This window comes from Aeromonas sp. JL9, assembly GCF_024436075.1.
Lineage (GTDB): Bacteria > Pseudomonadota > Gammaproteobacteria > Enterobacterales > Aeromonadaceae > Aeromonas > Aeromonas veronii.
Window position 1 is genome coordinate 112,027 of record NZ_JANFNV010000006.1, and the last position, 56,976, is coordinate 169,002.

At 60.5% G+C, this 56,976-nt stretch carries 52 protein-coding genes, 1 tRNA gene, 1 pseudogene and 1 riboswitch (2 of these 55 cut by a window edge); of the genes and pseudogenes, 26 read left to right on the plus strand and 28 right to left on the minus strand.

The genetic code is table 11. The annotated features are described in order from the left end of the window. A protein-coding gene (locus NOM06_RS06975) for a heme biosynthesis HemY N-terminal domain-containing protein (RefSeq protein WP_255910640.1) crosses the window boundary here: on the plus strand, positions 1–865 show its 3' portion. It extends 299 nt beyond the left edge of the window; the window shows 865 of its 1,164 coding nt (coding positions 300–1,164); its start codon lies beyond the left edge, outside the window; its stop codon occupies positions 863–865. A gap of 70 nt (positions 866–935) precedes the next feature. Here the strand turns inward: NOM06_RS06975 and NOM06_RS06980 are convergent, their stop codons facing one another. Together NOM06_RS06980 and glpX are read right to left on the minus strand one after the other, a co-directional pair. After that, complete coding sequence (locus NOM06_RS06980) at positions 936–1,187, minus strand: YkgJ family cysteine cluster protein (protein ID WP_005336384.1); 252 nt, start codon at positions 1,185–1,187, stop codon at positions 936–938. Between the two features lie 134 nt (positions 1,188–1,321). Further along, entirely contained in the window at positions 1,322–2,332 is a 1,011-nt protein-coding gene (glpX, locus tag NOM06_RS06985) for a class II fructose-bisphosphatase (protein ID WP_005336386.1), read from the minus strand. Positions 2,333–2,553: 221 nt separating this feature from the next. Here glpX and NOM06_RS06990 point away from each other — a divergent pair, with 221 nt between their 5' ends. The 8 genes from NOM06_RS06990 (at position 2,554) to NOM06_RS07025 (ending at position 12,926) form a co-directional block, all read left to right on the plus strand. Further along, complete coding sequence (locus tag NOM06_RS06990; protein WP_019444867.1) at positions 2,554–3,609, plus strand: porin; 1,056 nt, start codon at positions 2,554–2,556, stop codon at positions 3,607–3,609. A 120-nt stretch (positions 3,610–3,729) separates the two neighbouring features. After that, entirely contained in the window at positions 3,730–4,650 is a 921-nt protein-coding gene (locus NOM06_RS06995; protein ID WP_255910642.1) for an ABC transporter substrate-binding protein, read from the plus strand. Positions 4,651–4,683: 33 nt separating this feature from the next. Next, entirely contained in the window at positions 4,684–5,562 is an 879-nt protein-coding gene (locus NOM06_RS07000; protein ID WP_370688910.1) for an EamA family transporter, read from the plus strand. Between the two features lie 435 nt (positions 5,563–5,997). Next, complete coding sequence (gene yjeM / locus NOM06_RS07005) at positions 5,998–7,464, plus strand: glutamate/gamma-aminobutyrate family transporter YjeM (RefSeq protein WP_255910646.1); 1,467 nt, start codon at positions 5,998–6,000, stop codon at positions 7,462–7,464. A 264-nt stretch (positions 7,465–7,728) separates the two neighbouring features. After that, positions 7,729–8,640: a D-alanyl-D-alanine endopeptidase gene (gene pbpG, locus NOM06_RS07010; protein ID WP_019444871.1), complete on the plus strand. Its 912-nt coding sequence runs from the start codon at positions 7,729–7,731 to the stop codon at positions 8,638–8,640. 224 nt (positions 8,641–8,864) lie between these two features. Next, positions 8,865–9,902, plus strand: a complete 1,038-nt coding sequence (locus NOM06_RS07015) for an acyltransferase (RefSeq protein ID WP_255910651.1) — start codon at positions 8,865–8,867, stop codon at positions 9,900–9,902. A 293-nt stretch (positions 9,903–10,195) separates the two neighbouring features. Beyond that, the gene (locus tag NOM06_RS07020; RefSeq protein WP_255910653.1) at positions 10,196–12,238 is read left to right on the plus strand and encodes a TonB-dependent siderophore receptor; all 2,043 of its coding nucleotides are present in this window, start codon (positions 10,196–10,198) and stop codon (positions 12,236–12,238) included. 64 nt (positions 12,239–12,302) lie between these two features. Then, positions 12,303–12,926 (plus strand): PepSY-associated TM helix domain-containing protein, encoded by a 624-nt coding sequence (locus NOM06_RS07025; protein ID WP_255910656.1) that lies wholly within the window; start codon positions 12,303–12,305, stop codon positions 12,924–12,926. 239 nt (positions 12,927–13,165) lie between these two features. Here the strand turns inward: NOM06_RS07025 and NOM06_RS07030 are convergent. After that, a tRNA-Leu gene (locus NOM06_RS07030) sits at positions 13,166–13,251 on the minus strand. A gap of 143 nt (positions 13,252–13,394) precedes the next feature. Here NOM06_RS07030 and NOM06_RS07035 point away from each other — a divergent pair. After that, entirely contained in the window at positions 13,395–13,928 is a 534-nt protein-coding gene (locus tag NOM06_RS07035) for an RDD family protein (protein WP_199251975.1), read from the plus strand. A 74-nt stretch (positions 13,929–14,002) separates the two neighbouring features. On the opposite strand, the gene lptG is transcribed toward NOM06_RS07035, so the two are convergent. Together lptG and lptF are read right to left on the minus strand one after the other, a co-directional pair. Continuing rightward, a complete protein-coding gene (gene lptG, locus NOM06_RS07040) occupies positions 14,003–15,073 on the minus strand; it encodes an LPS export ABC transporter permease LptG (protein ID WP_021231808.1) in 1,071 nt (356 codons plus the stop codon). Positions 15,074–15,098: 25 nt separating this feature from the next. Next, positions 15,099–16,211: an LPS export ABC transporter permease LptF gene (gene lptF / locus NOM06_RS07045; protein ID WP_005356742.1), complete on the minus strand. Its 1,113-nt coding sequence runs from the start codon at positions 16,209–16,211 to the stop codon at positions 15,099–15,101. A gap of 172 nt (positions 16,212–16,383) precedes the next feature. Here lptF and pepA point away from each other — a divergent pair, with 172 nt between their 5' ends. From pepA to NOM06_RS07060, 3 genes are all read left to right on the plus strand, one after another. Further along, positions 16,384–17,892, plus strand: coding sequence for a leucyl aminopeptidase (pepA, locus tag NOM06_RS07050; RefSeq protein WP_005336423.1), 1,509 nt, complete (start codon positions 16,384–16,386; stop codon positions 17,890–17,892). 173 nt (positions 17,893–18,065) lie between these two features. Next, positions 18,066–18,521, plus strand: coding sequence for a DNA polymerase III subunit chi (locus NOM06_RS07055; protein ID WP_040068777.1), 456 nt, complete (start codon positions 18,066–18,068; stop codon positions 18,519–18,521). Between the two features lie 64 nt (positions 18,522–18,585). Next, entirely contained in the window at positions 18,586–21,438 is a 2,853-nt protein-coding gene (locus NOM06_RS07060; RefSeq protein WP_255910670.1) for a valine--tRNA ligase, read from the plus strand. A 67-nt stretch (positions 21,439–21,505) separates the two neighbouring features. On the opposite strand, the gene NOM06_RS07065 is transcribed toward NOM06_RS07060, so the two are convergent. Continuing rightward, on the minus strand, positions 21,506–22,492 hold the full coding sequence (locus NOM06_RS07065; RefSeq protein ID WP_255910672.1) for a sodium:calcium antiporter: 987 nt from the start codon (positions 22,490–22,492) through the stop codon (positions 21,506–21,508). Between the two features lie 88 nt (positions 22,493–22,580). Beyond that, a riboswitch (yybP-ykoY riboswitch) is annotated at positions 22,581–22,687 on the minus strand. Between the two features lie 172 nt (positions 22,688–22,859). Between NOM06_RS07065 and NOM06_RS07070 the strand changes: the two genes are divergently transcribed. After that, positions 22,860–23,447, plus strand: coding sequence for a superinfection exclusion B family protein (locus tag NOM06_RS07070; RefSeq protein WP_005336432.1), 588 nt, complete (start codon positions 22,860–22,862; stop codon positions 23,445–23,447). 97 nt (positions 23,448–23,544) lie between these two features. On the opposite strand, the gene NOM06_RS07075 is transcribed toward NOM06_RS07070, so the two are convergent. After that, positions 23,545–24,405: a GyrI-like domain-containing protein gene (locus tag NOM06_RS07075; RefSeq protein WP_255910801.1), complete on the minus strand. Its 861-nt coding sequence runs from the start codon at positions 24,403–24,405 to the stop codon at positions 23,545–23,547. Between the two features lie 4 nt (positions 24,406–24,409). Then, positions 24,410–24,907, minus strand: a complete 498-nt coding sequence (locus NOM06_RS07080; RefSeq protein ID WP_106843437.1) for a GNAT family N-acetyltransferase — start codon at positions 24,905–24,907, stop codon at positions 24,410–24,412. A gap of 161 nt (positions 24,908–25,068) precedes the next feature. Here NOM06_RS07080 and NOM06_RS07085 point away from each other — a divergent pair, with 161 nt between their 5' ends. Beyond that, positions 25,069–26,517 (plus strand): catalase, encoded by a 1,449-nt coding sequence (locus NOM06_RS07085; protein ID WP_005355226.1) that lies wholly within the window; start codon positions 25,069–25,071, stop codon positions 26,515–26,517. 75 nt (positions 26,518–26,592) lie between these two features. Here NOM06_RS07085 and NOM06_RS07090 read toward each other — a convergent pair whose 3' ends face one another. Continuing rightward, the gene (locus NOM06_RS07090) at positions 26,593–27,117 is read right to left on the minus strand and encodes a GrpB family protein (protein ID WP_255910673.1); all 525 of its coding nucleotides are present in this window, start codon (positions 27,115–27,117) and stop codon (positions 26,593–26,595) included. Between the two features lie 321 nt (positions 27,118–27,438). After that, positions 27,439–27,756, minus strand: a complete 318-nt coding sequence (locus NOM06_RS07095) for a DUF1496 domain-containing protein (RefSeq protein WP_255910674.1) — start codon at positions 27,754–27,756, stop codon at positions 27,439–27,441. Between the two features lie 223 nt (positions 27,757–27,979). Here NOM06_RS07095 and NOM06_RS07100 point away from each other — a divergent pair, with 223 nt between their 5' ends. Together NOM06_RS07100 and NOM06_RS07105 are read left to right on the plus strand one after the other, a co-directional pair. After that, positions 27,980–29,212: a hypothetical protein gene (locus tag NOM06_RS07100; RefSeq protein WP_255910675.1), complete on the plus strand. Its 1,233-nt coding sequence runs from the start codon at positions 27,980–27,982 to the stop codon at positions 29,210–29,212. A 109-nt stretch (positions 29,213–29,321) separates the two neighbouring features. Further along, the gene (locus NOM06_RS07105) at positions 29,322–30,098 is read left to right on the plus strand and encodes an ABC transporter substrate-binding protein (RefSeq protein WP_255910678.1); all 777 of its coding nucleotides are present in this window, start codon (positions 29,322–29,324) and stop codon (positions 30,096–30,098) included. 12 nt (positions 30,099–30,110) lie between these two features. Here the strand turns inward: NOM06_RS07105 and NOM06_RS07110 are convergent, their stop codons facing one another. Further along, positions 30,111–30,959 carry a helix-turn-helix transcriptional regulator gene (locus tag NOM06_RS07110; RefSeq protein WP_255910681.1) on the minus strand — a complete coding sequence of 283 codons (849 nt, stop codon included), beginning with the start codon at positions 30,957–30,959 and terminating at the stop codon, positions 30,111–30,113. A 146-nt stretch (positions 30,960–31,105) separates the two neighbouring features. On the opposite strand from NOM06_RS07110, the gene tyrS reads away from it, so the two are divergent. The 3 genes from tyrS (at position 31,106) to NOM06_RS07125 (ending at position 34,197) form a co-directional block, all read left to right on the plus strand. Further along, positions 31,106–32,371, plus strand: a complete 1,266-nt coding sequence (gene tyrS / locus NOM06_RS07115; protein ID WP_255910684.1) for a tyrosine--tRNA ligase — start codon at positions 31,106–31,108, stop codon at positions 32,369–32,371. A 168-nt stretch (positions 32,372–32,539) separates the two neighbouring features. After that, a complete protein-coding gene (locus tag NOM06_RS07120; protein ID WP_255910804.1) occupies positions 32,540–33,451 on the plus strand; it encodes a triacylglycerol lipase in 912 nt (303 codons plus the stop codon). After that, positions 33,448–34,197 (plus strand): lipase secretion chaperone, encoded by a 750-nt coding sequence (locus NOM06_RS07125; protein WP_255910687.1) that lies wholly within the window; start codon positions 33,448–33,450, stop codon positions 34,195–34,197. Before NOM06_RS07120 ends, NOM06_RS07125 begins: the two co-directional genes overlap by 4 nt. A gap of 36 nt (positions 34,198–34,233) precedes the next feature. On the opposite strand, the gene NOM06_RS07130 is transcribed toward NOM06_RS07125, so the two are convergent. From NOM06_RS07130 to sgrR, 4 genes are all read right to left on the minus strand, one after another. After that, positions 34,234–34,935: a hypothetical protein gene (locus tag NOM06_RS07130; protein WP_139411646.1), complete on the minus strand. Its 702-nt coding sequence runs from the start codon at positions 34,933–34,935 to the stop codon at positions 34,234–34,236. Positions 34,936–34,979: 44 nt separating this feature from the next. Further along, the gene (locus tag NOM06_RS07135; protein ID WP_005336457.1) at positions 34,980–35,375 is read right to left on the minus strand and encodes a thioesterase family protein; all 396 of its coding nucleotides are present in this window, start codon (positions 35,373–35,375) and stop codon (positions 34,980–34,982) included. A 266-nt stretch (positions 35,376–35,641) separates the two neighbouring features. Continuing rightward, positions 35,642–37,819 (minus strand): catalase/peroxidase HPI, encoded by a 2,178-nt coding sequence (katG, locus tag NOM06_RS07140; RefSeq protein WP_255910690.1) that lies wholly within the window; start codon positions 37,817–37,819, stop codon positions 35,642–35,644. A 145-nt stretch (positions 37,820–37,964) separates the two neighbouring features. Further along, positions 37,965–39,668, minus strand: coding sequence for an HTH-type transcriptional regulator SgrR (gene sgrR / locus NOM06_RS07145; protein WP_255910694.1), 1,704 nt, complete (start codon positions 39,666–39,668; stop codon positions 37,965–37,967). Between the two features lie 100 nt (positions 39,669–39,768). Here sgrR and NOM06_RS07150 point away from each other — a divergent pair, with 100 nt between their 5' ends. From NOM06_RS07150 to NOM06_RS07160, 3 genes are all read left to right on the plus strand, one after another. After that, positions 39,769–39,945: a hypothetical protein gene (locus NOM06_RS07150; RefSeq protein WP_005336463.1), complete on the plus strand. Its 177-nt coding sequence runs from the start codon at positions 39,769–39,771 to the stop codon at positions 39,943–39,945. Positions 39,946–40,095: 150 nt separating this feature from the next. Then, complete coding sequence (locus NOM06_RS07155) at positions 40,096–41,364, plus strand: O-acetylhomoserine aminocarboxypropyltransferase/cysteine synthase family protein (protein ID WP_255910697.1); 1,269 nt, start codon at positions 40,096–40,098, stop codon at positions 41,362–41,364. A 106-nt stretch (positions 41,365–41,470) separates the two neighbouring features. After that, complete coding sequence (locus NOM06_RS07160; RefSeq protein WP_255910743.1) at positions 41,471–42,097, plus strand: glutathione S-transferase family protein; 627 nt, start codon at positions 41,471–41,473, stop codon at positions 42,095–42,097. 64 nt (positions 42,098–42,161) lie between these two features. Here NOM06_RS07160 and NOM06_RS07165 read toward each other — a convergent pair whose 3' ends face one another. Continuing rightward, on the minus strand, positions 42,162–43,061 hold the full coding sequence (locus tag NOM06_RS07165) for a DMT family transporter (protein WP_149151947.1): 900 nt from the start codon (positions 43,059–43,061) through the stop codon (positions 42,162–42,164). Between the two features lie 137 nt (positions 43,062–43,198). Further along, positions 43,199–43,639, minus strand: a complete 441-nt coding sequence (locus tag NOM06_RS07170; protein WP_019445450.1) for a DUF2214 family protein — start codon at positions 43,637–43,639, stop codon at positions 43,199–43,201. An 83-nt stretch (positions 43,640–43,722) separates the two neighbouring features. Here NOM06_RS07170 and NOM06_RS07175 point away from each other — a divergent pair, with 83 nt between their 5' ends. After that, the gene (locus NOM06_RS07175; protein WP_255910747.1) at positions 43,723–45,357 is read left to right on the plus strand and encodes a sensor domain-containing diguanylate cyclase; all 1,635 of its coding nucleotides are present in this window, start codon (positions 43,723–43,725) and stop codon (positions 45,355–45,357) included. A gap of 115 nt (positions 45,358–45,472) precedes the next feature. On the opposite strand, the gene NOM06_RS07180 is transcribed toward NOM06_RS07175, so the two are convergent. Genes NOM06_RS07180 through NOM06_RS07205 form a run of 6 tightly spaced genes read right to left on the minus strand, consistent with a single transcriptional unit; the run spans position 45,473 to position 50,753 of the window. Further along, positions 45,473–46,126 carry an HAD family phosphatase gene (locus NOM06_RS07180; protein WP_255910750.1) on the minus strand — a complete coding sequence of 218 codons (654 nt, stop codon included), beginning with the start codon at positions 46,124–46,126 and terminating at the stop codon, positions 45,473–45,475. Positions 46,127–46,165: 39 nt separating this feature from the next. Then, positions 46,166–47,173 (minus strand): ABC transporter ATP-binding protein, encoded by a 1,008-nt coding sequence (locus NOM06_RS07185; protein ID WP_255910753.1) that lies wholly within the window; start codon positions 47,171–47,173, stop codon positions 46,166–46,168. 6 nt (positions 47,174–47,179) lie between these two features. Next, on the minus strand, positions 47,180–47,956 hold the full coding sequence (locus tag NOM06_RS07190) for an ABC transporter permease (RefSeq protein WP_005355251.1): 777 nt from the start codon (positions 47,954–47,956) through the stop codon (positions 47,180–47,182). After that, complete coding sequence (locus NOM06_RS07195; RefSeq protein WP_181222901.1) at positions 47,949–48,848, minus strand: ABC transporter permease subunit; 900 nt, start codon at positions 48,846–48,848, stop codon at positions 47,949–47,951. The genes NOM06_RS07190 and NOM06_RS07195 overlap by 8 nt, the downstream gene beginning before the upstream one ends. Next, positions 48,848–49,681, minus strand: coding sequence for an alkaline phosphatase family protein (locus NOM06_RS07200; RefSeq protein WP_255910756.1), 834 nt, complete (start codon positions 49,679–49,681; stop codon positions 48,848–48,850). Before NOM06_RS07200 ends, NOM06_RS07195 begins: the two co-directional genes overlap by 1 nt. Positions 49,682–49,691: 10 nt before the next feature. Then, positions 49,692–50,753 carry an ABC transporter substrate-binding protein gene (locus NOM06_RS07205; RefSeq protein ID WP_255910807.1) on the minus strand — a complete coding sequence of 354 codons (1,062 nt, stop codon included), beginning with the start codon at positions 50,751–50,753 and terminating at the stop codon, positions 49,692–49,694. A gap of 264 nt (positions 50,754–51,017) precedes the next feature. Here NOM06_RS07205 and NOM06_RS07210 point away from each other — a divergent pair, with 264 nt between their 5' ends. Beyond that, positions 51,018–51,782 (plus strand): UTRA domain-containing protein, encoded by a 765-nt coding sequence (locus NOM06_RS07210; protein ID WP_058057086.1) that lies wholly within the window; start codon positions 51,018–51,020, stop codon positions 51,780–51,782. A 40-nt stretch (positions 51,783–51,822) separates the two neighbouring features. Here NOM06_RS07210 and NOM06_RS07215 read toward each other — a convergent pair whose 3' ends face one another. Then, entirely contained in the window at positions 51,823–52,587 is a 765-nt protein-coding gene (locus NOM06_RS07215) for a helix-turn-helix transcriptional regulator (RefSeq protein ID WP_005336490.1), read from the minus strand. Between the two features lie 254 nt (positions 52,588–52,841). Then, complete coding sequence (locus NOM06_RS07220; protein WP_139460851.1) at positions 52,842–53,042, minus strand: hypothetical protein; 201 nt, start codon at positions 53,040–53,042, stop codon at positions 52,842–52,844. Between the two features lie 820 nt (positions 53,043–53,862). Here NOM06_RS07220 and NOM06_RS07225 point away from each other — a divergent pair. Continuing rightward, positions 53,863–54,489: a porin family protein gene (locus tag NOM06_RS07225; protein ID WP_216947539.1), complete on the plus strand. Its 627-nt coding sequence runs from the start codon at positions 53,863–53,865 to the stop codon at positions 54,487–54,489. Positions 54,490–54,573: 84 nt separating this feature from the next. Here the strand turns inward: NOM06_RS07225 and NOM06_RS07230 are convergent, their stop codons facing one another. The 3 genes and pseudogenes from NOM06_RS07230 to NOM06_RS07240 all read right to left on the minus strand — a co-directional run. Next, positions 54,574–55,572: a sensor domain-containing diguanylate cyclase gene (locus NOM06_RS07230; protein WP_255910759.1), complete on the minus strand. Its 999-nt coding sequence runs from the start codon at positions 55,570–55,572 to the stop codon at positions 54,574–54,576. Positions 55,573–55,839: 267 nt separating this feature from the next. Next, a pseudogene (locus NOM06_RS07235) lies at positions 55,840–56,319 on the minus strand (GNAT family N-acetyltransferase). 459 nt (positions 56,320–56,778) lie between these two features. Then, positions 56,779–56,976, minus strand: the 3' end of a protein-coding gene (locus NOM06_RS07240; RefSeq protein ID WP_255910762.1) for a DUF4238 domain-containing protein. It continues 750 nt past the right edge of the window; only the last 198 of its 948 coding nucleotides appear in the window; the start codon falls outside the window, past its right edge; it ends in the stop codon at positions 56,779–56,781.

Here is a 56,976-nt window from a genome sequence, read left to right on the forward strand (position 1 = left end):
CAGTCAGGCTGAAAAGCTGATGATCAAGGGGGCCAGCAATAGCGACACCCCGCTGCTCAACTACCTGAGCGCCGCCAAGGCGGCACAGGCCCGTGGTGACGACGCCCGCCGGGATCAATACCTGCAAAAAGCGCAGGAGGAGAATCCCAAAGCCGAGCTGGCGCTCACCCTGACCCAGACCCAGTTGCAGATCGAGCAGGGCCAGTACGATACCGCGCTGGCGATGCTGGAGTCGGTCTACGCCCTCAACCCGCGCCACCCCATGGTGCTGGATCAGCTGCGCCAGGTGCATCTGGCCCGTCAGGACTGGAGTGCCCTGTGCGACCTGATCCCGGCGCTGCACAAGGTGGGCAAGCTGACCCCGAAACAGGAAGAAGATCTGCTGCAACAGGCTTGGTGTGGCCGCCTGCAACAGGCTGCCGGCAGCGTCGAGACCCTCAAGGCGGTGTGGCAGGATCTGCCGCGCAAGCTGCGCCTCGAGCCAGAACTGCTGGCCTGCTACGGCGATCTGCTGCGCCAGCTGGGTGCTGACAGCGAGGCTGCCACCCTGTGGCAGGAGGCGCTGCGCAAACAGCCGATGCCCCAGTTGCTGGCTCGCCTGCCCAAGCTGAAACTCGACAGCTACCAGCCGCTGCTGGCGCTGCTGCAAAAACAGCAGGGGCAACCGGAGGTAGACACCGCACTGGCCCAGCTCTATCTGCTGGCAGGTCAACTGGACGATGCCCAGAAGCTGCTGGAACAGGAGGTGGAGCGGGCGCCGAGCGCCGCCGCCTACCACGCCCTCGGCCAGCTGATGGACAAACGCCGCCTTACCAACAAGGCCAACGAGTACTATCGTCAGGCACTGGAACTGGCGGGGATCTGATCCCCGGCAAACAGAAACGCGAGAGGCCGCATGCTGCGGCCTCTTTTTTTATCTCTTCGCCCTGCCCTCGTCAGGTGGTGAGCCGCTCCAGCTCGCCGATCAGCCAGATGGCCTCGGCACGGTGGCTGCCGCACACATCCATCATGGGGCGGAAACCGCCGCACACCGCTGGCCGCTCTGGTTGACCGAAGATCTTGCAGCCAAGGGCGCTATCGAGCTGGATACAGGGGACGCCAGCCGGTTTGCCATCTGGCATACCGGGAATGGCACTGCTGATACTGGGGGCGATGCAACAGGCTGCGCAGCCGCTACGACACTCCATAGACTCCACTCCTTTGGGACGGTCTGAGCCACCATAGCCGAAGCGGCGGCACAAACGTAGCTGGCACACAACAAAAAGCCCGACCGCACGGGCGATCGGGCTTCAGACAACACAGCCGGTTCAGCGAGCCATCATCACAGGATGATATCGCGTACCACGCTGTCTTTGCGCTCAAGATAATGGATCGACTTGATACGACGAATGGTGCGCGACTTGCCACGGATCAACAGAGTCTCGGTGGTCGCCATCACGCCATCGCTGGTGATGCCATCCAGCAGATCACCCTTGGTGATGCCGGTAGCGGAGAAGATGACGTTGTCATTCTTCGCCATGTCTTCCAGCTTGAGCACCTTGTTGACATCGATGCCCAGCGCTTCGCAGCGGGCAATTTCCTGCTCGCCCAGCGCACGCACTTCCGGGCTGTCGCCCTTGACCCGGTGACGCGGCACCAGACGGGCCTGCATGTCGCCATCCAGCGCGCGGATCACCGCCGCGGAGATCACCCCTTCCGGTGCGCCGCCGATGCCATACAGCATGTCGACTTCGCTGTCCGGCAGACAGGTGAGGATGGAGGCGGCAACGTCACCATCAGGAATGGCGAACACCCGCACGCCCAGACCCTGCATCTCCTTGATTGCCTTGTCATGACGCGGCTTGGCCAGGGTAATGACGGTCAGACGGGAGAGCGGCTTGCCCAGCGCCTTGGCCACGGACTTCAGGTTCAGCTCGAGAGCCTGATCCAGGTCGATGGCGCCTTTGGCCTTGGGCCCGACGATCAGCTTTTCCATGTACATGTCAGGCGCTTTCAGGAAAGAACCCTTGTCGCCCACCGCCAGCACGGCCAGCGCGTTGGCCTGACCCATGGCAGTCATGCGGGTACCCTCGATGGGATCGACCGCGATATCCACCGCGTCGCCGTGTCCGGTACCAACCTTCTCGCCGATATAGAGCATCGGCGCTTCATCAATTTCACCTTCGCCGATCACAATCTCACCATCGATCTCGATCTGGTTGAGAATGTGGCGCATGGCCGCTACGGCCGCCCCATCAGCGATATTCTTGTCACCACGTCCGAGCCACTTGTAGCCAGCCAGTGCAGCCGCTTCCGTCACTCGGGAAAACTCGATTGCCAGTTCACGTCTCATCGCATATCCAACCTATGGAGCTCGAAAACGGGCGGCATTCTACCACAAGGGCAAACCTTTGCGCACAAAAGTAGCCGCTGCGAGCAAGAATGTAGCCAATTCATCCAATTGCAACCCAATTGCCATCGACTCTTCATCCAACTGTCACCCCGCTGTCATCCCTGCTGCCTAGCATGACCCCGTTTTCAAAACAAAAGCTTGCAACACCACAAGGGATTAAGATGAAAAAGCTGACTGTAGTGGCACTGGCTCTCACCGCAGCCTTCCAGGCTCAAGCCGTTGAAGTGTACAAAAATGACACCTCCATGCTGGATCTCTATGGCCGTATCTACGCTGGCCACTTCTTTGGTGACAAGAAGGAACTGGATGCCAGCGGCAAACCGAAAAGCGAATACAGCGACAAACAGGGTGCCAACCAGTTTGTCCGTTTCGGCGCCAAGGCCGAGACCCAGATCCAGAGCGGCCTGAAGGCTCTGGCTCAGTACGAAGTACAGATGTATATCAATGACAGCGAGAAGACCATCAGCGAGAACTCCGACAACCTGCGCACCCGTCTGGCGTTCGCCGGTGTCGGCGCTGACTGGGGCACCGTGACCTTCGGTCGCCAGAAAGGGGCCCCGGGTTTCCTGGCCGACTGGACTGATGTTTCCCTCTCCGACGGCTACGGCAACGAAGCGCTGGGCGCCAAGACTGACACCTTCGCCACCAACCGCGCCGGTTCCGTGCTGAAATACTCCGGCCTGTTCAATGGCTTCCAGCTCGACACCAGCTACAAGTTCGACGGTGGTGACACCGAAGAGACCACCAGCAAGGATAGCGACGCCGCCTACGGTGCTGCCGTGGCCTATACCTTCCCGTTCAACCTGTCACTGGGTACCGCCTACAACGTCGGTATCCGCGACAAGAGCGGTGAAGAAGATGCCAAGCTGTGGCTGATCTCCGCCAAGTTCGACAACAAGGCCGCCTACGCCGCCCTGAGCTATGCCGATGGCAGCGACTTCCTGGCGACCGGCACTGATCACACCGGTTGGGAAGCCGCGCTGGGCTACAACTTCGAGAACGGCTTCGGTCTGATGGCCCTGTGGAACAAACAGGAGCAGGACAAGGCTGGCATCAAGAAAGACAACGTGGATTACTACACCCTGGGTGCCCAGTACAAATTCAACAAGAACCTGCGGGTGATTGGCGAGTACCGTATCAACAATCTGGACAGCAAGGAGAGCGGCAAGCTCAACGTCAAGGATGACTTCCAGCTGGCTGCCCGCTACGACTTCTAATCGAGGTTTTGCGGATTCCCAAAGCGCGATGGCTTGCCATCGCGCTTTTTGCTGGGCGTCGCTCACGACCGGAGAAAGTGGCCTAGGCTCAACAGTAGATGTATCGCCGGAGAGATGATCATGGTCAGGCTGCCTTTCGTCCTGCTGTTGCTGCTGGCTCTTCCCGCTCACGCCCTCTCTATCGCCATGGTGCTGTGGCGCGGTGAAACCGCAGCCGAAGCGGGCTTTCGGGCAGAGCTGACCCGCCTTGGCTATCAGGCCACCATCACCACCTATAACGCCGATCAGGATCGTACGGCGCTGGCAACCATGCTGCGCCAGCAGATGCTGCCGAAACTGGCCGAATACGACTACATCTACACTTTTGGCACCACCGCCACCACCATGACCAAGAGTCTGGTGGCCAACCGCAAGCCTCTGATTTTCAATGTGGTTTCCGATCCGGTCGGGGCTGACATCCTCTCGGAAGACAAAGCCCAGAACAGCATGGTGGCCGGGGTAAGCAACATGGTGCCGATGGCACTGCAACTGGCCAACGCCAGCGAGCATCTGGCCACCGGAAAACGGCTGCTGCTACCCTTCAACCCCCGTGAGCAGAACACCCTGCTGGTGGCCGATATGCTGCTCAATGAAGCGAAACGCTACCAGTGGCAAATGGTCACTTGGCGAATGGCCCCTGACCCACGGCGGCTGGACAACGAACTGAAGCGGCTGCAACAGGATGCCAAAAACGACATCGTCTTTCTGGCCGCAGACAGCTATCTGCTCTCCATCGCCCCCCGCCTGCTGAATGCGCTCAACGAAGCGGCCATCCCTACCATCTGCAGTGCCGAGCTGTTCGTTGAACACGGCTGCAGCGTTGGCACCATCAGCAGCTACGAGGCGCTGGGCAAGATGGCCGCAGGGATCATCCATCGCCATCAGCAGGGAGCCGAGCTGCAAGATATTCCGCTGCAGACCGACCCCCATCCCAAACTGGTGTTGGGGCAACTGGGTAACGCCACCACGCAGGAGGCGAGCCCCGAAAAGCCGAAGCCTTGATAAAGATCTCGGCCAATCAGGCTCCGGGCGGGTATGCTGTTGACCCCCATCGCCCGAGAGCCCTTTCCCATGAGCACCACCGTCTTTTTTGCCGTTCTGCTGGCAGCCCTGCTTCACGCCAGCTGGAATGCGCTGGTCAAAATTGGCGAAGAGCGGCTGGTGGGGGTATCACTGGTGGCGATCTTCTCAGGGCTTATCGCCGCCGTGGCGCTGCTGCCAATGGGGCTTCCCTCCACTGCCGAGCTGCCCTGGCTCGGCCTCTCAGTCCTGCTCCATATCGGTTACTGCCTGTTTCTCAGCCATGCCTACAATCAGGGCGATTTTGGCCAGATCTATCCGCTGGCCCGTGGCAGCGCCCCACTGCTCGCCATGGCGTTAAGTGCCCTGCTGCTGGGGGACTACCCCGGTTACGGCGGCATCATCGGCGCCTGCGTGCTGATCATGGGGGTCTTGCTGATGGCCTGGCGAGGTGGGCAGCAGCGCCTTGACAGCAAGGCAGTTCGGGCAGCACTGATCACGGCCATGTTCACGGCGACCTATACCCTCTCGGATGGGGCCGGCGCCCGCGCAGGGGGTGAACCGGTACGCTACACCCTCTGGCTCTTTGCCTGCACCGGGTTGGCGATGCTGCTGGTGCTGATCGTCCACCAGAGGCGTAACGCCTGGCGCCAGATCCGTCAATATGCACTGGTTGGCGCCACCGGAGGGGCTATGTCACTGCTCGCCTACGGGATTGTTATCTGGGCCATGACCCAAGCCCCCATTGGCGTGGTCGCGGCTCTGCGCGAAAGCAGTGTGCTGTTTGCCATGCTGCTCTCGGTCTGGCTGCTGAAAGAGCCGCTCGGGCGCATGCGGCTGACGGCGGCGGCCATTATCACTGGCGGCGTGCTGCTGACCCGGCTGGGAGGATAAGCGCTGTCACCATTGGGGCGTATTTATCAGGCAGGATGGCGTAATTCACTCCGCCAAATATGCCGAATACAAATAATGGAAATAAGTGTCGACCCGAGCGTAAATGTTTACATCCGCAACGTATCAATTAACTGGCAGGTCTGTTTATTTCAACCACAGCTTCATTCGGGAAACTTACCTGCCCAGCAGCATTAATGATAAAATCGTTCACCGTTAATTTTCGGCAACGCTGACCAATACCGCGCATGGCACAGACCATGCAGCTCCGCCCATACATTCATTGACCGCCTGACGGGTAAGCCAGCCCGGTCAGAGATGACCCGATCGCGCCCGCCACAGCAGGATGGCATGGCGCTACCGCGTTATTAATGGGTCCGGTTTCGTCTGTTTAATTTTTGATTATTTTAAATCCAGCACCATCAGGGAGTTTTTAATATGTCGGCAAAAAAGCTGAAGTTGGGCGCCTTTATATTGATGATATTAACATCGGTATTTGGCGTCACTAATATCGGGATCGGTTTTTACCGAATGGGATATGCCGCCATTCCGATGTTCGTGATCGGCGGTCTGTTTTTCTTCATCCCGTTCATTTTGATGATGATCGAATTCGGCACCGGCTTTCGCAAAGAGGCGGGCGGCATCTTTACCTGGATGCGCCACTCGGTCTCGACCCGATTCGCCTTTATCGGTCTGACCATGTGGTTCGCTTCCTACGTCATCTGGATGTTTGGCAAGGCGCTCTCTATGTGGATGCCCCTCTCCTTCATGCTGTTTGGCCGCGACATCACCGTCATCCCGGTCACCCTGGGCACCAGCATCGACTTCGGCCCCTTTATTCTGGGAGTGGTCGCCATCGCGCTGGTTGCCACCGTCACCAAGCTCATCACCCTGGGTAGCGCCCGCTTCGCCAAAGTGGCGGCCATCGGCGGTCTCTCCGTGGTGGCACTCAACGTGTTGCTGCTGGTCGGTGGCGTCTTCACCTTCGCAGTGAGCGGCATGACTCTGCAGGAACCCTTCACCCAGGCATCGCTGACGGCTTCTCCCAATGCCGCTTTCAACGACATCATCCCCTTCCTCGGCTTTATGGTGTTCGCCATCTTCGCCTACGGCGGGGTCGAGGCGATGGCCGGGGTGGCTGACGAGCTGGAAGATCCGGAGCGCGACCTCAAGCGCGGCATCTTCCTCTCCGGCGCCTTCATCGTGCTCTGCTACATCATCGGCTTTCTGGCGGTCGGCTCCATCATGCGCTGGAGCGACTTCCCGGCCGAGGGGATCACCTCTCTCTCCGCCCTCTTCATCATCATGCTGGAGCTGGGGCGCCATCTCGGTGGCGAGTGGCTGGGACAGGTATTCATGCGCTTTGCTGGACTTGGTATGTTCCTGAGCTATCTGGGTGCCTTTATCGCCCTCTCCTACGCGCCGCTGCGCCAGTTCATCACCGGCACCCCGAGCTACTTCTGGCCGGAGCGTTTCCAGCGCGAGAACGAGAATGGCGTGCGCATTGAAGCCCTCAAGGTGCAAGCCTGGGTGGTCTGTCTGTTCATTGCCGCCAAGTCCATCTTTACCCTGATCAACCCGGAAGGGGCCGCCGCCCTCTACGAGCTGATCATCACCATGACCAACGTCGGCATGACCCTGCCCTACATGTTCCTCATCTACGCCTGGTATCGCTATCGCAACAACCCGGCGCTGGGCAAAGACCTGATCTTCTTCAAGAGCGCGGGCTCGGTACTGCTGGCTACCATCATCAGTCTGATCCTGGTCGCCTTCGGCAACGTCTTTACCGTGGTGGCCCCCTTTATCTCCGGCGATATCTCCACCGGCGTCTGGACCATCATTGGCCCGCTGCTGTTCGTGGTGATCGCCATGCGCTTCAAGATCAAGCAGGAAGATGCCCACTAAACGGTAAGCAATGCTCCATGCCTATCGGGACCGTTCTGGTCCCGATTTTTTTAGCGCCGGCGCCGGCTTCCGCTCACCATCACGACCAACCCATATTGTTAATGCAGAAAAGACTCTATGGAGACCCTTTTTACGTTCTCCTCGCCGCCAGAGCGCACTCAACGCCGTAAATTATCAATATCAAGGTGAGAATGATTGTGAAGCGCCAGTTCACGACATATAACTTAGCGAGATATCCCTGTATTTCGTCCGGTAGAGCTGATCATGATGATGCGTTCCCTCCTTCCCCTGTTGCTTGGCGCAGTAATGCTGCCGGCCACTATGGACAGTGCCCATGCCAACCCCTTTGCCGCCAGCAGCAAGAGCAGCAGCGGCTTTCTCGAGCGACGGGATGTGCCCAACCTCAGCTCGGCCGCTTTCGTGGTGGCCAACCACAGAACCGGCGAGGTGATCTCCGAGCGCAACGGCAACCGGGTAATGCCCATCGCCTCACTCACCAAGCTGATGACGGCGCTGGTGGTGCTGGATGCCAACCTGCGCCTCAACGAAATGCTCACTGTGACCAATGCCGACATCGACCGCATCAAGGGAACCGGCTCGCGCCTGGCCATCGGTTCCAGGCTCAGTCGCGCCGAAATGCTCCATATCGCCCTGATGTCCTCTGAAAACCGCGCCGCCTCGGCGCTGGCCCGCCACTATCCCGGCGGCCAGCGCGCCTTCGTCGAGGCGATGAATGCCAAGGCCCGCATGCTGGGGATGTGGAATACCCGCTACGCCGACAGCACAGGGCTCAACCCGCGCAATGTCTCCACCGCGCAGGATCTCGCCAAGCTCGCCGCCGCAGCTGCCTCCTATCCGCTGATCCGCCAATATTCCACCGACGAGCAGAGTTATGTGCGCACCAACAAGCGTCAGCTGCACTACCTCAACTCCAACCGGCTGATCCGCGAAGGGCAATGGGAGTTCACCCTTTCCAAGACCGGCTATATCCGCGAAGCGGGCCGCTGCCTGGTGCTGGGCACCAAGGTCAATCGTGAGCCGGTGATCATGGTGCTGCTCAATGCCGAGACCACCAACGATCGGGTCGCCGATGCCAAGCGGATCAAAACCTGGCTGGAGAGCTCGGGCAGAACCACCCTTGCAGCCAACCAGAGCAGCATGCTGACTCACCAGTAGGCTCGAGATCCCCAACCAAGCGAGGCACCTGCCTCGCTTTTTTTTATCTGCATGAGCGCGCCCAAAAAATGGGATCCAGTTCCCGCTACAGGTAACACCTTCCGCCATCTCGTTACAAAACGTAACTACTCAACAGCGTGATTCACACTAATAGAATCAATTGGTTGTAACCTGGCAGCAAGAATTTTAGCGTGCCATCACAACCCCTGTAACGACGAGCCACCATGCGTATTTCCAGTATCGAGTGCGGGCGGGTACTGGCCATTCTGGCCGTGATGACCATTCACGTATCCCCCTTCGCCAATCCGTTCAATCCCGCCCTGTGGGGAAGTGGATCCTGGCTCTGGCTGAGCGGCGCCATCAACCAGTTATGCCGCTTTGCCGTGCCGCTGTTTTTCCTCTGTGCCGGTTACTTTCTGCAGCCGAGGCTGAGTCACGAAGCGCCGCTGACCGTTGCCTGGCGCTACTGCCACCCCTTGCTGCTGCTCTGGCTGGTATGGAGTCTGGTCTACCTGCTGCTGCCGTTCAATCCACTGGATGCCGTGCAGCAAGGCTATCTGGCCTCCCTGCGCGGGCAGTGGCAATTCCAGCTCGGCGACCCCCTCAATGGCTGGCTGGTGGGCGGCATGATCCACCTCTGGTTCCTGCCTGCCTTGGTCATGGCGGTGGCCCTGCTGGCTCTCTGTTACCGGCTTGGCAGACCATCGCTCGCCATCTGGCTGGGTCTTGGCCTCTACTTGCTGGCGCTGCTGGGGGGCTCCTATGCCAAGCCGCTGCTGGGTGCCGAGTGGCCACTGCTCACCCGTAACGGCCCCTTCTTCTCCCTGCTGTTTGTGGCGCTTGGTGCCCTGCTGCGCCAGCGTCAGTGGCAGCCCGATGCCCGCACCGGCTGGCAACTGCTGCTGGTGGGCGTGGCGCTCTATGGCTGTGAAGCCTGGGCGCTGCAGCACTTCGCCGGGGTGCAACTCACCCGCCACGACTTCCTGCTCGGCTCCCTTCCCTGGACTATCGGCCTGTTTGGCCTGCTGCTGGCCAACCCCGAGTGGGGCAAGGGCAGCTGGCTTGAACGTCAGGCCCCCAAAGTGCTCGGGATCTACTGCCTGCACATGATGCTGGTGGTCTGGCTCTTCGTGTTCGGCCCGCAGGGCGCATCCATCCTGTGGGAGATCGCCAAGGTGCCGCTGCTGCTGGGATCATCTCTGCTGGCCTATCGCCTGATGGCGGCCCTGCCACTCGCCCATCGACTGCTGCGTACCCACTGAACCCTCCATCCGGCCCGTCCTATCGGGCCGGATGCCTCTTCACGTTTTGTCCCTTTCTCTTCCGCTACGCCCTTTTTCCCTTGCTTCGTTCGCGCGGTTTGCTGCAATGGCTCTGCTTTTCAGCCGAGCTCCCCCGACCGCACAACCCTCCTCCAATGCCCCTATCCATTTTCACCTTGCCAGACAAATGAAAATCAATATCATTGGCATCCCGCTTTGGCGGGTCAGGCTAATTATAATTAAATCAATATGTTCGAGCCGTCAGGTCGACATCCAAAGAGTCAATATTGAATATGCAGCACCCTCACTTTCGCAGAACGCTGGTCTCGCTGGCACTGCTGGGCACCGGCTTCACTGCCCAGGCCACCGATGAAACCATGACTGTGGTTGGCAAACGCTCCCAGCATCAGGAAGTTGCCACCGCAACCCGGACCAATACGCCAGCCAAGCTGGTGCCCCAGACCATCGACAGCGTCAAGGTCAGCGAGCTGACCGCCTTCGGCCAACCAACGCTGAGTGAAGCCCTGAGCGGCATTCCCGGTGTTAACGCCAGCGGTGATACCCGCTTCGACGGGGTCAATATCCGCGGCTTCAGCGCCAGCAACGACTTCTATCTCGACGGATTCCGCGACGACATGCAGTACACCCGGGATCTCGGCAACATCGAGCGGGTGGAAGTGCTCAAGGGCCCGGCAGCCGTGCTCTACGGCCGTGGCAGCACGGGGGGCATCGTCAACCGGGTCAGCAAGAAGCCGCAGAAAGGGCAGGAGTCCAGCGTCACCGCCCGGGTCGGCAGCTTTGACAGCCAGCGACTGGCTGCCGACCTCAATGGCGAGGCGAGTGAGCAGGTGCAACTGCGCCTCAACATGGCGCAAGAGGACAAAGATAGCTTCCGCAACGGCGTGAAGAGCAAGCGCACCCTGCTGGCCCCCTCCGTCAACTGGGAGATCAGCGACAACCTCAACTGGCTGGTGCAGTACGAGCGCAACGAACATGACCGCACCCCGGATCGCGGCATTCCCGGGGTCAATGGCCGTCCGGCCGATGTGCCGCGAGAGTATGTCTACAGCGATACCAGCCGCGACTTCATCGATGACGTGGCGCAATCCACCCGCTCCCGCCTCTCCTGGGATATCAACGATCAGTGGCAGTTGCGCCAGCAGCTCGGGTACTCCACCCTCGACAGCCAGTTTGACAACACCTATGTCACCAGCGTCAAAGGGGATAAGGTGACCCGCTCCCGCTGGCAGCAGGACCTAAAAGCGAAGAACCTGATCAGCAACACCGAGGCCGAAGGTCTGTTCCAGACCGGCCCGGTGGAACATCGCCTGCTGGTTGGCTTCGAGCAGAACTGGCAGGAGCGCACACCCAAGCTCTACCAGAACGCCACCGCCATCCCGTCTGGCAATCTCTACGATCCGGGCTCGCTGCCCACCTACAATGGCGCCATGAAGCTCTCCAGCGACGCCAAACACAAGGTGCGCGGTAATGGCCTCTATCTTCAGGATCAGCTCAGCCTGGGTGACTGGCATCTGGTGGGTGGGCTGCGCCGTGACGACTTCACCGTCACCAGTCGCCGCTACGACCTCAACAAGGAGGAGAGCGTCTCGGTCAACAGCCTGAGCCCGCGCCTCGGTCTGGTGTGGAATCCCCTCGAGGATCACGCCTTCTACACCTCCTACAGCAAGACCTTCACTCCGGTGGGCGGCGAGCTGATCGGCATCACCCCGGGTGACAAGAACAACGGGCTGGAACCCCAGCACACCCGCCTCTACGAAGGTGGTGTGAAGAGTGACTGGCTGAACGGCAAGCTGGCGACCACTCTCTCCCTCTATCGACTGGAGATGTACAACAAGCGCACCAAGGATCCGCTGGATCCCACCAAGGTGATCCTCACCGGCCTGCAGCGCACCGAGGGTGTCGAGCTGAGCGCCCGCGCCGAGCTGACCGACGAGATCTACCTGCGTGGTGGCTTCGCCATTCAGGATGCCGAGCAGGTCAAGGCGGATGCGGATCTGCAGGGCAAGCGCCCGATGAACGTCTCCCGTCAGAATGGCCAGCTCTATCTCGGCTACAAGAGTGGCGAGCAGGGCTGGTTCGGCGAAACCGGCGTGACGGCAGTGGGCGATCGCTTTGCCGACAACGCCAACACCACCACTCTGCCCGGTTACGCTCGCTTCGATGCGCGCGCCGGTTATCGCTGGCAGCAGTGGGAAGCCGAGCTGAGCGCCGAAAACCTGACCGACCACGAGTACTTTGTCAGCGCCACCAGTGCCACCCAGATCATGCCGGGTACGCCCCGTCAGCTGAGCCTGACCGGAACCTACCGCTTCTGATCTCTGTGACAACCACCCCGACTGGCCAGCCCTTGCTGGCCAGTTTTTTTATGAAGCAACCACGATGAAACGCAGAAGAGTTCCCCTTCACAACAACAAATGGGTACGCCGCCTCCATGCTTGGGCCGGCTTTTTTACCCTTGCCCTGATGCTGATGTACGGCATCACCGGCCTCTGGCTGCAACACCGTGCCGTGTTGCCCATCCCCGGCCCCCACACCAATAAATCGAGTGAAGAGATAGTGCTGGAGGCACCGCTCGCCAGCCCGGAGCAGCTGAAAATCCTGCTGCAACAGCGCTATCCCGATACCTTTGCCGACGGGCGAACCATGATCACCCCGGCCCAGACCCTGCCCACCCCGAACGGCCCGCTCATCCTGCCCGCCAAGTGGGAGATGCGCGGTGTCACCCTCAGCCAGAGCGTGGCCGCCAGCTATGTCGAGGGTACCTTGCTGGTTCGCACCGATCTGCAACTGGCCAACTTTGCCGCCAGCCTCAACCGGCTGCACCGCGGCATGGGTACCGGCCTCGGCTGGCAGCTGTTTGGCGATATCGCCGCCCTGGCCCTGTTGCTGCTCGCCCTCACCAGCCTGTTTATGTGGACCAAGCTGCACGGCACACCCAGAGCCATCATCGCGCTGACACTCGCTGGCAGCCTCGGCACCCTGCTGTTTGCCCTGCTGGGATAGCACGGCAACCATGTTCTGATGCAGCAAGGTTTGGAAAAAAACCGCAATAGAAACAGACCGCTGGCGGTGATGCCGTCAGCGGCTATATCAAGGAAATGAAATAACGGAGAGCGGGAAAAGAGAAGGGATACCAAGAGGTAACGGGAAGTACTGCCTGCTCAGCAGCAACGCTGCCAATGCGCAGGAACGCCAAAAAACAAAAGGCCATCATTGCTGATGGCCTTTTGTCATGAATTTGATGGTGCCCGGGGTCGGACTCGAACCGACACGGTTATTCACCGGCGGATTTTGAATCCGCTGCGTCTACCGATTTCGCCACCCGGGCAACTGCGAGGGATTATACGAATGGCGCGATGCCATGCAAGGTGTTTTTCGATTGAACACTCCCGTTTGTTCATTTATTCAACGCCTTGCCGATGCGGGGCCAGTTACATAGAATGCCGCCATCATCTTAATGGAATAAAAACGATGGCCAAGCCTAAAAAAGTCCAACAAAAATCCCCCTCTCCCGCCACTCAGCCATACCCGTCAGCAGGTCTGCTGCGTCGCCTCGGCGCTCTGATTTATGATGCGCTGGTGGTGACTTCGCTGCTGATCATCGCCGGCTTTATCGGCATGGGTGTCGCCAAGCTGCTGCTGGTTACCGGCATGGCCAGCGTACCGGCGGGTGAAGATACCGTCTGGTTGCTGACCCGCCACCACCTGAGCCTGATCTACACCCTGTGGCTCGCCTTCGTCATCTGCGGTTTCTACACCTGGTTCTGGACCCGTGCTGGCCAGACCGTCGGCATGCGCGCCTGGCGGCTGCGCATTCAGAACGAAGATGGCAGCCATATCCGTATTACCCAGGCGCTGATCCGTCTCGCCACCGCCGCCTTTGGTCTGGGCAACCTGATGTGCCTGTTCAACCGCCAACGTCCGCGAGCGTTTCAGGATATCTGGGCCGAGTGCGAAGTGATCGTGCTGAGCAAGCAGGAAAATCTGGAATTGTTGAACAAGTAATACCGGAGCAATGCAGCAACGAAAGAGGGCACCAACAGGTGCCCTCTTTGCATTTCCTCATAACCTCGTGCGGATTACTGCTTGCGGCTGAGGATGTAGAAGGAGATACCGCCAAACAGCAGGCTGGGCGCGATAGCCGCCAGAATCGGCGGTACCGCATAGACCAGACTGATGGGGCCAAACACCCGATCACTCACATAGACGGCAAAGCCGGTCATGATCCCCATCAGCATCCGCGCCCCCATGCTCACCGAACGCAACGGGCCGAAGATGAAGGAGGAGGCCAGCAGGATCATCGCCACCACCGAGAGTGGTGACAGCAATTTGCGCCACATCTCCAGCTTGTAGCGACCGGCATCCTGCTTGTTGGCATCGAGATAGCCGATGTAGTCGAGCAGACCGGAGACCGAGAGGTTCTCGGGGTCGATACTCACCACCCCCAGCTGTTTGGGCGTCAGCTCCGAGCTCCACTCCATCTTGTCATGCTGTTCGCTGCGGATCTGCGCCGGGTCGTCGAAGCGGGTAACCTGGGTCTGCTTGAGCAGCCAGTGGTGACGCTCGAACACCCCCTCCTGCGCCTGCACCACATCGATCAGCTTGCGCTCGGGGGTGAAGCGATAGAGGGTGATGCCGGTGAGGGCACCATCGTTACGCACCCCGTTGATATTGACGAAGTTGTTGCCATCGCGAGCCCACACCCCGTAGGCGGAAACCGTCAGACGACCTTCGGAGAGCGCGCCCGCCTTGATGTCATCTGCCATCCGCTTGGCGATGGGGGCCACATATTCCCCCATCAACCCCACCATGATCATCAGCGGGATCGCCGTCTTGAGCGCCGCCATCACGATACTGATCTTGGAGCGACCCGCCGCCTGCATCACCACCAGCTCGGAGCTGGTCGCCAGCTGACCCAGACCAATCAGGCCACCCAGCAGCGCGGCCAGCGGGAAGAAGAGCACCGCCTCCTTGGGCATGGAGAGCAGCACATAGTAGAGGGCGTTAATCATGTCGTAGTTGCCGTCACCGACCGACTTGAGCTGCTCTACATACTTGATGAGCGCCGCCAGACCAACGAGCGTGATTTCACACAGCAGGATCGACATAAAGATGACCCGACCGATATACCTATCGAGAATGCCAAACATCAGCAGAAGTTCCTATGTTGCAGCATCATGCTGATTTTCTGTTGAAATAGCGCCCTTTCACCCCGTTCCACCAGCTGGTGCCCTGCAGATTGAGGGGCAGGCCGATAAACAGCAGGTAACCGAGCGGTACCAGGAACATCCCCGGCCAGTAGGGCAGCCGACCGCTGTCGATGGCCGAACGGGCGGCGCTGAGCAGCAGGAAGTAGGATAGATAGAGCATGATGGCCGGCAACAGCTTGGCGTAGCGCCCCTGACGGGGATTGACCCGCGCCAGCGGTACCACCAGCAGGGTGAGCACCGGAATGGAGAGGGGCAGCGAGATACGCCACTGCAATTCCGCCATCATGGCGTTGTCCTGGGTACCGAACAGTTCCATGGTCGGCTTGGCCGCCGCCTTGCGGTTGGAACGCTCCATCTCCTGCTGGCGGATCACCAGACCATATTCGCGAAAATCGGAGATCTGGAACTGCTTGCCGGAGAAGTTCCCCTCGTAGCGGGAGCCATCCATCAGGGTCAGCCACTGCAGACCGTTCTCATCGACCGTCACCACCCCTTCGGTCGCCACCACCACCGAGGGAGGATTGTTCCCCTCCGCCCGCTGCAGCACGAAGATCTTTTGCAGTTTTGAGCCGTTGTCGTTCAAATCCTGGATATAGGCAACCAGACGCCCCTTGTCGAGCTCCATAAAGCGGCCCGCCTGCAGGAAGGAGATACCCGGGTCCGACTTGAACTCGTCGATCACCTGATACTCGCGCTCCTTGGCTTGCGGGGCGATCCAGCCGGTGTTGAACGCCGCAACCACCGCCGTCAGCAAGGCCAGCAACATGGCGCTGCGCATCACGAAACGGTGGCTGAAGCCGACCGCATGCATCACCGTCATCTCGCTTTCGGCGTAGAGGCGACCATGGGCAAACAAAATGGCTAAAAAGAGACTGATAGGCAGCATCAACAACGCCATATTGGGCAAGTTGAGCAGCAGCAGGGTGGAGACCAGACGTGTCGGCACCTCGCCATCGGCGGCATCACCGATGATCTTGATAAATTGTTGGCTGACAAAGATAAGCAGCAATACGAATAACACTGCCAGCTGGGTTTTCAGGGTTTCCCTGAACAAATATCGGAAAACGATCACAGTCATTCCCAAGTAAACTTGTGTTTTTAGTCGAATGCCTGAAAAATAGGGCCGTATATTGGATTTTTACCAGTTTGAACTGCGGAGCCTGTGGCTGTTCGCTCCGCCTCTGATACCCCAACAAGCACCGCATTATTCAATAAAAGGTGCCTTTTGTCTTTAGGATGTAGGAGATTCCATGGAGTTCAGTGTAAAGAGTGGCAGTCCAGAGAAGCAACGGAGCGCCTGCGTCGTAGTCGGCGTATTTGAGCCTCGTCGCCTCTCTCCGGTTGCCGAACAACTGGACAAGATCAGCGATGGCTATATCAGTTCGCTGCTGCGCCGTGGCGACCTGGAAGGGAAACCAGGCCAGATGCTGCTGCTGCATCAAGTACCGGGCGTGCTCAGCGAGCGCGTACTGCTGGTCGGATGCGGCAAGGAGCGGGAACTCGACGAACGCCAGTACAAGCAGATCATCAACAAGACCATCACCACCCTGAACGAAACCGGCTCCATGGAAGCGGTCTGCTTCCTCACCGAGCTGCACGTCAAGGGTCGGGATACCTATTGGAAGGTACGCCAGGCGGTAGAAACCACCAAGGCGGGCCTCTACAGCTTCGATCAGTTCAAGACCAACAAGGCCGAGCCACGTCGCCCGCTGCGCAAGCTGGTATTCAACGTGCCGACGCGTCGGGAACTGACCATTGGTGAAAAAGCCATCGCTCACGGTCTGGCCGTGGCCAAGGGTGTGCGGGTCTGCCGCGACGTGGCGAACATGCCGCCCAACGTCTGCAACCCGGCCTATCTGGCCTCCCAGGCCCGTCGTCTGGCCGATGCCTACGACAACATCACCACCAAGGTGGTGGGCGAGCAGGAGATGGCCGAGCTCGGCATGAACTCCTATCTGGCGGTGGCCCGCGGCTCCGACAATGAAGCCATGATGGCCATCATCGAATACAAGGGTCATCCGGATGCCAAGCCCATCGTGCTGGTCGGCAAGGGTCTGACCTTTGACTCCGGCGGCATCTCCATCAAGCCGGCCGACGGTATGGACGAGATGAAGTACGACATGGGTGGCGCTGCCTCCGTGCTCGGTACCATGCATGCGCTGGCCCAGCTGCAACTGCCGATCAACGTCATCGGCGTGCTGGCAGGCTGCGAGAACATGCCGGGTGGCAACGCCTATCGCCCGGGTGACATCCTCACCTCCATGTCAGGCCAGACCATCGAAGTGCTCAACACCGATGCGGAAGGTCGTCTGGTGCTGTGTGATGCACTGACCTATGTGGACCGCTTCGATCCGGAAACCGTGATCGACGTGGCGACCCTGACCGGTGCCTGCGTCATCGCGCTGGGTCACCACACCTCGGGTCTGCTGGCCAACCACAACCCGCTGGCCCACGAGCTGCTCAACGCCTCCGAACAGGCGGGTGATCGCGCCTGGCGTCTGCCGCTGTTCGACGAGTATCAAGAGCAGATCGACAGCCCGTTTGCCGACATGGCCAACATCGGCGGTCGTCCGGCCGGCACCATCACCGCAGCCGCCTTCCTGTCACGCTTCACCAAGAAGTACAACTGGGCCCACCTGGATATCGCCGGGACCGCCTGGAAGAGTGGCAAGGACAAAGGCTCTACCGGTCGTCCGGTGCCCCTGCTGACCCAGTTCCTGCTGAACCGGGCTGGCGTGGATATCGAAGAGAAAGAGTAACTCTCCGGCCCCTGCCGATGGCTGCATCGGAAGGGTTGGCGTTACCTGAACCACAAGGAAGAGGCCCGCCTCTTCCTTGTTTCATTCTTGAATCAGTGGGCTGCGGACGGGAAACGCCCCGTCAGCCTCATGAGGCGGTCAACAGTCCGTCACCGCAAAACGGGATCAACCTGATGAGCCAAGTGACCTTTTACCTGATGAGCGAACAGGATGACGCGCAGGCCTCTGCGGTCGAGCGACTGGCCTGCACTCTTGCGGCCGAGTCGTGGGGGGCGGGCCATATCTACCTGTTCTGCAACGATGAGGCCCAGGCCCTGCGTCTGGACGAGCTGTTGTGGCAACTGCCGCCGGAGCGCTTCGTGCCGCACCAGCTGCAAGGCGAAAGCGGCATGGCCCCGGTGGAGATCGGCTATCAGCCACCGAAACGGCGCTACGCCCGCCTCATCAATCTGGCCACTGCGACACCTTTGTTTGCAGGACACTTCGCTCAAGTGGTAGATTTTGTCCCCACTGACGAAACACAAAAGCAGCAAGCCCGCGAGCGCTACAAGCACTATCGCCAGGCAGGCCATACCCTCGAAATGAGGGATCAGCCCGTCCTTGCCGCACCGGATCCGGCGCAGCCCTGACTGCAACCAATTGATCCATAAAGAATCAACACCAGACTCCATCCATCCAGATTACGGCGAGACCATGGAAAAGACTTTTAATCACAACGCCATCGAACAGGCGCTCTATCAGCACTGGGAAGCCCAGGGTTACTTCAAGCCCCACGGCGACACCAGCAAAGACTCCTTCTGCATCATGATCCCGCCGCCGAACGTCACCGGCAGCCTGCACATGGGTCACGCCTTCCAGCAAACCCTGATGGATACCCTGATCCGCTACAACCGCATGCAGGGCAAGAACACCCTGTGGCAGGCTGGTACCGACCACGCCGGTATCGCCACCCAGATGGTGGTTGAACGCAAGATCGCCGCAGAAGAGGGCAAGACTCGCCACGATTACGGCCGTGATGCCTTCATCGACAAGATTTGGCAGTGGAAGGAAGAGTCCGGTGGCACCATCACCCGCCAGATGCGCCGTCTGGGCGACTCCGTGGATTGGGAGCGCGAGCGCTTTACCATGGATGAGGGTCTTTCCGCCGCCGTGCAGGAAGTGTTTGTTCGTCTTTACGAAGATGGCCTGATGTACCGCGGCAAGCGTCTGGTGAACTGGGATCCGAAACTCAACACCGCCATCTCCGATCTGGAAGTGGAGAACCGCGAGATCAAGGGCCACATGTGGCACCTGCGCTATCCGCTGGCCAACGGCGCCAAGACTGCCGAAGGCAAGGATTACCTGATCGTCGCCACCACCCGTCCGGAGACCATGCTGGGCGATACCGCCGTGGCCGTGAACCCGGAAGACCCGCGCTACAAGGCGCTGATCGGCCAGCACATCCTGCTGCCGCTGGTGAACCGTCTGATCCCCATCGTCGCCGACGAACACGCCGACATGGAGAAGGGCACCGGTTGCGTGAAGATCACCCCTGCCCACGACTTCAACGATAACGAAGTGGGCAAGCGCCACAGCCTGCCGATGATCAACATCTTCACTCTGGACGCCCACGTGCGTGCCGAGGCCGAAGTGGTCGACACCAACGGCAACCCGAGCACTGCCTACGATGCAGCCCTGCCGGCCGAGTTCGCCGGTCTGGAGCGCTTCGCTGCCCGTAAAGCGATTCTGGCCAAGCTGGAAGAGCTGGGTCTGCTGGACGACATCAAGGATCACGTGCTGCAGCAGCCTTACGGCGATCGCGGTGGCGTGCCCATCGAGCCGATGCTGACCGACCAGTGGTACGTGCGCGTGGCACCGATGGCCAAGACCGCCATCGAAGCGGTAGAAGATGGCCGCATCCAGTTCGTGCCGAAACAGTACGAAAACATGTACTTCTCCTGGATGCGCGACATTCAGGACTGGTGCGTCTCCCGTCAGCTGTGGTGGGGTCACCGCATCCCGGCATGGTATGACGATGCCGGCAACGTCTACGTTGGCCGCAGCGAAGATGAAGTGCGCGCCAAGCACAGCATCCCGTCCGTAACCACCCTGCGTCAGGACGAAGACGTGCTCGACACCTGGTTCAGCTCCGCCCTATGGACCTTCTCCACCCTGGGCTGGCCGAACAACACCGAGGCACTCAAGACCTTCCACCCGACCGACGTGCTGATGAGCGGCTTCGACATCATCTTCTTCTGGATTGCCCGGATGATCATGATGACCATGCACTTCATCAAGGACGAAAACGGCCAGCCACAAGTCCCGTTCAAGACCGTCTACATCACCGGTCTGATCCGTGACGAAGAGGGCCAGAAGATGTCCAAGTCCAAGGGCAACGTGCTGGACCCCCTCGACATGATCGACGGTATCTCGCTGGAAGACCTGCTGGAGAAGCGCACTGGCAACATGATGCAGCCGCAGATGGCCGAGAAGATCGCCAAGCGTACCGCCAAGCAGTTCCCGGAAGGGATCGATGCCCACGGTACCGACGCCCTGCGCTTCACCCTGGCGGCGCTGGCCTCTACCGGTCGTGACATCAACTGGGACATGAAGCGCCTGGACGGCTACAACAACTTCTGCAACAAGCTGTGGAACGCCTCCCGCTATGTGCTGATGAACACCGAAGATCAGGATTGCGGTTTTGCCGGCGGCGAAATGCAGTTCAGTCTGGCGGATCGCTGGATCCTGTCCCAGCTGCAAGTGGCCATCCGTGACTTCCGTACCGCCCTCGATACCTACCGCTTCGACATCGCGGCTGGCGTGCTGTACGAATTTATCTGGAACCAGTTCTGTGACTGGTATCTGGAGCTGACCAAGCCGGTACTGACCAAGGGTTCCGAGGCTGAGCAGCGCGCTGCCCGCCACACCCTCGTGACCGTGCTGGAAACCCTGCTGCGTCTGGCACACCCGATCATCCCGTTCATCACCGAGACCATCTGGAAATCGGTCGCTCCGCTGGCTGGCGTACACGCCGACACCATCATGATTCAGGCCTTCCCGGAGTTCGATGCCGCCAAGGTGGACGAAGCCGCGATGGCGGATCAGGAGTGGGTGAAGGAGTTCATCGTCAGCATCCGCAACATCCGCGCCGAGATGAACGTGGCCCCGAGCGTGCCCCTCAACGTGCTGCTCCAGTGCGATGCCAAGGATAGCCAGCGCGCCGGTGACAACGAGGCCTTCCTCAAGTCCCTGGCACGTCTGGAATCTATCCGCGTACTGGCAGACGGTGAAGTGGCTCCCCTGTCAGTGAAGAAGCTGATCGGCGCTACCGAGCTGATGATCCCGATGGCTGGTCTCATCGACAAGGACGCCGAGCTGGCCCGTCTGGCCAAAGAGGTTGCCCGTCTGGTGGGCGAGTGCGGCCGTATCGAAGGCAAGCTCGGCAACGAAGCCTTCGTCGCCAAGGCGCCGGAAGCAGTCATCGCCAAAGAGCGCGAGAAGCTGGAAGATTACCGTCTCCAGCTGACCAAGCTGGAAGCCCAGCAGGCCGAAATCGCCGCGCTGTAAACACCGCCCCAACCGATACACCAAAGCCCCCTGCCAAGGGGGCTTTTTCATATCCGCGCTTCCCGTTTCAGCTCACCAGCAGCCAGCCGCAGAAGCCGAGATAAAGCAAGCCGACCAGTGCCAACCGTTCGGCGGTCATCACCCCCTTTCGGAACCCCCACCAGAGCAACCCTACCGCCAGCAACGTCACCAGCGAGGAGGCCATCATGGCGCCATCCAGCAGCCAGGGGGTAAACAGCAGACAGAACGCCTTGGGGATGGTGCCCTGGATCATCATGGCCCCGGAGATATTGGCCAGCGCCAGCCGGTTCTTGCCCTGCCGCACCCAGATCAGCACGTTCATCAGCTCCGGCATCTCGGTCGCCACCGGACTCAGCAGCAGGGCCGCCAGTACCGGCGAGAGGCCAAACAGCTCGCCCATGCTCTCCAGCTGATGGACAAACAGCTGGGCCGCCAGCGCCACCACCACCAATGCAGCCAGTGTCTGCAGCAGCACCTTGCCAAGGGGCGGGATCCCGGCATTTGGAGCCAGCTTGAGGGGCTCCGGCAGCTCGACCTCATGGCTGTCACTCTGTTTCAGCTCGCGCCTTACATAGACGAGGTAGACCAGCAGGAAGAGCGGGGCCAGCCAGCTCTTACCGGTAAAGGCGACCAGCCCCAGCGCAGTTGCCACCAGAAAGATTCCCATAAACCAGCGCTGATCCCGGCCAATCTCGCGCTGCACCTCGCCGTCGATGGCCCGTTCGGTAAGGCTCATGCAAAGCAGCAGGGTAAGACCGACCGCTGCATAGCCGATGGTGGCCAACACCAGCGGCCCGCCGAGGGCGGCGCCAATGCCGATCTCTTGCTGGGCGGTCGTGTTGCCCATCAGCAGGGCGGTCAGGGTGACGATGCATTCGGGCAGGGCCGTACCCAATGCCGCCAGCAGGGAACCGGTGGCGCTTTGCGAGAGTTTGAAGTGGTGGCCGGTCCACTCGATGCCGTTGACGAAGTATTCGCAGGCAAGGTAGATGGTGACCGCAGAGACGAGAAATAACAGCAGGGTAATCAACATAATAGATACCGCCAGGCGAGCAGAATAACCGATGGACCCGACATGGCTCGCCCGGCTGGCGTGCATATCGAGGCCAAAGGTCTTGCAGAGCGATAGTGCCTATCGCCGCCCATGCCATGGATTCGAGGATCCAAGAGTGTTGACATGGGCCCGGCCCGGAATTCGGGCGGGTTGCTACTCCCCAATGACTGAGGGGACGTTTTAGCAACTCGACCGCCGCCTCACAAGGCAAATTAATGACAACTCATTCAATAAGTTGTAAGGGAATGTAACCTCGCCAGCCCCTCCTCCCCACCGCCATTGCGCTGTTGGCACACCGATTGCTGTAGGTAGTTCACTATCCACAACAGTTTGGGAAGGATGAACAATGAAACGGTGGATCCAACATTTCTATCAACTGAACCGCCTCAATTGGCTAATGGTCTGGTTGTTGCTCTGCTGCAGCATCATTCTGCTGTTTCCGGCCGGGCTGATGAAAGGGGCAGTCAGCCAGTGGGCTGCGGATCATGCGGCCTGGCTGGGGGTCGGCATGCTGATCGCCATCTCCTACTTCTGCAGTCAGGGCTTCCTGATCGCCTGGGAGTGGGCATGCGAAGAGTGGCAGGCGCGCCGTCAGCAGGACCAGCTGGCCCAGATGATCGGCTTCCTCGACTTCAACGAGAAGGCGGTGCTGCGCGAGTTCGTGCTGCAGCGTAAAAGCGTCATAAACTTGCCGATCACCGAGCCCGCCGTCAAAAACCTGATGGATGCCGGCGTCCTCACCTACGCCTACGGCAAGCCGACCCGGGAGAAGGATGACGAGAACCAGATCCGCGCCCTGATGATCGCCCTGCCCGCCCGACCGCTGCTCACCTACAAGGTGCTGGGGCTGTCGCGCGGCAAGATGAGCGACGAGCAGGTGGAGCAGATCATGAACGCCCGTCCCAAGTTCGCCCAGAAGGGGTTCCAGCGCTAACCGCCGCCCCATCCGCCAGATGCAAAAGAGCCGGACACTGTCCGGCTCTCTCGTTTCTGCGCGACGTTCTGTACCATCCCTTCCGTCTTGCTGCCCCCTACCCCTTTAGGCTGGAGCAAAAGCTGACATCGTCCTGCACAGGATCATCGCTCATGCTGTGATAAAGCTCGAAGCAGGGACCATTGCCAAACTCCAGCCCGGCAGCAACGATGTCGCCGATATGTTCCTGCCAACGCGGGCCATACTGACTGCGGTCGGTAATAAGATAACGGGACTGGGCATAACGACCGGCGGGAATAATCTGGATCTCGACCGCTCCCATCCCCACCGTCCCCGCAGGCACCGTCACCCCGATGTCAGTGCGACACTGGGCTGGCGGAGTCACCTCGGGGTTATCGTGATAGATGAAGATCCACTCCCCACCTTCCAGACCGCGGGCGCTGGCCCACTGATGCAGCTGGCTGCAGACGGGGTCATACCCCTCGCCATAGGGGCCGGTGACACGCATATAGGCCAGAGTGCGGGCGTCCATCTCGATGGTTTTCATGGTATTGCTCCGTGCTGATGAGTGACCCTCAGCATAAGGATTAGGCTGCACAAGTGCGTGTCCATCCTTGCTCATCAAGTGTCCATTCTTGCTCTTGTCGCGGCGAAACTCTCCCGGCGAGCAACCATAGTAACGGCGAAATACCTTGGCAAACGCCTGGGAGCTGGCGAGCCCCGCCCCCAACGCAATGGCCGTGACACTGGCATCGGTATAGCAGAGCTGCCAAGCAGCCCGCTGGATGCGCAGACGACGACACATCTCCCCGGGCGTCTCCCCCGCCACAGCCGTAAACACCCGGTGAAAATGGTAGAAAGACAAGCAGGCACGGCTTGCCAGCGTTTCAATGGAGAGATCGGGATTCTGCTCCAGCGCCCGGATCACCGGGCGCAATCTGGCCTGATAATCGACCATACCGTTAGCGACTGGCGCCCCCCGCGACTCTGGCCATATAGAGTGCATCCACATAGCGCCCCTGGCGGAAGGCATAGTCACGGGCCAACCCCTCCTGCGTGAAACCGAACTTGCGATAGAGCGCCTGTGCGGCCTCATTGTCGGTATAGACAGTCAGCTCAATCCGGTGCAGGTTGAGCCAGTTATCGGCCAGATCCAGCGCCGCGGCCATCAGGGCAGAGCCCACCCCTTTGCCTGCCCAGTCATCCCGCACTCCCATGCCAATCCCGGCCACATGCTTGCGTCTGGGATTGGGCTCCACATGCAATGAGATCTGACCCACCAGCCTCCCATCGGCCTCCGCCACCAAGGCGACCACATCACCGTTCTCCAACCGTTTTTGCCACTGGCTAAGGGGTGGCATAGGCAGGTGCAAAGTGCCCGCCTGGGCATTGGGCATGGCGTAAAGATCCCGCAAGGCGGGGGCATCGGCGGGTTCGGCATGACGGATAGTAATCTGCATATGAGGCTCCTTTTCGAAGCCTCCATCATGCAATATCCGGCGCGGTTACACATCCCCCAGCAACACCGATTTGTCTTGCCTATCAAAGAGCGAGGCAAGGCCCATTGGCCGAGCACGACGCAGATCCGTAGGCTGACCCCATATCAACAAGGAGAGAAGCCATGACTGACAAGACCCTGCACAGCGCCAACGGCGCCCCCGTCGTCGACAACAACAACAGCCTCACCGCCGGTCCGCGCGGCCCCATCCTGATGCAAGATATCTGGTTGATGGAGAAACTCGCCCACTTCGACCGCGAGCGCATTCCCGAGCGGGTGGTTCACGCTAAGGGCTCGGGCGCCTACGGCACCTTTACCGTGACCCACGACATCAGCCAGTTCAGCAAGGCCGATCTGTTCAGCGCCATCGGCAAGCAGACGCCTGTATTCCTGCGCTTCTCCACCGTGGCCGGTGAGAAAGGCGCCGCCGATGCCGAACGCGATGTGCGCGGCTTCGCCCTCAAGTTCTATACCGAGCAGGGCAACTGGGATCTGGTAGGTAACAACACCCCGGTCTTTTTCATCCGCGATCCGCTGAAATTCCCTGACTTCATCCACACCCAGAAGCGGGATCCACGCACCAACCTGCGCAGCGCCACCGCCGCCTGGGACTTCTGGTCACGCCATCCGGAATCCCTGCATCAGGTCACCATACTGTTCAGCGATCGCGGCATCCCCAAGAGCCTGCGGGAGATGAACGGCTACGGCAGCCACACCTTCAGCTTTATCAACGATGCCAACGAGCGCTTCTGGGTCAAGTTCCACTTCAAGACCGAGCAGGGCCACAGCTTCTACACCGATGAAGAGGCCGCCACCGCCGTCGGGCAGGATCGGGAGACCAGTCAGGCGGATCTGTTCAATGCCATCGAGCGGGGCGACTTCCCGCGCTGGAAGGTCTATGTGCAGGTGATGCCGGAGGCCGAAGCCCAGACTTACAACATCCACCCGTTCGACCTGACCAAGGTGTGGCCGCACAGCGACTACCCGCTGATCCCGGTGGGCGTGCTGGAGCTCAACCAGAACCCGGACAACTACTTCGCCCATGTGGAGCAGGCCGCCTTTACCCCGGCCAACGTGGTGCCCGGTATCGGCTTCTCGCCGGATCGCATGTTGCAAGGGCGACTCTTCTCCTACGGCGACACCCAGCGCTATCGCCTCGGCGTCAACCACGGTCTGCTGCCGGTCAACGCCCCGCGCTGCCCGTTCCATCACGGCGCCCATCGTGACGGTGCCATGCGGGCGGACAGCAATGGCGGCGCCAGCCCCAACTATCAGCCGAACCGTTTCGGTACCCAGCAGCCGAGCGAACAGCACGAACCGGCGCTGAGTCTGGAAGGGGCCGCCCTGCACTACGACTTCCGTGACTACGACAGCGACTACTACAGCCAGCCGGGTAACCTGTTCCGCATCATGGACGAGGGGCAGCGCTCGCGGCTCGCCGCCAACCTGGCCCGATCTCTCATCAATGTGGAGGATGACGCCATCGTCGCAGCCCAGCTCAAGCACTTCGAGCAGGCCGACCCCGAATACGCCAAGCGGGTCGAACTGGCACTGGCCGCCTTGCAGCGCTAAGCCGCAAGCAGGAAAACTCTACAAAAACAAAACGGGGGCCTGATGGCCCCCGTTTTCTATTGCGAGCAAGCTCGCTCAGAGAGCAGGGTCCTGCCCGGCCAGCCACCGCAACGCGTTCGCCTCACGCTCTTTGACAAAGGCATTCTTGCCCGCACAGTAGCGCTCGATATCGTGCTGACAGCTCGCGGCTACCGCCTGCTTTAACTCGGCGTATTCCCGGCATACCGCAGGATGGGCCCTTAGATAGTCACGAAAGGCCAGATGGCGATGCACATGGTCATCCCCTTGCAAGAAGGCGTGGATCTGGTGGGTTCTCTCATCACCCCCCTTGCGAAAATAGCGGCGGCGCGCAATCCCGCACTCATCCATCGCCTCATAGCCCAGCGCCTCCAGCTGACCATTCTGCTCATCGAGCCGCTCCAGCGATGATACCTCCAGCATGATGTCGATGATGGGCTTGGCGGCCAAACCGACGACAGAGGTACTGCCGATATGGTGGACAGCTAGCAAGCAGTTATCCAGCGCACTGCGTAATTGAACCTCTTCAGCTACAAAGCTGGCTGGCCATTGGGGGTTGTAGGAAACAACGTCGACTCTCACAGTTTCAGCTCTCTGGATAGTTGCCGATGGAATAGGGCAACAGGGTATGCGATGGGTGGACAAGATAACCAGACGGCAAATTGCCAGCAACAAAAACGGAGCCCGAGGCTCCGTTTTTCAATGCTGTATCAATCCCGGACGGAACGCGCTTCGCGCTCTTCCCGCTCCCTTGCCAACAAGCGTTTGTACCACCAGCTACTGCGACGACGTTGTGCATTGGAAGAGCGACGAGCCATTTCTTAGGTTCCAGCCAAGAGAAGAAAGGAGCTGCATTATGCGACAGGGATCACGTCCATGTCTTTAGCTGGATAAAGAAAAGCCTCACTGACCCACGGAAATCGTCTTCTGATCTTTCGCCCCCCGGGTGGCAGGCAACACCACCGCAGGAGAGCGCCAGGCCAGTGGGCCATTGCTCTCGAGGTCGTTCAGCGGGCCGCACTCCAGCCAGACATCTCCCTGCAGAATGCGGGCCCCTTCGGAATATTTCTGATCCGCAAACCAGCAGACCCGCTCGGGCAATGAGCCCAGCGGCAACACCAGTTCGGGACTGGCAGACTCGCCCACCACAGTGGTTTTGGACGCGGCCAGAGCGGGAGCGAGCCAGAGGGAGATCAGCAGGCAAAGCAGTACATTTTTCATGAGGGGGATCCTGTTGCGATGGGGGGCACTCTCGAAGAGTCGACCAGCCCCGGGGTTTACTTGACTGACAATCATACTGCCTGCTGGCATTGTGGAACCAATATGGTAGCCTGCCAGCGCCTGCGGGCAGTCTCTCGCTGCCACGCGCAAACTTCCGGTGAATTTGTCACGTCCTGACAAAATATAACCTTATTTATCAAATCGTTATTTGGATATTATCCCAATGCGTATCATGCCGTTGCTTCAGGCGGCCTGCCTGAGCCTGATGTTGTCCGCCTGCGTTGCCCCATTGCTGATGATGAGCCCCACCAGCCAGCTGATGTGGGCCCTGCTCAAGCCGCTGGTCGGCTTTGACCCGAACGAGGTCAATCTGTTCGAACAACCCCTGATCAAGGATCGGATGACAGCCATCCTTGGCCCCAATTACGACAGCACCATGCAGTTGCTCAAGACTGCCGACAAGTTACAGCAGGAGGGGCCGCTTTTCTATGTGGTCTCCGAGTATGCGCCCGTGCCGGATATCGCCAAGCAGGCGGGGATGGTGTGGAACTCGCAAACCAACCAGATGTCGGTATTGCTGCAAAAAGGGGATGGCACCACCCTGACCTTCGGCGAAAATCTGGCGGGCACGGCACCGACCTGGCCAACCGCCATGCAGGGCTGGCAGACCCCCACCAGCCAGCTCACCCCGGCGGCCAATGCCCTGACCGGTACGGCAACCAGTCAGAGTGGCACCTCCCCCTTCTCCCTTGGCAACGCGCTGGGCACAGTGACCCGCGGCGTCACCGGCTCGCTGACCAACAGCGCTAGCCAGGCTATCAGCGGCGCAGCCGCCAACGCCACAGGACAGGCCACCCAAGCGGTGAGCCAAAGCACGACCGCTCTTACCCGCACTGCAACCACCGCTGTCACTGCGCCAGCCAAGCAAGCGGTGAGCAGTGCCGCTGCGACTGCAACTCAAGAAGCGACCAAGGCTGTTGCCGTTCCTGCCAAGCAAGCAGTCAGCAGCGCCACTGCGACCGCGGCGCAAGAAGCTACCAAGGCCGTTGCTGCTCCTGCCAAGCAAACCGTCAACAGCGCCGCTGCGACCGCGACCCAAGAAGCCACCAAGGCTGTTACCGCTCCGGCCAAACAGGCCGTCAGCAGCGCCACTGCGACCGCGGCGCAAGAAGCTACCAAGGCTGTTGCCGCGCCTGCCAAACAGGCTGTCAGCAGTGCCGCGGCGACCGTGACACAGGAAGCCACCAAAGCCGTTGCCGCTCCTGCCAAGCAAGCCGTCAGCAGCGCCGCAGCAACCGCGACGCAAGAGGCAACCAAGGCCGTTGCAGAACCAGCCCGGCAGGCCGTCAGTGCCGCATCCCATACGGCCGGAGAGAGCGTCGCCGATGCCGCCAGAGCGGCGGAAGCCAAGGCTCGCGCCAAGGCAGAGGCGGAGATGGAAGCCCTGCTCAAATAAACCGACAGGCCACCGCAAGGTGGCCTGTTTTTTATCCCGCTACCGGATCATGACGTTATGGAAAAGGCCACATAGACTGTTAGGTAACTACCCGCACAAGGAGTGCATCATGCGTCGTTTGCTCCCTGCTCTCGCTTCTCTCGCCCTGTTTATCGCGCTCCCGGCTCCGGCACTTATCTACTATTCGGAACAGAACATGCCGCTCAATGGCCAGGATAAAAATGGTCAGCCTGTGGGGTTAGCAGTCGAGTTGCTGCGCCTGATGTGGCGCGAAATGGGGGAGCCGGAGCAACCCATCCACTTTCTGCCCTGGGCCCGCGGCTGGTATCTGCTGACCCAGCAGCAAGAGGCCGTGCTCTTTACCACGGCACATACCAAGGAGCGGGATCCCCACTTCCTCTGGGTCTGCCCCATCAGCCACTCCAGGGTCGCGCTGGTCGGCCGCAAGCAGGATGCCCCCAAAGTGACCAGCAAAGCGGATCTCGCCAAGCTGCAGATCGGCGTGATGCAGGCTGATGTCGGGGAGCAGTTGCTGCTCAATCGCGGGATCAGCCCGGGCAATATGATGTCGGTGGAGCGCATGGATCAGGTGGTTCGCCAGCTAATCATGGCACGCACCGATCTGGTGGCGGGCAACGAGGTGATGCTGCGCCATCAGGCCAAAGAGCTGGGTTTCCCCAGCGAGGATTTTGTCACCGTCGCGATTATTGAAGAGCAGGATAACTGCTTCGCCTTCAACCTGAGGGCAGACAAGCAACAGGTTGCCCGCCTGCAACAGGCGCTGGACAAGGTCAAACAGGGGGATGAATACAAGCAGCTGATGAAGCGCTACCAGTTGCTCAGTATCCTGCCCGAAACCACTCCCACCCTCCCGCGCATCGAGTAACTCCGGCCCGCCCTATGGCGGGCCCTCTCTATCTCCCGCCGATGATGCCTGTGATGCCTCCACCGGAGCCGTAATGAGGTGGTTCAGAAAGAGATTGAACAGCTCGGCCCGCGAGCCGAGCCGCAACTTGCCGTAGAGGTGCTTGCGGTGATTCTTCACCGTACCGCTGCCAATCCCGAGCTCCGCGGCAATCGCCTCGGTATCCAGCCCCTGCAGCAGCAACTCCGCCACCTGCCGCTCGCGCCGGGTAAGCCGATCCCCCCCGACACTCGACATAGCCTGCTCCACCGCACTCCGGAGGCTGGAGCTGTCTGGCAGCGCAGTGCTCTGGGCCAACAGCGGCTGGCTCTGCCGCCACTGCTGACGACAGAGCGAATGCACCAGCGGGAACAGCTGCTCCAGCCTCGCCAGCTCGTCACGGCTGAGGGTACTGCGCTTGTCGAGCCGCCCGAGAAACAGCATCAGCGTCAGCCCGTCCCGCACCGGCAGGATCAGCCCCACCTCCTCCTGCCAGCCGGTGGCCTGATAGAAGTGGTAGCGATATTCGGGATCGAGCCGCCCTTGGGAGACCTGCGCCAGGGTCCAGACGCCGGCAGGCAAGCCCTGCTCCAGCGCCTGCATAAAGGGATCCTGACTGAAGTGGCTGGTGAGGTAGCGGTCAAACAACAGAGCCCGCTGATGATTGAGGTTGTCGTAGAGGTAGACGGGGCGCTGCCCCACCCCGAGCAGCAGGGCGCAATCAAACGCCACCTGTTGCTGGATCAGCCGCACCAGCGCCGCCGCAAAGGCGCTGCTGTGCAGGGCATCGACCACCTCGGTCATACTGCGGGTCAAGGCATCTGTGGTAAATGGCTGGGTCATGGTGACACGTTTTCGTTGGTGGGGAGCGATTCCCCGCTATGACTGAATGCTAGCACGAGAGTGGCAAAACTGTCCCTCAGGGGACATATCCGCCACCAGCCAGAACAGCGAGGATGACGACTTTTCCCCCTGCTGTTGGAGAACCCATGATCAACCACCACCTGCTCGATGAACTGAGCCAGCGCGGCCTTGTGGCCCAGAATTCCGACCCGGCGGCCCTGGCCGATCATCTCTCCACCCCGCGCACCGTCTATTGCGGGTTCGACCCCACCGCCGGCAGCCTGCATATCGGTCATCTGGTGCCGCTCTTGATGCTGCGCCGATTCCAGCTGGCGGGCCACACCCCGGTGGCTCTGGTGGGCGGGGCGACCGGCCTTATCGGCGATCCCAGCTTCAAGGCGACCGAGCGCAGCCTCAACAGTGCCGATACCGTGCAGGGTTGGGTCGCCAGCCTGTCTGCCCAAATCAGGGCGCTGCTGCCCGCCGATGATGGCCTGTCGGCCCCGCAACTGGTCAACAATGGCGACTGGATGGGGCAGATGTCCGCCCTCGATTTTCTGCGGGATATCGGCAAGCACTTCTCGGTCAACGCCATGCTGGCACGGGAGTCAGTGCGCCAGCGACTGGCCCGCCCGGATCAGGGCATCTCGTTTACCGAGTTCTCCTACGCTCTGCTGCAATCCTACGATTTTGCAGTGCTGCACCAGCGGCTCGGCTGCACCCTGCAGATTGGCGGCAACGACCAGTGGGGCAATATCACCAGCGGCATGGATCTCACCCGTCGCCTCCATCAGGCGCAGGTACACGGCATGACCCTGCCCCTTATCACCAAGGCAGACGGCACCAAGTTCGGCAAGACCGAAGGGGGCGCGGTCTGGCTCGATCCGGCGCTCACCTCCCCTTACGCCTTCTACCAGTTCTGGCTCGGCACCGCGGATGAGGATGTCTACCGCTTCCTGCGCTACTACAGCTTTATGTCGCTGAGCGAGATTGATGCACTGGAAGCGGAAGATGCCAAGCGGCAGGGACGCAAGCAGGCCCAGCAGGTGTTGGCGAACGAGCTGACCGAGCTGGTACACGGCAAGGCGGCGCTGGCGGCGGTGCAGCGCATCAGCGAACTGCTGTTTAGCGGCGATGTGGCTCGCCTCGGCGAGAGCGATCTGGCCCAGCTGGCACAGGATGGCATGCCGAGCAGCACCGTCAGCGGCGAGACTGATCTGGTCAGCCTGCTGGTCAGCTGCGGTCTGGCGAACTCCAAACGCATCGCCCGCGAGCTGCTGGCGGCGGGCGCCATCAGTCTCAATGGTGTGCTCAAGCAGGATGAACAGCTGAGTGCCGATGATCGGCTGTTTGGCCGCTACCTGCTGCTGCGCCGGGGCAAGAAGCAGTATCAACTGGTGGAGTGGAAATAAGCCGCAGGGCGGGGAGTTCAGCCTCCCCGCCCGCACCCAGAACCCCTTTTGAATCCCGAGTTGCGATCCCCCTCACAGCCTCTCCCGTCGGCAGCCACCATACTGGCACCGGCGAACATGGAGTACGCCACACAATCTGTTCCTCACGAATCAACAAGGATGCTGATGATGAAGAGATGGCTTCTGGTGCTGCTCTGCACCCTGCCCATGCTGGCACACGCCAGCGGATACACCCAGACCCGCTACCCCATAGTGCTGGTGCACGGCCTGTTCGGTTTCGACAAGCTGCTCGGGGTCGATTACTTCTATGGCATTCCCCAGGCCCTGAGCCGGGATGGTGCCAAAGTCTACGTGGCTCAGGTATCGGCCACCGCCAGTTCGGAGCAACGGGGGGAGCAACTGCTCGCCCAAGTTGAGCTGCTGCTGGCGGCCACCGGCGCCGAGAAGGTCAACCTGATCGGCCACTCCCACGGCGGCCCCACCATTCGCTATGTCGCCTCGGTCGCCCCCGAGCTGGTCGCCTCCGCCACCAGCGTCGGCGGGGTCAACTACGGCTCCGAGATTGCCGATCTGGTGCGGGCCAATGCCGCCCCCGGCAGTGCCGCCGAGAAGCTGGCTGCCGCCGCTGCCCACGCCCTCTCCGGCATGATTTCACTGCTCTCGGGCGGGAGCCAGCTGCCGCAAGATCCGGTCGCCGCTCTCGATGCCCTCACCAGCAAGGGGGCCAGCCAGTTCAACCAGCGCTACCCGGAGGGGCTGCCCAGCCGCTATTGCGGCGAGGGGCCGATGCAAGCAACCAACGGCGTCTACTACTTCTCCTGGAGCGGACGCGGCAACCTGACCAATCTGCTGGATCCGGTGGATCCTGCGCTGGCGCTGACCGGCGCCTTCTTCAAGGAGCCCAATGACGGACTGGTCGGGGTCTGCAGCAGCCACCTCGGCAAGGTGATCGGCACCAACTACCGGATGAACCATCTGGACGAAGTGAACCAGTCCTTCGGCATCCACCATCTGTTCGAGACCGATCCGGTCACCCTCTATCGCCAGCATGCCAACCGTCTCAAGGAGCTGGGACTATGAAGATAGCCACCCTGCTCGTCGTACCCTGCGCCATCACCCTGCTGCTTGGCGGGGTGTTGTTCTGGCCCACAGCACCGACGGCAGACTCATCCCCCGCTCAAGCCAGCCAGCATGCACAGAGCCACCCGCACGATCCCGAGCAGGAGGCCGCCGATGCCCTGCAGGCGCGCTATCGCACCTTTGTCTCCGCCCAGAGCAGCCTGACAGTGCCCACCGAGATCTCCCTCGCCAGCCTGCAGATCCTGTTTGACGAGCGGGAACAGCTGCGCCAGCAGAGCTTTACTCCGGCCGAGCAGGCCCAGCTGTTTGCCGAGGATCGGCTGATGGAGCAGCTGACCCTGCGCCGCAGGGCGCTGGCGGAAGCAAGAGACAGCGACAAGTCGCAGCTGGCCAGCGAGCTGGATCTCTGGCTGGCAGAGCAACCGGACTGGTTTCGCGAGGCGGAGGCCAACAGCCGTCTGCTTGAGGAGTTGCAAGGGCTGGCGCAGATGGACCCGTCCAAACGGGGGGCTCTGCTGCTGGAGATAGGGGGGCCGGAAGCGGTGGATCGGATGCGCCAGCTGGAGCAGAGCCGGCAAGGGTTCGAGGAGCAGCTCAGCGGCTTTCTGGCCGATCTCAGACAACTGCCGAACGAGGCCCGGTCCGAACAGCAGCAGGAGCTGCTGGCCCGCTGGTTCGAGCCCGGACAGTGGCGCCGGGTCGAGGCACTCACCCGGCTCAAGCTGGGGGAGCCACACACCGAATGAGAAGGGGGCCCGTGATGGGCCCCCTTGATATTGCGCTTATTGCGGCTTGTTGGCACCCGGCAGCGGCTGCCAGGTGAGGCGGGTTACCTGAGTGCCCTGCACCTCGCACTTGAGGCTCAGCTCCTGCCACCCCTTATCCTGACGCAGGGAGACCTCCCCCTCGATCCCCTGCTCGCCAATCTTCAGCTTATCCTGCTCGAAGATCACCTTGTCGCCGTGGGCGAGATCCATCAGTTTGCCGTTGCAGAGCCAGTGAGCGAGATCCGCCCCCTTCAGCTTGACGCCCCCCTTGGCCGCTTTCTGCTCGGCCGCGCTCACCACAAACAGCTTGCTCAGCTCGGCGGCCCGCTTGGTGAGCCACTCCTGACGCTGCTGCATGCTCATCTTGCTGACGAACTCGGCGGGCTGACCCTTCTCGTCCAGCCATTGGGTCAGCTTGCCGCTGGCGTCAAAGGCGAACTGGGCGGCGGGCTCTTTGACCCCGAACAGCTTGCCGCCCTTGAAGTAGTAGCGGCTCTCCCCTTCCAGCTTGCCCAGCTCGTTCATGATGGGCACGGCGATGATGACGGGGGCGCCATCGATCCAGGCCTTGATATCGACGCCGTCATGGCTGAATTGACGGGTATCGAGGGCGCTCTCGGCCCCCTTCTCCATCAGGGTAAACTGCTCGGCGAGAGAAGCGGCCAGAGAAGGGAGGGAGCAGAATCCCAGGGTCAGCGCGATCGCTGTGTTGCGCATTGAGTTGTACATAGCACTCCTGTGATGGGCCATCCGGCCCGTGGTTAACTCTCTGTCAGCCAGGCCCGCAGCCCTTCCCGGTGAGCATCGCTCAGGGGCAGGGATTGGCGGGCCCGGTAGTCAAAATGGATCAGGGTCGTTTCGGCGGTGACGGCCAGTTCGCCGCCCTGCCAGGCCTCCTGCCAGACCGTAAATGAGCTGGTGCCGATGCGGCGCACGCCGGTCTTGATGGTGACCGGCTGGCCGTAGAACAGCTCCCGCTTGAACTGCACTGTGTAGCCCGCGATGATCAGATGCCAGTTATGCACATCCAGATCGGGGGAGAAGATCCGGAACAGGGGATCCCGCGCCGATTCGAACCAGACCGCCGGCACCGTATTGTTGATATGGCCGAGGGCATCCGTCTCCTGAAAGCGGGGTTGGATCTGCATTTCCAGCATGGGTTGACTCCTTGTCTCTTTGTTTCTGTCCTTGTCCGTTCATGGGACATCAGTGGCCAATGGGGTGGCAGCCGGGCATCACCAGCGGATCAGCATGTTACATGATACTGCTGGCCCAAGGACAGGAATGCCAGCGGCCCTGCGCGACCGGCCAGCGGGTGTCGCAGCGCGGCGGATTGTAGGACTGCACAGAAAAGCGGGCAGTAAAAAGCCCCGCACATCTTGTGCTGTGCGGGGCGGGTACAGATAACCAAACGGCTTGGGGACTAGCCGAGCAGATCGAAGCGATCCGCATTCATCACCTTGTTCCAGGCGGTGATGAAGTCACAGACAAACTTCTCGCTGTTGTCATCCTGGGCATAGACCTCGGCATAAGCGCGCAGCACCGAGTTGGAGCCGAACACCAGATCCACCCGGGTAGCCGTCCACTTCAGCGCGCCGCTGCGGCGATCGCGGATCTCGTAGAGATTGCTCGCTTTCGGCAGCCACTGGTAGTCCATGTCGGTCAGGTTGACGAAGAAGTCGTTGCTGAGCACCCCGACCCGATCGGTAAAGACCCCGTGCCCGGTACCGCCGTGGTTGGTGCCGAGCACCCGCATCCCGCCGACCAGCGCCGTCATCTCGCAGGCGGTAAGCCCCATCAGCTGAGCGCGATCCAGCAGCAACTCCTCCGCCGTCACTACATAGTCCTGCTTGAGCCAGTTGCGGAAGCCGTCGGCCAGCGGCTCCAGCACCTCGAACGAGACCACATCGGTCTGGGCCTGAGTGGCGTCCCCCCGACCCGGCGCAAACGGCACGCTCACCGTCACTCCGGCAGCCTGGGCAGCCTGCTCGATGGCGAGGTTGCCCCCCAGCACGATGAGATCCGCGACGCTGACACCACACTCGGCCGCCAGCTTGTCATAGACCGCCAGCACCTTCGCCAACTTCGCCGGTTCGTTGCCCGGCCAATCCTTCTGGGGGGCCAGCCGGATGCGGGCGCCGTTGGCACCGCCCCGCTTGTCGGAGCCACGGAAGGTACGGGCACTATCCCAGGCGGTAGTGACCCGCTCGCTGATGGAGAGGCCGCTGGCGGCAATCCTGGCCTTCACCGCCGCCACGTCATAATCGGCACGTCCGGCAGGCACCGGATCCTGCCAAATCAGATCTTCTGTCGGCACATAGGGGCCGACATAGCGGCTCTTCGGCCCCATATCCCTGTGGGTCAGCTTGAACCAGGCGCGAGCGAAGGCGTCGGAGAAGGCCGCCGGATCATCGCGGAAACGCTCGGCAATCTTGCGATAGGCGGGATCGAATTTGAGCGCCATATCGGCATCCGTCATCATGGGTTTGCAGCGGATCGACGGGTCCTCCACATCCACTGGCATATCCTCTTCGGCGATATTGATCGGTTCCCACTGATGGGCCCCCGCCGGAGATTTTTGCAACCACCAGTCGTACTTGAACAGCAGATCGAAGTAGCCGTTGTCCCATTGGGTCGGGTGGGTGGTCCAGGCCCCCTCAATGCCGCTGGTCACGGTATTGCGGCCGATGCCGCGGCTGTGGTGATTGATCCAGCCGAGCCCCTGCTCCTCGAGGCTGGCCCCTTCCGGCTCGGGTCCAAGCTGTTTGGCATCGCCGTTGCCGTGAGCCTTGCCGACGGTGTGGCCACCGGCAGTCAACGCCACCGTCTCTTCATCATCCATCGCCATGCGGGCGAAGGTGACCCGCATATCCTGTGCGGTTTTCAGGGGATCGGGCTGGCCATCCACCCCTTCCGGGTTGACGTAGATAAGCCCCATCATCACCGCCGCCAGCGGGTTTTCTAGATCCCGCTCGCCGGAGTAGCGACCACCCGGCTTGCCGCTGGGCGCCAGCCACTCTTTCTCCGAGCCCCAGTAGATATCCTTCTCCGGGTGCCAGATATCCTCGCGGCCAAAGGCGAAGCCGAAGGTCTTGAGCCCCATGGACTCATAGGCCACAGTGCCCGCAAGAATGATCAAATCGGCCCAGCTGATCTTGTTGCCGTACTTCTTCTTGATGGGCCACAGCAGGCGACGGGCCTTGTCGAGGTTGGCGTTATCCGGCCAGGAGTTGAGGGGGGCAAAACGCTGGTTGCCGCTGCCACCACCGCCGCGGCCATCGGCTATGCGGTAAGTCCCGGCCGAGTGCCAGGCCATGCGGATCATCAGGCCACCGTAGTGGCCCCAGTCAGCGGGCCACCACTCCTGACTGTCGGTCATCAGGGCGGTCACATCCTGCTTGAGGGCCGCCATATCGAGCCCCTTCAAGGCTTCCCGATAGTTGAAACCGGCCCCCAGCGGATTGGTCTTGGTATCGTGTTGGTGAAGAATGTCGAGGTTGAGGCTATTCGGCCACCACTCCATTCTGGACGTCTCGACGGAGGTGGTTCCCCCGTGCATGACCGGGCATTTTCCTGCGGAACTGTCTGAATTTTTGCTCATCGTTTTCCTCATTTGCTCTGCTGTCCATAACCTGAAACAGCATGGCACAGAGGCGTGACACAAACTGTGCAGCAGCGGCCGATTTACGGATCTTTCACGCAAGCGGCCACGGAGCGCCCGTCAGCCGCGACAGAAATTGGATGAACTATGGCGCCTCTGCGGGCAGATGGGGCGGCTCGGGCCGCAACCAGGCGCTGCGAAAATCGAACCAGCCGAGCGCCGTCATCCGCACCCCGTGCACGCCGACCCGGCTCTCCAGCTCCAGCCAGTGGTGAAACAGCGGCACAAACCAGCTTTGCTGCTGCACAGTTGCCAGCAGGGCTCGCGGCCCCGGCTCGGCACCGCTGGCCCGCCACTGCATCAACCCCTGCCACAACTCATGCTGACAGCCCCACACCTTGCGCAGCAACGGAGTGCCCTGCAACCAGGCGTAGGGGGCAAAGGGGCCGGCATGTTCGAGGTTGAGGGTGCCGAGCCAAAGATCCACGTCTTCATCCTCGCCACTCACCCAGCGACCGTAATCGAGGGTACGCACCTCGAGCTGGATCCCCTGTTCGGCCAGCAGGCTGCTCATGGCGTTGGCGCACTCGTTGAACTCCAGATGCTGGTTGAAGCAGGCGAGCACCAGTCTTCCCGGCAACTGCGTCGGTGTGGGCAAGGGCGCGGGCAGCGCTTCGCGCCAGTGAGGAAGCAGGCCGAGGGCGCTGGTCCAGCCCCGTTGCAACTCGGGGGCGACCCGCCCCATCAGGGCCACCGGATTGAGCAGCTGGCCCAGCCACTGGCGCAGGGCGGGATCCTGCAAGGATCCGGAACGATCGTCCTGCAGCAGGAAGTAGCAGCCCGACTCCAGCTCCGATTCGCCGCGCATGGTGCCGAGCTCCGGGCTGTCGCGCCCCAATTGCAGGTGGGTCTCCAGCCGCTCTGCCAGCTCCGGCAGCATCCAGATATCGATCTCGTCGAGCAGGGCGCGCAGGCCGAAGTAGTCGTCGAATGCCGCAAGGCAAAGATGCAACGGATCGTTGGCGGCCACCCGGTAGGGGCCGGTGCCGACCGGTTGCAGGGCAAAGCCCGCCTCCCCCTTGAGCTCCCGCGGCAAGATGGTCGCCACCGGCTCCGCCAGCAGGTGGGGCAGCCAGGGATCCGGGCTGTCGAGATAGAGATCCAGGGTGCGCGGCCAGGGGCTCTCCAGCCGGTCCAGATGAGCGAACAACGGGCGACCCCGCAGGGCCAGCAGGCTCTCCATCACATCCTCTACCACCAGCTCGCGGCCGTGGTGAAAGCGCACCGCCGGACGCAGATAGAAGCGCCAGTGGCAGGGGCCCAGACACTCCCAGTGATGGGCGAGATCCCCTTCGATTTCCCCATTTTCCTCATTTCGCCGGGTGAGGCCGTTGAAGATCTGGCGGCTCAGGTGAATTTCGGAGCGGCGCATCGGGCCGGTGGGCAGCAACTGCGGCAACGGGCGATAGTAGGGCACCCGCAGGATCTGGCGCCCCTCGCGGGTGGCCTGACCGAGCTGTTCGATCAGCAACGGAGTGAGCAGATCGAGGCGCTCCTCGGCCAGCCGCACCGCCTGCGCCAGCTGGCCCTGACTGAGCAGATCCCGCAAGCGGCGCCGGGTCAGGCTCTCCTGACTGTCGAGCAGAGTGAGCCGGGAGCGCCGCCCCCGCCCCGCTTCCGCCGACCAGCTGAGCCAGCCCTGATCCTGCATCCGCCGCAGCAGCAGGCGGGCGTTGCGCGGGGTGCAGCAGAGCAGATCCGCCACCTCGGCGAGGCTGATCTCCCGCTCGTCGCTGCCAAGCAGCTGGGCGAGTCGTTGAAATTGCTGATAGAGGCGACCGGTCGGCATAAAAGAGGAAATCCTGTTGCTGTAAGTCATCAGTTTTTACTTCCTCATTTTAGCTCAATACTGCTGATGAACGTGAGAACCACAGCAGAGGAACACCATCATGAGCCACGCCAACCCCCTCAAACCGAACCGGATCCAGCAGACCTTGCGCCGTTACTTCAAGCGGATCCTGCCGCGCCCCTTGCCGCTTATCGAGGATCCCATGCAGCAGCTCAACCGCCTGATGCAGTGGGATATGAACCAGATCGATGACAAGGAGTATCGCCGCCGTCTCTGAGTGCGAGCCGTGCCCGCCACTCGGGACGCGCATCCCCTGCGGGAGCAATTGCTTTGCCGGATCTTGCTGTTTACATCGGCCACGGGCCTGATAGATTGGACGTCTATCCATCTATAACTGCGACAAGCAACATCCAACAAGGAGTGTGTGATGAAAGATGCGACCCTGGCCCTGCACCACGGCTTTTCCTGCGACCCCACCACCAAGGCGGTCGCTGTGCCCATCTACCAGACGGTAGCCTACGAGTTCGAGAGCGCCCAGCACGGGGCGGATCTGTTCAATCTGGCGGTGCCGGGCAATATTTACACCCGCATCATGAACCCCACCAACGATGTGCTGGAGCAGCGGATGGCCGCGCTGGAAGGGGGGATCGCCGCGCTGGTGGTCTCGGCAGGTTCCGCCGCCATCACCTACGCCATTCAGGCGCTGACCGCAGCCGGTGACAACATCGTCTCCACGCCCCAGCTCTATGGTGGCACCTACACCCTGTTCGCCCACATGCTGCCGAGTTTCGGGGTCGAGGTACGCTTCGCCAAGGATGACAGCGCCGAAGCCATCGCCGCCCTGATCGACGACAAGACCAAGGCAGTCTACTGCGAGAGCATCGGCAATCCGGCGGGCAACATCGTCGATCTGGCCGCGCTGGCCAAGACAGCCCACGCCCGTGGCGTGCCGCTTATCGTCGACAACACGGTCGCCACCCCGGTGCTGTGCAAACCCATCGAACACGGCGCTGACATCGTGGTGCACAGCCTGACCAAATATGTCGGCGGCCACGGCAACTCGTTGGGTGGCGTCATCGTCGACTCAGGCAAGTTCCCCTGGGCGGATCACGCCAAGCGCTTCCCCCAGCTGACCAAACCCGAGCCCTCCTACCACGGGGTGGTCTATACCGAGGCCTTTGGCCCGGCCGCCTTTATCGGACGGGTACGCACAGTGCCGCTGCGCAATACCGGCGCGGCGCTGGCGCCGATGAACGCCTTCCTGCTGCTGCAAGGGCTGGAGACTCTGAGCCTGCGCATGGAGCGCCACGTGGATAACGCCCTGCGGGTCGCCAATCACCTCAAGCATCACCCCAAGGTGGCCTGGGTCAGCTACGCCGGTCTGCCGGGTCACCCGCACTATCTGCTGGCGGAGAAGTACATGGCCGGTCGCCCCTCGGCCATCCTCTCGTTCGGTCTGAAGGATGGCTATGAAGCGGGCGTGCGCTTCTACGATGCGCTGAAGATCTTCAAGCGGCTGGTCAATATCGGCGACGCCAAGTCGCTGGCCTGCCACCCGGCCTCCACCACCCATCGCCAGTTGAGCGAGGCGGAGCAGGCCAAGGCCGGGGTGAAACCGGAGATGATCCGGCTGTCGGTCGGGATCGAGGCGATCGAGGACATTCTGGCGGATCTGGATCAGGCGCTGGAGGCCTAAGCTGGACGTTGAGCGAGCGGGCATCAGCCCGCTCTTTTTTTACTGCCGGTGAACCGCCCCCCTCGCCCGTTCGTACACCTCATCCTGCCACCGAATCGAGGTCCTTATGATAGTCCTGCACCACCTGAACAAATCCCGCTCCCAACGCATCATCTGGCTGCTTGAAGAGCTGGGCCTGCCCTATGAGATCAAGGCGTATCAGCGCGATGCCGCGACCTTTTTGGCACCGCCCGAGCTGAAAGCCATCCACCCCCTCGGCAAGTCGCCGGTCATCGAGTTCGACAGCCGGGTACTGGCAGAATCGGGCGCCATCACCGAGTACCTGATCGCCCGCTACGCCGCCGATCGGCTGGCACCGGCACCAGATAGCCCCGACTATCCCGAATATCTGCAGTGGCTCCACTTTGCCGAGAGCTCGGGCATTCTGCCGCTGCTGCTCGACATGTTTGTGCGCAAGGATGGCAGCCCGATGCGCTTCCTGCCGGACTACGCCAAGGCGGAGTGTGCCAAGGTGCTGGGCTACCTCAACGATGTATTGGCAACCCGCCACTATCTGGTGGGGGATCGCCTCTCCGGCGCCGACATCATGAACTCCTTCTTGGTGGATCTGCTGGCGCAAAATGGTCAGCTGGCCCACTTCCCGCACCTGCAAGCCTACTGGCAGCGCCTCAATACCCATCCGGCCCGTCAGAAGGCGGTAGAGCTGGAGCGCGAGCTGGATCAGCGCCCCTGACCGAACAGCCACCATGCAAAACGCCCCGACTGTCGGGGCGTTTTTGTTATGCTGCGAGCGCGGTTTACTTGGTCGCGGGCACCTTGTCCCGGCGCGACTTCCACCACCAGCGCAGCCGGATCTGGGAGATAAGCATCCCCGCCAGCATCAGGGCACAACCGGCAATGGCGCGCTCGTCCAGCGTCTCCCCCAGCAGCAACACGCCACCCACGGCGGCAAAGACGGTCTCCAGACTGAGGATGATGGCGGCGTGGGCCGGATGAGCACCCCGCTGCCCCACCACCTGCAGGGTATAACCGACCCCGACCGAGACCAGCCCGGCATAGAGCAGCGCCTGCCAGCCAGCTACTGCACCAGCCACAGTCGGGGTTTCGATGACAAAGGCGGTGGCAAGGCTGAGCAGGCCGCAGACTACGAACTGCACTCCAGCCAGCTTGATGGGGGCAACCCGGTTGGAGTAGTGATCCACCAGCAGCAGGTGAACGGCCCAGAACAGGGCACCAACTACCTGCAACAGATCGCCAAAGCCGATGGTGAACTCGTCGGTGACGCTCAACACATAGAGACCGGCCAGCGCGATGATGGCGCCGATCCAGGTATTGAGGCCACTCTTGTGGCGCAGCAGCAGCCCCAGAACCGGCACCAGAATGATGTAGAGCCCGGTGATGAAACCGGCCTTGGCGGCTGTGGTGTAGAGCAGCCCAACCTGCTGCAGGGAGGCGGCACAGAACAGCACCAGCCCGGCCAGCACACCACCGATCAGCAGCTGGCGATGGTCGCCCGCGACGGCAACAGGTTGTCGGGATTTGAGCCACCAGAGCAGCGGCAGCAGGGAGAGAGCGCCGAGCAGAAAGCGCAGGCCATTGAAGGTATAGGGCCCCATGTGATCCATCCCGAGGCGCTGGGCGACAAAGCCCATACCCCAGATGGTGGCAGCCATCAGCAACATCAGATTGGAGCGCATGGCGATTCTTCCTTAAATCGGCGCGTGACGGGTTATCCGATCCAAGATACCCGCCTCCCTATCCTCTTGTCTCCACTCTTTGTCTTCGCTCTCGCTCTCCACGCGCTGCATCGCACTGCTTTTGAGCACAGCGAGTGTTACAACAGCGAGGGCTTGGTGAACACGGCCAACAGGGCAATCAGTAACAGATTGCCCCGCAGGATCCAGACCACCCGGAAGTGCTGCTGAATGGAGATCATCGGCGCCTTGCCCAGACGCAAGGCGCGACGCCAGCGATAGAAGAGGCGACTGGGATAAACGAGGGAGCCGACAATCAGCAGAAACAGCCCCATCTTGAGACCGTGGGCAGGATGGGCAAAGATCTCTGCCACCGAGCTGGCATGCTCGAGGGCCAGCAGACTCCCGGTGGCAAAGATGGAGAAGAGCGCCAGCGCCGCCACCCCATCTGCCAGCAGCAGGCGACGCACTCGCAGCATGTTCAGGCCGCGCCTAAATATCAGATACTCGACACAGAGGGCAAGGATCAGTACCGCTATGCTGCCATAATGAATCATTGAGAGCAGAGTGTGGTTCAACATCGGAAACATCTCATTTTCTGCCTTTAGACGAGCCGCACAGCATCATATATGCTGGTGTCACCCGAGACGAAAAGGATCTGTTCATGTCCCCCGCCAAGCCCAAGAACACTTGGTCTTTGATCACCCGCATGCGGCTGGGCCTCCTCTTGCTCTTTATCCCAGTGTTGCTGCTCGGCAGCATCTACTACCTGCATATGGAGCGCACCCTGCGCCACGAGCAGCAACAGAACCTGATTGCTCGCAACACCCAGTATTTCCATACCCTGATCGAACCCTATCTGGCGACCCTCAAACGCCAGTTTACGCTCATTTATCAGCAGGTAAATTATCGGGATTTCAGCGGCCCGGAGATCCGCAACGGAGAGCGCTACCTGCAACAGTGGCAGGCCTATCACAAGGTGATGGAACTCGATTACGTCTACGTGGGCACCGAGCATCGCAAGATGCTGATCCACCCCTCCTGGCAGGCCGACGAGAAGTTCGATCCCAGAACCCGCCCCTGGTATCTGCTGGCATCCAGCCATCCCGGACAGATTGTCTGGACTGATCCTTATTACGACTACACCTTGGGCACTCTCACCATGGCGCTGGCCCGGGTGATTGAAGATCCTGACGGCAAGCGGGTTGGCGTACTCTCGCTGGATACCCAGCTCACCCCCCTCGCCAGCTGGCTAAACAGTCGGCATGATCAGAGTCACCATCTGGGCAATGGCTATCAGATCCTGCTCAACCATGACGGACTGGTGCTGGCGCATCCGGATCGCGAACGGGTATTCAAACCCCTCGCTCACCCCGACTGGCTGGCCCGGATGCAACTGCCGCAGGGCTTTTTCCTCGATGATGCCAGCGGCCTGATGGTCTCCTACTACCGCATCCCCGAGCAGCGCTGGATCCTGCTCAGCGTCGAGCCGACTGCCAGCATGCAGCAGGTGATCGACAGCGTCTCCATCAACGTGCAGTTGATGATTGCCGTCGCCTGCATTCTCTATCTGCTGCTGGCCCTGCTCTGGTCCCGCTACTTCCGCCGCATGCTGGGGGAGATCACCCTGCTGATCCGCGCCAGCCGCTCCGGCGGTATCGCCTACAACGGCCGCCGCATGCTGGAGCTGGCCAAGGTCTATGAAGAGATGGATGCCGCCAGCCAGGACTTTGCCCAGATCCGCCTGCAAGCCCATCAGGACAAGCTCACCGGGCTCTACAATCGTCGCTTCTTCGACGAGTGCCTGCAGAAGCAGCTCAACAGTGGCGCCCCCTTCGGGGTGGTGATGTTCGATCTGGATGATTTCAAGCGGGTCAACGATACCCACGGCCATCAGGCGGGGGATGTGGTGCTCAAGCGGGTGAGCAAGCTGGGCATGAATCTGTTCCACGAGTGGGGCTGGTTCTGCCGCTATGGCGGCGAGGAGCTGGTGCTGATCTTCCGTTACGGCGAAGAGCAGCCGATGCTCCCCTCCCTGCTGGAAGCGTTCCGGCTCGGGGTGGAGCAGCTGGAGTGGCGCGAACCCGACCTCACTATCACCATCAGCGGCGGGGTGGCCTTCAGCCGCTCCGGGCTCTCGGCCAAAGAGCTGGTGGAGCTGGCCGACAAGGGGGTCTATCAGGCCAAGCGGGAGGGGAAAAACCGTATCTGCTTCCCGCTGCGCCACCCCCCTCACCAGAGTGCCGAGGAGGACATTCCCGCCTTTGGCGAGCCCCGACAACAAACCAACGAGGGGTAGCTACAGCGGCCAGCACCAACCACAACGCCGTCAGTAAAAACAAAGAGAGAGGCTCCTGCCTCTCTCTTTGTTTTTCGTGCGTCTTGCCGCACGTTAAGCCTGTGTGGCGCGCGGCTCAGCGCTGCCACTCCCACACCGGCCAGCCCAGCTCCTCGGCCTGCTGACGCAGCGCGGGGGCCGGATTGACCGCATGGGGATGGCTCACCGCCCGCAGCATGGGCAGATCGTTGTGGGAGTCGCTGTAGCCAAAGCTCCCCTGCCAGAGGTGGTCCCTGTCTGCAAACAGCTGGTTGATGCGGGCTACCTTGCCCTCGCGAAAGCTGAGGGTGCCGCGGGTCTGGCCGGTCAGCATCCCCTCCTCTTCATCAAGCAGGATGGCGACGCAGTGATCCATCCCCAACATCTTCGCCATGGGGGCCACCAGATGCTCGCCGGAGGCGGAGATGAGCACCAGATCGTCGCCCCGCTCCCGATGCCATTCGATGCGCGCCAACCCCTCGGGGTAGAGGCGCTCGCGCAGCACCTGCTCGGCAAAGCGGGTAGAGAGCGAGTCGAGCCACTGGCGCGTCTTGCCCGCCAGCGGTTGCAGGGTGAAGGCCATATACTGGTGCATGTCCATCTTGCCCTGATGGTAGAGGGACATCATGGCCTGCTCCTCCGCGATCATGCTGGCAGGGGCCAGCTCCTCGGCCACCATGTACTCCAGCCAGAGGCTGGCGGAATCCCCGGCAATCAGGGTCTCGTCCAGATCAAACAGTGCCAGTGCCATGGGCGCTCCTCGCAGTGAAAATGGAAATGAAATGCGGCCTCATGCTACCTCACAGAGTTGATCCCGGGCCACCGCCAGGGTCACGGCACTGCCGGTTGCCAGCAGATCGCCAGCCGAGCGGTTGAGGCAATCCACCGTCAACAGCCCCGCCTCGCACTCCACCTGATAGCGGATCACGTTGCCGAGCAGCTGTTGCTGGCGAACGATGCCGGGCAGGCTGGGTTCGCTGCTGGTCGCCCCGGCGGGCAGCAGGGTGATGGACTCCGGCCGCAGCGCCAGCTTGCCCTGAAAACGGGGGCCGAACAGCGACTTGCCCTGCTCGGCGCCAAGCAGGTTGTAGTTGCCGATAAAGCCCGCCACAAACTCGTTGGCGGGGCGGGTATAGATCTCCTCCGGCGTGCCGCTCTGGACGATGGATCCCTTGTTCATCAGGAAGATCCGATCCGACATGGTGAGCGCCTCCTCCTGATCGTGAGTGACGAAGATGGTGGTGAGCTCAAGGCGCTGCTGGATCTCGCGGATCTGCTGGCGCAGGCTGCGGCGGATACGGGCATCCAGCGCCGAGAGCGGCTCGTCCAGCAAGAGGATCCTTGGCCGTACCACCAGAGCCCTGGCCAGCGCCACCCGCTGGCGTTGACCGCCGGAGAGCTCGGCCGGATAGCGGCGCTCGAAGCCGGTCAGCTCCACCAGCGCCAGCGCCTCCTGCACGCTGGCCGCCAGCTCCCGTCCCGGCTGGGGCTTCATCTTGAGGCCGAAGGCAACGTTGTCCCACACCGTCATGTTGGGGAACAGCGCATAACTCTGGAACACCATGCCGATGCCCCGCTTCTGGGGTTCCTGCCAGGTGATCTCCTCACCGGCCACCCGCACCTGACCGCCATCCACCGGAGTGAGCCCGGCCAGCGCCCGCAGCAGGGTCGATTTGCCGCAGCCGGAGGGGCCGAGCAGGGTCACCAGCTCCCCCTTGCGAATGCCGAATTCGATCCCCTCGAACACCGGGGTCTCGCCATAGGATTTGTGCAGTTGATTCACTTCTAAATGAAACATCTTGGATCACCGATGAAATCTGTTGGCCGCCCAGGTCAGCAGCAGGGTCAGCAGGAAGTAGCTCATCACCAGCGCACTGGTGAAGTGGCCCGAGGTGGCGCGCATGTTGTAGAGGTAGACCTGCAGGGTCTCGTAACGGGTGCCCACCAGCATGTTGGCAAACACGAACTCGCCGAGCAGGAAGGAGAGGGAGAGAAACAGCGCCGCCAGCAATCCCTTGCGCAGACAGGGGATCACCACCAGCAGGAAGGCGCGCCGACTGCTTGCCCCCAGCAGGTGGGCAGCATCCATCAGATCCCTGAGCGGCACCCCTTGCAAGCTGTTGGCCAGCGCCCGGTACATAAAGGGGAGCACCACGGTGAACCAGGTGCCGATCAGGATCCACGGCGTGCCGATAATCGGCAGCACGCCGTCAGCGTAGATCTGCAGCAGCCCGACTGAGGAGACCACTGGCGGCACCGCAAAGGGGAGCAGGATCAGCAGATTCATCCAGGGATCCAGCTTGGGGAAGTAGTAGGCCACCACCAGCACGGTGGGTACCAGCACCAGGGTCCCCAGCAGCAGGGTGGCGAAGCAGACCAGCAGGCTGCGTCCAAACGCCGCCAGAAAACGCGGGTCGCCCCACAGCTTGAGATACCAGTCGAGGGTGAAGCCATCCGGCAGCAGGGTCGCCCCCCAGCGGGTGGAGATGGAGTAGAGAAAGGTAGCCAGCAGCGGCAGCAGCAGGGTGGCGACCAGCCCACCCAGCACCCACTTGGGCCAGCGCGGCGTCAAATCATGCATGGGATTGCCCCTTGTTCACATAGCTCTTTTTCAGCAGCCACTGGTTGGCGGCCGTCACTACCCCCAGCAGCACCATCAGGATCACCGCCAGCGCCGCCGCCATATTGGGCTCGAGGAAGATATCGCCGGAGACCAGACTGGCCACCCGGATGGTCACCAGATTGAAGTTGCCGGTGGTGAGTGCGTAGGCAGAGGCATAGGCCCCCACCGCGTTGGCAAACAGGATGATCAGGGTGCCAAGCAGCGCAGGTGTCAGTACCGGCAGTGCCACGTGCCACACATACTGTCCCTTGCTAGCCCCCAGCAGCGCGGCAGCCTGCGGCCACTCATCCTGCAGCGCATCGAACGCTGGGTAGAGCAGCAGCAGGGCGAGCGGGATCTGGAAATAGGTGTAGATGAGGATAAGGCCCGACCCCGAGTAGAGGTTGAAGCCGTCGATCAATCCCCAGGATTTCAGCAGCAGGGTCACTGCACCGTTAATGCCGAGAATGATGATAAAGGCGAATGCCAGCGGCACACCGCTGAAGTTGCCGGTCATGGTGACAAAGGCCAGCAGCAGCCGCTTGACCCGCTCGCCGCTGTGGCGCAGCGCCGCCGCCCCCAGAGTGCCGATGGCAAGCCCCGCCAGGCTGGCGATACCGGCGATGCGCAGCGAGTTGCCGAACGATTGCAGGTAGAAGGGGGAGCTCAAAATCTCCCGGTAGTAGTCGAGGCCCCAGCCATCCGGGGTCTGAAAGCTGCCCACCAGCACCCACACCATGGGGGCGAGCTGGAACAGGATCATCAAGAGGATAAAGGGCAGCAATACCAGTGCAGGCAGCCAGTGGCGGCGCACCTTCTGCTTGGTTGCCACGGGTTGATCCACGAGGATCTCGGTGGTTGCAGGCATCATCAGTGCACCTCGCGCATAAAAGCCGCCTTGAGCAGCGGTGGCGCTGCCGGCTTGTCGTGGGAAACCCCCAGCAGATCCGCCATCAGGGCGCAGAGCTGGGTCTGGGCAATCGCCACCCCATCCGGCCAGCGCTCGATAAAGGCATCGCCAAACAGCCAGAGCGGCACGGTGCGCTCTTCCGGCAGGGTGCCACCGTGGCTCAGGTCGTTGTTCATGCCGTGATCCGAGGTGACCACCACCTGATACCCCTCCGCCAGCCACTGGGGCAGCAGGTCAGCCAGCAGGCTGTCCATGCGGCGCGCCTGATTGCGGTACTGGCGGGAGTCGAAGCCAAACTTGTGGCCCGCATCGTCCACCCCCATCGGGTGGATCAGCAGAAAATCGGGATCGTACTGGCTGCGCAGCCACTCGCCATCCATCAGCAGATGGCTGTCGGGGTAGTTGTCATCCCAGTAGAAGCAGCCGTGCTGGATCGGCAGCTGCTCATCGTGGGTAAAGCGATCGCGGGCCGCCAGCCAGGGGCTCTTGTTGTAAAGCTCGCTCACCCAGTAGTAGGCCGCCGCTGCGGTGCGTTTACCCGCGGCGCGGGCCAGATGGAAAATGGAGTCATGCAGACTGAGACGACTCACCCCGTTGTGGGTGATGCCGCTCGCCACCGGCGGTACACCGGTCAGGATGCACTCGTAGAGAGGCCGGGAGAGGGATGGCAGGGCGCAGCTGAGGGTCGTATAGAGGCCGCGCTCCGCCTCCACCATGCCTGCGAGGTAGCCCATCCCATGGGCTACCCCGGCAGAGAGGCCATCCACAAGTACCACTATCACCTTGTGTTGCACTGGCCGCTCCTTACTGCATGTAGATCATGACGTTCTCTTGCCACTGACGCGGCAGGGCCTTGGAGCTCTGCTCCCAGGCGGCGTGATCCTGCACCGGCTTGGCCTTGGCATACTGCTCGGCCGGCAGCAGCTTGGCCTTCACGTCATCCGGCAACGCAACGTTGCTGCGGATCGGGCGGGCATAGCCACGGGCCAGGTTGATCTGACCGGCATCGGAGAGGATGTATTCCCGCGCCAGCTTGGCGGCGTTGGGGTTCTTGGCCCACTTGTTGATGATGGTGGTGTAACCGGCGATGACTGAGCCGTCGCTCGGGATCACCACTTCAAACTTCTTGGGGTCGATCTGGTCGCGGTAGTTAAGGGCGTTGAAGTCCCACAGCACACCCACTTCCACCTCGCCCTTCTCGATGTTGGCGATGGTCGGGTCGTTCAGCGACAGGCGCCCCTGCTGGGCCAGCTTGCCGAACAGCTCCAGCGCAGGTTTCAGATTCTTCTCGCTGCCACCGGTGGCATAGGCCGCCGCCAGCACGCCGTTGTTGGCCTGCGAGGCAACGCCCACGTCACCCAGGGTCACCTTGTAGTCGCCACCCAGCAGGGATTGCCAGCTGGTGGGGGCGGCCTTGACCAGATCCTTGTTGATCAGGAAGGCAATGGTGCCGGTATAGGCCAGCATCCAGTGACCGTCGGCGTCCTTGGCCCAGTTGGGAATATCAGCCCAGGTGGAGGGTTTGTAGGGCTGGGTAACACCCTGCTTGACCGCAACCGGACCGAAGGCGCCGCCCACGTCACCGATATCGGCGGTGGCATTGGCCTTCTCGGCGGCGAACTTGGCGATCTCCTGCGCCGAGCTCATGTCGGTATCCTGATGCTTGATGCCGTAGATGCTGCCCAGCTGCTGCCAGGTATCCTTCCAGTTGGCCCAGCTGTCCGGCATACCGATGCTGTGGAGCTGGCCTTCACCGCGGGCGGCCTTTTCGAGATCCGCGATATTTTCGGCTGCATAGCTATTTGTGGCAAACAACGGTTGGCTGATGGCCACCATGGCCAGTGCACTTGCGATCACGCTTTTCATCATCCCATCCCTCTGGACTAGGTCAGTTAAGGTTCGAGAGGGATGCTAGAGGGGAATTGTGACGGTGGCGGGGCGCTTTAATGGCAGTTTGATGACAATCACCCTGTCATGGCGCTGTCATCCACAGCGGTTACAACTCTGAATCCGAGTGAGGCTGGACTATTCCAGTAAGGGATTGGCCAGCCACCCGCCTTCTGAATAAGCAACAGGGACAAGAGTGTGACCGAGCCGAGATTGAGCGAGCAGAGAGTGAACGAACAGAGCATGGCCGATGGCCGCTCCTCCTCCAAGTGCGAACAGATTTGCCAGACCCTGCGCCGCTATATCGGCAGCGGCCAATTAGGGGCCGGACAGCAGCTGCCCGCCGAACGGGCCCTGAGCGAACGCTTCGCTACCACCCGCATCACCATCAAGGAGGCGCTCTCCAGCCTCGAAGCAGACGGCCTTATCTACCGTGCCGAGCGGCGCGGCTGGTTCGTGGCACCGCCTCGCCTCACCTATGATCCCGCCATCCACACCCACTTTCACCAGTGGATCGGCGAGCAGCAACGCACCGCCGAAACCCGGGTGCTGGCCCACGGCAGCGAACTTGCCAGCAGCGAACTGTGCCGCTGGATGGGGCTGGAACCCTTCACCCCACTTTATGAGATCCGCCGCCAGCGACTGATCGATGGCCGTCCTGTGCTCCACGTCAGCCACCACCTGCTGGCGAGCCGCTTTCCCGATATCGCCAGCGCGCCGCTGGCCAGTTCCCTCACCGAGCTCTATCAGCAGCGCTATGGCATAGGCCAAGGCGGGGCGAGTCTCGAGATCACCCCCTCGGCAGCGCGCGGCGCCATCGCCCGCGCCCTCAATCTGGCGGAGGGGAGCGCTGTGCTGCGGCTGGTGCGGGTCAACTATGACGAGCGGGGTGGTCTGGTGGATTGCGATATCGAGCACTGGCGACCGGATGCCATCCGCATCTGTCTGGATACGCGAGCATTGCAGCCGCTCGCAGGCAAGCTGCAACAAACCCGGGTCGCAGATTAGACTCCCGCCAACAGAGCGGATCCCGCAGGATCCGCCGGGATCAGTTGTCGATATTGGGGATCATGTCGTCAAAGCTCTGGTAACCGCAATCGGCCAGTTGCAGCGACATGGTGTAGGTCTTGGCGTGCTCCTGCTGACCGATGGCGGGGCGGTTGAGCTTGATCTCCTGATGCCAGTACTCCTTCATCCGGTCGATCAGCGCCATCGCCTCCCCCTCGTTGAGGTGCAGCTGACAGAGCGCCATATAGTTGTTCGACTTGTGCATGTTCTCCACCAGATACTCCCCCAGCACCGACATTGCCTGCCGCGCCTGCTGGCGGGCGAAACGGCTGTGCTGCTCGAAGCTGATCCGCTCGCTGATCAGGAAGTGGTAACTGTTGTCGATACCAAGCTGCAAAATGCCAAGCTTCTCCAGCTTGCGCAGATAGAGGTAGCAGGAGGCATCGGTCAGGCCGTACTCCCGCTTGAGATCGATCAGCGTCTTGTCGCGCCAGAAGATATTGGCGAGAAAGGCGTAGAGCCCCGGCTCGTTGTGAAACGCCTCGTCCTGCTCCTGAGTGAAGACGGCGCGGCGGCTCTGGGCGTCCTGAGTGCGATCCAGCAACTCCTCGAACGAGAGCCCCACCAGATGGCAGATCTCCAGCAGAGTATCAAACGGCAGCGAGGGCTTGTTCATCATCCGTTTCACGGTCGCGATGGAGACACCCATCGCCTCTGCCAGGGTCTGATAGCGGATCCCCTTGTCGGTCAGGGTCTTCTTCAGGGTGTCGAGAATATTGTTGGCCAGCGTCTGGCTGTAGGTCATGCCACTCTTCCTTGTTATCGCACTTTCATTGCATGGTTATGCCGAGTCAGCTTCTGACCTGTTTTTACCTTCAAGGCTCAGATATTGACACCGAAAAAACAGCCTAGAGAAAAAATCGCCTACAAAACCCATCAGGACAGACCAGTTGAACGATGAGGTCGCAAAATCTGACACCAGACAGTGCATATCTTTCAACCCGCAAACATTTTGCTAGTGCTGCATAGAACATCGCGCATAATCGAAACGTATCGAATTCAAGACCCTTCCTGGTTGAGAAATCGATTGTTTGCTTCCAAATTTTTATCTTTTAAACCGTAAGGTTTTTTCTCTTTCCTGGCATTGGGCGGCGCTGATAGCACCGCCCTTTTCTTTTCCCTGAATTCGCAGGTCAGGTCAAGGGCCCCGGCAAGGGGAAGTGTCACCGGCCACCCGCCGCCCACTGATGCGCCAACCATCACGACCTCTCTGGCAAGGTATCCTAAACTGTCATCAATAGCGTTTCATTGCCATTCAATATATTTAAATGGCTTGATTGGAAGCTTCACTCAATATAAAAACGAATATAAGAAAATAATTTAAAACATCAAAAACTTATCTTTTAAATGGCTTGCATATATAAGACAACAAAATTAATCAACCAGTACTACCAATATTTACTTATCACTCCCCGCTCCCACCCCAACAACTGCTGCCGGGTGAAGAGAAAAGCCACCCATAAGAACCCACCCACTCATCTGGTGGGCAACATAGCCCACGCAAAAACAGCCTCAAAAGACCACCAAAACCCTCGATGGGAACAATCCCAAACCTCAGAAAGAGCAAAAAACAGGCAAAAAGATAGATTTTTTTCTCACGGTTTCACCTTGTGAGGCGTTCAAAAAAACATCAAAAAGAGCCTGACACCTGTGAGTGACATCTGAGATGCCAATTTTTAGACAACTGATCACGGTGACGCTCGAATGAAAATTTAATGCCGATATAAATCAATCACATATAATCAAAACCGAACTCACAGCCTGTCATTTGCCTCACCAGTTAATTATTTAAACCTCAATAAAGCTAAAACTCTAATAACACCATTTATTAAACAAAATGACCCTGATGGCCGCCAGTCATATTTAGAAGAATGGGGAAATCACTCTCTTGTTATTCAGAAATGTGCTGACTATACTGCGGCCCCTCTGTGAGAGCAGAGCAATGACGGAAATATAAAAAGCTTCATGGATTGAGCAATATAAATCACACGCAGTTCACGCAACACAAGGTTATTTATCCATGAACAAGTTTAATAAAATTGCCGCATTCTCCCTGCTTGCTCTGGCCATGAATGGCGGCGCCCATGCCGAAGGCTGGTATGCAGGTCTGGACCTGACCACCTCCAAAATGGATCTCGATGGTGCAGCCAAAGACGCCTATGACGACAAAGTGATCGACGACCAGCTCGACGGCGGCAGCCTGATCGTGGGTTACAGCTTCAAACCCTGGCTGGCGGTTGAAGGTGGCTTGCACGCCCAGCAGATGGATCAGCTGACCTGGGTAACCTCCCCGATTGCAAGCGGCTTTGCCGACACCACCATCGAAACCCGCAGCATTAGCTTGGCAGCCAAGCTGAGCCAGCCGCTGGCCTGGGGCTTCAGCGCCTATGCCAAACCGGGCATCGCCTACACCCGCACCGAAGTGGAAGTTGTCGGCAACGCCACCCTCCTCGGTTTCAGCGGTCAGGTAAACGAGAGCGCAACCAAGAGCAAGGTACACCCCAATCTGGAAGTAGGTCTGGACTACGCCTTCAACGACCACTTCTCTGCCGGTATCGGTTACGAGCGCCAGTTCGACGCCCTGAGCCTGGGTGACGAGCACTACTCTCTGGATACCTTCAAGCTGGGTCTGCGCTACCACTTCTAAGTCGCGCAGCGTCAGTCACAATACAAAAGGGCCGCAGGTTTCAAACCTGCGGCCCTTTTTACTGCTCTTTTTCCGTACCTCGCGTTAGCAGATCTGGTCTTTACCCAGCTGCTTGGCCTGATAGAGCGCCCGATCGGCGCGCACCATCAGGCTCTCCTTCTGCTCATCCTGCTGATACTCCGCCAACCCGAAGCTCATGGTAGCGGGCGCGTGCGGGCAGATGGGCTCGCTCGCCATCAATGCCTGAAACTTGCTCGCCACCACCAGCGCATCCTCGCGGCCGGTGTTGGGCAACAACACCATAAACTCGTCACCGCCCCAGCGGGCCAGCAGATCGATCTCGCGGATATGGCGGCGCACCAGCGCCACTATGTTGATCAGGGTCTGATCCCCGGCGTTGTGGCCATAGCTGTCGTTGATCTGCTTGAAGTTATCCACATCCATGGCGATCACCGTAAACGGCTGATGGAAGCGGCGCGCCCGCTCGCACTCCAGCTGCAACGCCCGCTCCAGCCGATAGCGGCTGGCGGCACCGGTCAGGGCATCGGTCTCTGCCAGCAGACGGTTCTCCTCGGCTTTCTGTTGCAGCGCCTCGTTGAGTCGCACCAGCTCGGCGGTGCGCTCGGCAACCTGCTGCTCCAGCGACTGATTGCGCCGCTCCAGCTGTTCCAGCAACAACTTGCTGGCGTGGATATCGCGATGGGCGCCGATCATCCGCGCCACAGAGCCATCGGGATTGCGCTCAATGATGCGGCCGCAATCCTCAATCCAGAGGTAACTGCCATCCCGACAGCGACAACGATACTCGGCGCGATACTCATGGACGCTGCCGCTCAGGCAGAGATCAAACTTTGCCATCACCGCCGCCAGATCGTCGGGGTGGATCACGTTCTCCCAGGTGAAGACGGTATTGCCGAGGGAGTGAGGCTCGTAACCCAGCATCCGGTACCAGCCGGGGTTGCGATAGACAAAACCGGTATTGGCATGCCAATCCCAGATGCCATCGCTGGTCACCTCCAGAATGCCATGCACCACGGCCTCGCTGACATCCGAGATCCTGATCGTGTCACTGTCCTGCACCATAGCAGTTATCCTTGTTCTTCCGCCCCGCGCCACCACGGGGAATCGCTCTGTTGTCGTGAGGCGCTACCTTGGCATATTGCAACAGATCTGTCAGCCAGAACCCCACCGCACCACTGTTTCCCCGGTTATCGGCCACTCACGGCGCAGGCTGAATCAGGGTGGCCATAAGTGTGGCTCAAGCGCGCCCCATTTACCGGATTTAACTCACGATTCAGTCATTTGGGGGATGGGAATAAATGAGGGGATACCCAGAGACCCCCACAGAGGTCACTCGGCCAGAGTCAGTCGATAAAAATCTGTCTCCTGATGTTTCGGATTGGGACGTAAAAAAACCCAGCCAAAGCGCCGGTAATGATTCAAGGCCCGCACATTGGTACGACTCACGGAGAGCATGGCCCATTTACAACCCGCTCCCAGCAACTGCTGGCGGATATAGGCCTGCAACCCGGCAGCCAAACCGGTGCCACGATATTCGGGGAACAGATAAATCAGTTGCACATAGCCGGTCTCGGGCTCATCGGAAAAGCAGCGAAATTCCAGCTGGCCCACCCGTTGTTCACCCGCCTAGACATGGAGGTAGTGCCATTGCGTTTGCCCCAGCCTTTCGCGGATCCGCTCCCGATAACCGTCGATAAAGTCGGCAAATCCATCATGGGTATGAAAACTGCAAAAATAGGCATCCCTGCGTGCCTGCACACAGAGCTCGTAATCTCGATCCAGATCGATGGTGTTAAATTCAAGTCTCAAGCAATGACATCCTGTCGTGTGTTGGTTGGATGTAGGGTGTAATAAGCGCAGCGCATTACACCTTTTGGCAGATAAATAGCAGCGGTGCAATTCACTTCGTTCTTTGTACACTACCTGCCCTCACCCTGCCCTCTCCCGGAGGGAGAGGGGATAAAGCAGCATCGGGGATATGGCGTTGGCAATCGGGGGAGATTCGGGAGTGGCGGATTGCACATATTTCTATGATGCGATATTGGATTGCCTGATATTCGATTACACGATTGCCAAATTACGCGATCGTCCGATTACGCTTCGCTAATCGAACCTACAAATGCCGGATAATCTCATGGTGCGAACCAGATAAAAGGGAGCTCAATCTCCCTTCTCCCATTTATTAAAATAAATGCCTGGGATAAGGAGAAAGGAAAAGATATTCCGCAGAAACAGTTGCGCTGAATCTGTGAAACCCAACATCCGTAATCACGTTCTTCTATGTTTATTCAATATCTTTAATTGCCCCTCATCAACACCTACAATGTATGTATGTGATTGACTAGCAAGCATTTTATTTAGCTTTAATGCAACATCACTCCCTATTTTATTACATCCACGTTTAAACCCTGAAGAGCCACCAATCACAACCGCGATAGAAGGACTTAAAGGATAATATGGCTCAGA

Coding starts and splice junctions, on each gene's coding strand:
- NOM06_RS06980 (WP_005336384.1), bottom strand. CDS start 1,187: ATGGAGTGTCGTAGCGGCTGCGCAGCCTGTTGCATCGCCCCCAGTATC.
- glpX (WP_005336386.1), bottom strand. CDS start 2,332: ATGAGACGTGAACTGGCAATCGAGTTTTCCCGAGTGACGGAAGCGGCT.
- NOM06_RS06990 (WP_019444867.1), top strand. CDS start 2,554: ATGAAAAAGCTGACTGTAGTGGCACTGGCTCTCACCGCAGCCTTCCAG.
- NOM06_RS06995 (WP_255910642.1), top strand. CDS start 3,730: ATGGTCAGGCTGCCTTTCGTCCTGCTGTTGCTGCTGGCTCTTCCCGCT.
- NOM06_RS07000 (WP_370688910.1), top strand. CDS start 4,684: ATGCTGTTGACCCCCATCGCCCGAGAGCCCTTTCCCATGAGCACCACC.
- yjeM (WP_255910646.1), top strand. CDS start 5,998: ATGTCGGCAAAAAAGCTGAAGTTGGGCGCCTTTATATTGATGATATTA.
- pbpG (WP_019444871.1), top strand. CDS start 7,729: ATGATGATGCGTTCCCTCCTTCCCCTGTTGCTTGGCGCAGTAATGCTG.
- NOM06_RS07015 (WP_255910651.1), top strand. CDS start 8,865: ATGCGTATTTCCAGTATCGAGTGCGGGCGGGTACTGGCCATTCTGGCC.
- NOM06_RS07020 (WP_255910653.1), top strand. CDS start 10,196: ATGCAGCACCCTCACTTTCGCAGAACGCTGGTCTCGCTGGCACTGCTG.
- NOM06_RS07025 (WP_255910656.1), top strand. CDS start 12,303: ATGAAACGCAGAAGAGTTCCCCTTCACAACAACAAATGGGTACGCCGC.
- NOM06_RS07035 (WP_199251975.1), top strand. CDS start 13,395: ATGGCCAAGCCTAAAAAAGTCCAACAAAAATCCCCCTCTCCCGCCACT.
- lptG (WP_021231808.1), bottom strand. CDS start 15,073: ATGTTTGGCATTCTCGATAGGTATATCGGTCGGGTCATCTTTATGTCG.
- lptF (WP_005356742.1), bottom strand. CDS start 16,211: ATGACTGTGATCGTTTTCCGATATTTGTTCAGGGAAACCCTGAAAACC.
- pepA (WP_005336423.1), top strand. CDS start 16,384: ATGGAGTTCAGTGTAAAGAGTGGCAGTCCAGAGAAGCAACGGAGCGCC.
- NOM06_RS07055 (WP_040068777.1), top strand. CDS start 18,066: ATGAGCCAAGTGACCTTTTACCTGATGAGCGAACAGGATGACGCGCAG.
- NOM06_RS07060 (WP_255910670.1), top strand. CDS start 18,586: ATGGAAAAGACTTTTAATCACAACGCCATCGAACAGGCGCTCTATCAG.
- NOM06_RS07065 (WP_255910672.1), bottom strand. CDS start 22,492: ATGTTGATTACCCTGCTGTTATTTCTCGTCTCTGCGGTCACCATCTAC.
- NOM06_RS07070 (WP_005336432.1), top strand. CDS start 22,860: ATGAAACGGTGGATCCAACATTTCTATCAACTGAACCGCCTCAATTGG.
- NOM06_RS07075 (WP_255910801.1), bottom strand. CDS start 24,405: ATGGTCGATTATCAGGCCAGATTGCGCCCGGTGATCCGGGCGCTGGAG.
- NOM06_RS07080 (WP_106843437.1), bottom strand. CDS start 24,907: ATGCAGATTACTATCCGTCATGCCGAACCCGCCGATGCCCCCGCCTTG.
- NOM06_RS07085 (WP_005355226.1), top strand. CDS start 25,069: ATGACTGACAAGACCCTGCACAGCGCCAACGGCGCCCCCGTCGTCGAC.
- NOM06_RS07095 (WP_255910674.1), bottom strand. CDS start 27,756: ATGAAAAATGTACTGCTTTGCCTGCTGATCTCCCTCTGGCTCGCTCCC.
- NOM06_RS07100 (WP_255910675.1), top strand. CDS start 27,980: ATGCGTATCATGCCGTTGCTTCAGGCGGCCTGCCTGAGCCTGATGTTG.
- NOM06_RS07105 (WP_255910678.1), top strand. CDS start 29,322: ATGCGTCGTTTGCTCCCTGCTCTCGCTTCTCTCGCCCTGTTTATCGCG.
- NOM06_RS07110 (WP_255910681.1), bottom strand. CDS start 30,959: ATGACCCAGCCATTTACCACAGATGCCTTGACCCGCAGTATGACCGAG.
- tyrS (WP_255910684.1), top strand. CDS start 31,106: ATGATCAACCACCACCTGCTCGATGAACTGAGCCAGCGCGGCCTTGTG.
- NOM06_RS07120 (WP_255910804.1), top strand. CDS start 32,540: ATGAAGAGATGGCTTCTGGTGCTGCTCTGCACCCTGCCCATGCTGGCA.
- NOM06_RS07125 (WP_255910687.1), top strand. CDS start 33,448: ATGAAGATAGCCACCCTGCTCGTCGTACCCTGCGCCATCACCCTGCTG.
- NOM06_RS07130 (WP_139411646.1), bottom strand. CDS start 34,935: ATGCGCAACACAGCGATCGCGCTGACCCTGGGATTCTGCTCCCTCCCT.
- NOM06_RS07135 (WP_005336457.1), bottom strand. CDS start 35,375: ATGCTGGAAATGCAGATCCAACCCCGCTTTCAGGAGACGGATGCCCTC.
- katG (WP_255910690.1), bottom strand. CDS start 37,819: ATGAGCAAAAATTCAGACAGTTCCGCAGGAAAATGCCCGGTCATGCAC.
- sgrR (WP_255910694.1), bottom strand. CDS start 39,668: ATGCCGACCGGTCGCCTCTATCAGCAATTTCAACGACTCGCCCAGCTG.
- NOM06_RS07150 (WP_005336463.1), top strand. CDS start 39,769: ATGAGCCACGCCAACCCCCTCAAACCGAACCGGATCCAGCAGACCTTG.
- NOM06_RS07155 (WP_255910697.1), top strand. CDS start 40,096: ATGAAAGATGCGACCCTGGCCCTGCACCACGGCTTTTCCTGCGACCCC.
- NOM06_RS07160 (WP_255910743.1), top strand. CDS start 41,471: ATGATAGTCCTGCACCACCTGAACAAATCCCGCTCCCAACGCATCATC.
- NOM06_RS07165 (WP_149151947.1), bottom strand. CDS start 43,061: ATGCGCTCCAATCTGATGTTGCTGATGGCTGCCACCATCTGGGGTATG.
- NOM06_RS07170 (WP_019445450.1), bottom strand. CDS start 43,639: ATGTTGAACCACACTCTGCTCTCAATGATTCATTATGGCAGCATAGCG.
- NOM06_RS07175 (WP_255910747.1), top strand. CDS start 43,723: ATGTCCCCCGCCAAGCCCAAGAACACTTGGTCTTTGATCACCCGCATG.
- NOM06_RS07180 (WP_255910750.1), bottom strand. CDS start 46,126: ATGGCACTGGCACTGTTTGATCTGGACGAGACCCTGATTGCCGGGGAT.
- NOM06_RS07185 (WP_255910753.1), bottom strand. CDS start 47,173: ATGTTTCATTTAGAAGTGAATCAACTGCACAAATCCTATGGCGAGACC.
- NOM06_RS07190 (WP_005355251.1), bottom strand. CDS start 47,956: ATGCATGATTTGACGCCGCGCTGGCCCAAGTGGGTGCTGGGTGGGCTG.
- NOM06_RS07195 (WP_181222901.1), bottom strand. CDS start 48,848: ATGATGCCTGCAACCACCGAGATCCTCGTGGATCAACCCGTGGCAACC.
- NOM06_RS07205 (WP_255910807.1), bottom strand. CDS start 50,753: ATGAAAAGCGTGATCGCAAGTGCACTGGCCATGGTGGCCATCAGCCAA.
- NOM06_RS07210 (WP_058057086.1), top strand. CDS start 51,018: ATGGCCGATGGCCGCTCCTCCTCCAAGTGCGAACAGATTTGCCAGACC.
- NOM06_RS07215 (WP_005336490.1), bottom strand. CDS start 52,587: ATGACCTACAGCCAGACGCTGGCCAACAATATTCTCGACACCCTGAAG.
- NOM06_RS07220 (WP_139460851.1), bottom strand. CDS start 53,042: ATGGTTGGCGCATCAGTGGGCGGCGGGTGGCCGGTGACACTTCCCCTT.
- NOM06_RS07225 (WP_216947539.1), top strand. CDS start 53,863: ATGAACAAGTTTAATAAAATTGCCGCATTCTCCCTGCTTGCTCTGGCC.
- NOM06_RS07230 (WP_255910759.1), bottom strand. CDS start 55,572: ATGGTGCAGGACAGTGACACGATCAGGATCTCGGATGTCAGCGAGGCC.